The organism is Rhizobacter sp. P2_D12 (genome assembly GCF_056404395.1).
The window spans coordinates 1-52,880 of record NZ_JBFUEB010000018.1; the positions used below are offsets into that span (position 1 = coordinate 1).

At 68.1% G+C, this 52,880-nt stretch carries 63 protein-coding genes (1 of these 63 running past the window's edge); 41 read left to right on the plus strand and 22 right to left on the minus strand.

The genetic code is table 11. The features are described from left to right. The 13 genes from AC1DYN_RS08305 to AC1DYN_RS08365 all read left to right on the plus strand — a co-directional run. The coding region (locus tag AC1DYN_RS08305) for an EF-Tu C-terminal domain-related protein (protein ID WP_477958649.1) at positions 1-219 on the plus strand (219 nt) is incomplete at its 5' end. Positions 220-306: 87 nt separating this feature from the next. Further along, positions 307-621, plus strand: coding sequence for a 30S ribosomal protein S10 (gene rpsJ, locus AC1DYN_RS08310; RefSeq protein ID WP_047506357.1), 315 nt, complete (start codon positions 307-309; stop codon positions 619-621). 219 nt (positions 622-840) lie between these two features. Next, on the plus strand, positions 841-1,512 hold the full coding sequence (gene rplC / locus AC1DYN_RS08315) for a 50S ribosomal protein L3 (RefSeq protein WP_477958650.1): 672 nt from the start codon (positions 841-843) through the stop codon (positions 1,510-1,512). Next, positions 1,512-2,132 carry a 50S ribosomal protein L4 gene (rplD, locus tag AC1DYN_RS08320; protein WP_477958651.1) on the plus strand — a complete coding sequence of 207 codons (621 nt, stop codon included), beginning with the start codon at positions 1,512-1,514 and terminating at the stop codon, positions 2,130-2,132. Before rplC ends, rplD begins: the two co-directional genes overlap by 1 nt. Next, positions 2,129-2,443, plus strand: coding sequence for a 50S ribosomal protein L23 (gene rplW, locus AC1DYN_RS08325; protein WP_477958652.1), 315 nt, complete (start codon positions 2,129-2,131; stop codon positions 2,441-2,443). The genes rplD and rplW overlap by 4 nt, the downstream gene beginning before the upstream one ends. Then, entirely contained in the window at positions 2,443-3,267 is an 825-nt protein-coding gene (gene rplB, locus AC1DYN_RS08330; RefSeq protein ID WP_477958653.1) for a 50S ribosomal protein L2, read from the plus strand. The genes rplW and rplB overlap by 1 nt, the downstream gene beginning before the upstream one ends. Before the next feature lie 9 nt (positions 3,268-3,276). Beyond that, the gene (rpsS, locus tag AC1DYN_RS08335; protein ID WP_073462818.1) at positions 3,277-3,555 is read left to right on the plus strand and encodes a 30S ribosomal protein S19; all 279 of its coding nucleotides are present in this window, start codon (positions 3,277-3,279) and stop codon (positions 3,553-3,555) included. A gap of 11 nt (positions 3,556-3,566) precedes the next feature. Beyond that, positions 3,567-3,896 carry a 50S ribosomal protein L22 gene (gene rplV / locus AC1DYN_RS08340; protein WP_477958732.1) on the plus strand — a complete coding sequence of 110 codons (330 nt, stop codon included), beginning with the start codon at positions 3,567-3,569 and terminating at the stop codon, positions 3,894-3,896. 16 nt (positions 3,897-3,912) lie between these two features. Then, positions 3,913-4,836 carry a 30S ribosomal protein S3 gene (gene rpsC / locus AC1DYN_RS08345; protein ID WP_477958654.1) on the plus strand — a complete coding sequence of 308 codons (924 nt, stop codon included), beginning with the start codon at positions 3,913-3,915 and terminating at the stop codon, positions 4,834-4,836. A gap of 3 nt (positions 4,837-4,839) precedes the next feature. Then, positions 4,840-5,256 (plus strand): 50S ribosomal protein L16, encoded by a 417-nt coding sequence (gene rplP / locus AC1DYN_RS08350; protein WP_477958655.1) that lies wholly within the window; start codon positions 4,840-4,842, stop codon positions 5,254-5,256. Between the two features lie 19 nt (positions 5,257-5,275). After that, positions 5,276-5,473: a 50S ribosomal protein L29 gene (gene rpmC, locus AC1DYN_RS08355; RefSeq protein ID WP_477958656.1), complete on the plus strand. Its 198-nt coding sequence runs from the start codon at positions 5,276-5,278 to the stop codon at positions 5,471-5,473. Beyond that, positions 5,470-5,757 (plus strand): 30S ribosomal protein S17, encoded by a 288-nt coding sequence (gene rpsQ / locus AC1DYN_RS08360; protein ID WP_477958657.1) that lies wholly within the window; start codon positions 5,470-5,472, stop codon positions 5,755-5,757. Before rpmC ends, rpsQ begins: the two co-directional genes overlap by 4 nt. Positions 5,758-5,853: 96 nt before the next feature. Next, the gene (locus AC1DYN_RS08365; protein ID WP_477958658.1) at positions 5,854-6,360 is read left to right on the plus strand and encodes a peroxiredoxin; all 507 of its coding nucleotides are present in this window, start codon (positions 5,854-5,856) and stop codon (positions 6,358-6,360) included. Positions 6,361-6,421: 61 nt separating this feature from the next. Here the strand turns inward: AC1DYN_RS08365 and AC1DYN_RS08370 are convergent, their stop codons facing one another. After that, positions 6,422-7,534 (minus strand): YbdK family carboxylate-amine ligase, encoded by a 1,113-nt coding sequence (locus AC1DYN_RS08370; RefSeq protein WP_477958659.1) that lies wholly within the window; start codon positions 7,532-7,534, stop codon positions 6,422-6,424. A gap of 1 nt (position 7,535) precedes the next feature. After that, positions 7,536-8,816, minus strand: a complete 1,281-nt coding sequence (locus AC1DYN_RS08375) for a cation:proton antiporter (RefSeq protein ID WP_477958660.1) — start codon at positions 8,814-8,816, stop codon at positions 7,536-7,538. 158 nt (positions 8,817-8,974) lie between these two features. On the opposite strand from AC1DYN_RS08375, the gene htpG reads away from it, so the two are divergent. Then, positions 8,975-10,855: a molecular chaperone HtpG gene (gene htpG / locus AC1DYN_RS08380; RefSeq protein WP_477958661.1), complete on the plus strand. Its 1,881-nt coding sequence runs from the start codon at positions 8,975-8,977 to the stop codon at positions 10,853-10,855. Between the two features lie 6 nt (positions 10,856-10,861). Here htpG and AC1DYN_RS08385 read toward each other — a convergent pair whose 3' ends face one another. The 3 genes from AC1DYN_RS08385 to AC1DYN_RS08395 form a co-directional block, all read right to left on the minus strand. Beyond that, a complete protein-coding gene (locus tag AC1DYN_RS08385; RefSeq protein WP_477958662.1) occupies positions 10,862-11,896 on the minus strand; it encodes a serine/threonine protein kinase in 1,035 nt (344 codons plus the stop codon). 35 nt (positions 11,897-11,931) lie between these two features. Further along, on the minus strand, positions 11,932-12,750 hold the full coding sequence (locus tag AC1DYN_RS08390; protein ID WP_477958663.1) for a DUF2726 domain-containing protein: 819 nt from the start codon (positions 12,748-12,750) through the stop codon (positions 11,932-11,934). 161 nt (positions 12,751-12,911) lie between these two features. Beyond that, complete coding sequence (locus AC1DYN_RS08395; RefSeq protein ID WP_477958664.1) at positions 12,912-13,622, minus strand: GNAT family N-acetyltransferase; 711 nt, start codon at positions 13,620-13,622, stop codon at positions 12,912-12,914. 244 nt (positions 13,623-13,866) lie between these two features. On the opposite strand from AC1DYN_RS08395, the gene rplM reads away from it, so the two are divergent. The 5 genes from rplM (at position 13,867) to erpA (ending at position 16,486) form a co-directional block, all read left to right on the plus strand. Further along, positions 13,867-14,295 (plus strand): 50S ribosomal protein L13, encoded by a 429-nt coding sequence (gene rplM, locus AC1DYN_RS08400; RefSeq protein ID WP_477958665.1) that lies wholly within the window; start codon positions 13,867-13,869, stop codon positions 14,293-14,295. 9 nt (positions 14,296-14,304) lie between these two features. Continuing rightward, the gene (gene rpsI / locus AC1DYN_RS08405) at positions 14,305-14,697 is read left to right on the plus strand and encodes a 30S ribosomal protein S9 (protein WP_257828241.1); all 393 of its coding nucleotides are present in this window, start codon (positions 14,305-14,307) and stop codon (positions 14,695-14,697) included. Positions 14,698-14,916: 219 nt separating this feature from the next. Further along, the gene (locus AC1DYN_RS08410) at positions 14,917-15,579 is read left to right on the plus strand and encodes a DUF6776 family protein (RefSeq protein WP_477958666.1); all 663 of its coding nucleotides are present in this window, start codon (positions 14,917-14,919) and stop codon (positions 15,577-15,579) included. A 57-nt stretch (positions 15,580-15,636) separates the two neighbouring features. Then, positions 15,637-16,053 carry a bactofilin family protein gene (locus AC1DYN_RS08415; protein WP_477958667.1) on the plus strand — a complete coding sequence of 139 codons (417 nt, stop codon included), beginning with the start codon at positions 15,637-15,639 and terminating at the stop codon, positions 16,051-16,053. A 55-nt stretch (positions 16,054-16,108) separates the two neighbouring features. Beyond that, complete coding sequence (gene erpA / locus AC1DYN_RS08420; RefSeq protein ID WP_477958668.1) at positions 16,109-16,486, plus strand: iron-sulfur cluster insertion protein ErpA; 378 nt, start codon at positions 16,109-16,111, stop codon at positions 16,484-16,486. A 46-nt stretch (positions 16,487-16,532) separates the two neighbouring features. Here erpA and AC1DYN_RS08425 read toward each other — a convergent pair whose 3' ends face one another. Both AC1DYN_RS08425 and AC1DYN_RS08430 read right to left on the minus strand, forming a co-directional pair. After that, entirely contained in the window at positions 16,533-17,642 is a 1,110-nt protein-coding gene (locus AC1DYN_RS08425; protein ID WP_477958669.1) for an anhydro-N-acetylmuramic acid kinase, read from the minus strand. A 27-nt stretch (positions 17,643-17,669) separates the two neighbouring features. Continuing rightward, entirely contained in the window at positions 17,670-19,052 is a 1,383-nt protein-coding gene (locus tag AC1DYN_RS08430; protein ID WP_477958670.1) for a M23 family metallopeptidase, read from the minus strand. A gap of 226 nt (positions 19,053-19,278) precedes the next feature. On the opposite strand from AC1DYN_RS08430, the gene tyrS reads away from it, so the two are divergent. The 4 genes from tyrS to dtd are packed head-to-tail and all read left to right on the plus strand — an operon-like array spanning position 19,279 to position 22,197. Continuing rightward, positions 19,279-20,505 carry a tyrosine--tRNA ligase gene (gene tyrS / locus AC1DYN_RS08435; protein ID WP_477958671.1) on the plus strand — a complete coding sequence of 409 codons (1,227 nt, stop codon included), beginning with the start codon at positions 19,279-19,281 and terminating at the stop codon, positions 20,503-20,505. A gap of 2 nt (positions 20,506-20,507) precedes the next feature. After that, positions 20,508-20,867, plus strand: coding sequence for a DUF5329 family protein (locus AC1DYN_RS08440; RefSeq protein ID WP_477958672.1), 360 nt, complete (start codon positions 20,508-20,510; stop codon positions 20,865-20,867). Next, positions 20,867-21,757 (plus strand): cation diffusion facilitator family transporter, encoded by an 891-nt coding sequence (locus AC1DYN_RS08445; protein ID WP_477958673.1) that lies wholly within the window; start codon positions 20,867-20,869, stop codon positions 21,755-21,757. The genes AC1DYN_RS08440 and AC1DYN_RS08445 overlap by 1 nt, the downstream gene beginning before the upstream one ends. Then, on the plus strand, positions 21,754-22,197 hold the full coding sequence (dtd, locus tag AC1DYN_RS08450; protein WP_477958674.1) for a D-aminoacyl-tRNA deacylase: 444 nt from the start codon (positions 21,754-21,756) through the stop codon (positions 22,195-22,197). Before AC1DYN_RS08445 ends, dtd begins: the two co-directional genes overlap by 4 nt. A gap of 30 nt (positions 22,198-22,227) precedes the next feature. Here the strand turns inward: dtd and AC1DYN_RS08455 are convergent, their stop codons facing one another. The 3 genes from AC1DYN_RS08455 to AC1DYN_RS08465 all read right to left on the minus strand — a co-directional run bounded on the left by AC1DYN_RS08455 (position 22,228) and on the right by AC1DYN_RS08465 (position 27,070). Beyond that, complete coding sequence (locus tag AC1DYN_RS08455; RefSeq protein ID WP_477958675.1) at positions 22,228-23,199, minus strand: tripartite tricarboxylate transporter substrate-binding protein; 972 nt, start codon at positions 23,197-23,199, stop codon at positions 22,228-22,230. Positions 23,200-23,345: 146 nt separating this feature from the next. Next, positions 23,346-26,384 carry an FAD-binding and (Fe-S)-binding domain-containing protein gene (locus AC1DYN_RS08460; RefSeq protein ID WP_477958676.1) on the minus strand — a complete coding sequence of 1,013 codons (3,039 nt, stop codon included), beginning with the start codon at positions 26,382-26,384 and terminating at the stop codon, positions 23,346-23,348. Next, positions 26,381-27,070: a GntR family transcriptional regulator gene (locus AC1DYN_RS08465; protein ID WP_477958677.1), complete on the minus strand. Its 690-nt coding sequence runs from the start codon at positions 27,068-27,070 to the stop codon at positions 26,381-26,383. Before AC1DYN_RS08465 ends, AC1DYN_RS08460 begins: the two co-directional genes overlap by 4 nt. Before the next feature lie 127 nt (positions 27,071-27,197). Here AC1DYN_RS08465 and AC1DYN_RS08470 point away from each other — a divergent pair, with 127 nt between their 5' ends. From AC1DYN_RS08470 to AC1DYN_RS08480, 3 genes are read left to right on the plus strand one after another with little or no spacing between them, the layout of a single operon-like run. After that, positions 27,198-28,439, plus strand: a complete 1,242-nt coding sequence (locus AC1DYN_RS08470) for a pyridoxal-phosphate-dependent aminotransferase family protein (RefSeq protein WP_477958678.1) — start codon at positions 27,198-27,200, stop codon at positions 28,437-28,439. A 43-nt stretch (positions 28,440-28,482) separates the two neighbouring features. Next, positions 28,483-29,460, plus strand: a complete 978-nt coding sequence (locus AC1DYN_RS08475; protein WP_477958679.1) for a Bug family tripartite tricarboxylate transporter substrate binding protein — start codon at positions 28,483-28,485, stop codon at positions 29,458-29,460. 54 nt (positions 29,461-29,514) lie between these two features. Continuing rightward, positions 29,515-30,486 (plus strand): Bug family tripartite tricarboxylate transporter substrate binding protein, encoded by a 972-nt coding sequence (locus AC1DYN_RS08480; protein ID WP_477958680.1) that lies wholly within the window; start codon positions 29,515-29,517, stop codon positions 30,484-30,486. On the opposite strand, the gene AC1DYN_RS08485 is transcribed toward AC1DYN_RS08480, so the two are convergent. The 8 genes from AC1DYN_RS08485 to AC1DYN_RS08520 are packed head-to-tail and all read right to left on the minus strand — an operon-like array spanning position 30,483 to position 38,985. After that, entirely contained in the window at positions 30,483-31,760 is a 1,278-nt protein-coding gene (locus AC1DYN_RS08485) for a phenylacetate--CoA ligase family protein (RefSeq protein WP_477958681.1), read from the minus strand. The genes AC1DYN_RS08480 and AC1DYN_RS08485 overlap by 4 nt on opposite strands. After that, positions 31,757-32,050 (minus strand): hypothetical protein, encoded by a 294-nt coding sequence (locus tag AC1DYN_RS08490; protein ID WP_477958682.1) that lies wholly within the window; start codon positions 32,048-32,050, stop codon positions 31,757-31,759. The genes AC1DYN_RS08485 and AC1DYN_RS08490 overlap by 4 nt, the downstream gene beginning before the upstream one ends. 14 nt (positions 32,051-32,064) lie before the next feature. Continuing rightward, entirely contained in the window at positions 32,065-32,886 is an 822-nt protein-coding gene (locus AC1DYN_RS08495) for an ABC transporter ATP-binding protein (protein ID WP_477958683.1), read from the minus strand. Between the two features lie 7 nt (positions 32,887-32,893). Beyond that, positions 32,894-34,228, minus strand: coding sequence for an ABC transporter substrate-binding protein (locus AC1DYN_RS08500; protein ID WP_477958684.1), 1,335 nt, complete (start codon positions 34,226-34,228; stop codon positions 32,894-32,896). 33 nt (positions 34,229-34,261) lie between these two features. Beyond that, positions 34,262-35,326 (minus strand): branched-chain amino acid ABC transporter permease, encoded by a 1,065-nt coding sequence (locus tag AC1DYN_RS08505; RefSeq protein WP_477958685.1) that lies wholly within the window; start codon positions 35,324-35,326, stop codon positions 34,262-34,264. Positions 35,327-35,330: 4 nt separating this feature from the next. Then, positions 35,331-36,260 carry a branched-chain amino acid ABC transporter permease gene (locus AC1DYN_RS08510; RefSeq protein ID WP_477958686.1) on the minus strand — a complete coding sequence of 310 codons (930 nt, stop codon included), beginning with the start codon at positions 36,258-36,260 and terminating at the stop codon, positions 35,331-35,333. After that, positions 36,260-37,042 carry an ABC transporter ATP-binding protein gene (locus AC1DYN_RS08515; RefSeq protein ID WP_477958687.1) on the minus strand — a complete coding sequence of 261 codons (783 nt, stop codon included), beginning with the start codon at positions 37,040-37,042 and terminating at the stop codon, positions 36,260-36,262. Before AC1DYN_RS08515 ends, AC1DYN_RS08510 begins: the two co-directional genes overlap by 1 nt. Continuing rightward, the gene (locus AC1DYN_RS08520; protein WP_477958688.1) at positions 37,039-38,985 is read right to left on the minus strand and encodes an AMP-dependent synthetase/ligase; all 1,947 of its coding nucleotides are present in this window, start codon (positions 38,983-38,985) and stop codon (positions 37,039-37,041) included. The genes AC1DYN_RS08515 and AC1DYN_RS08520 overlap by 4 nt, the downstream gene beginning before the upstream one ends. Before the next feature lie 103 nt (positions 38,986-39,088). On the opposite strand from AC1DYN_RS08520, the gene AC1DYN_RS08525 reads away from it, so the two are divergent. Next, the gene (locus tag AC1DYN_RS08525; RefSeq protein ID WP_477958689.1) at positions 39,089-39,862 is read left to right on the plus strand and encodes a Crp/Fnr family transcriptional regulator; all 774 of its coding nucleotides are present in this window, start codon (positions 39,089-39,091) and stop codon (positions 39,860-39,862) included. 135 nt (positions 39,863-39,997) lie between these two features. Here the strand turns inward: AC1DYN_RS08525 and AC1DYN_RS08530 are convergent, their stop codons facing one another. Together AC1DYN_RS08530 and AC1DYN_RS08535 are read right to left on the minus strand one after the other, a co-directional pair. Continuing rightward, positions 39,998-40,771, minus strand: a complete 774-nt coding sequence (locus tag AC1DYN_RS08530) for a tetratricopeptide repeat protein (protein ID WP_477958690.1) — start codon at positions 40,769-40,771, stop codon at positions 39,998-40,000. 16 nt (positions 40,772-40,787) lie between these two features. Beyond that, on the minus strand, positions 40,788-41,459 hold the full coding sequence (locus AC1DYN_RS08535) for a TetR/AcrR family transcriptional regulator (RefSeq protein ID WP_477958691.1): 672 nt from the start codon (positions 41,457-41,459) through the stop codon (positions 40,788-40,790). A 149-nt stretch (positions 41,460-41,608) separates the two neighbouring features. On the opposite strand from AC1DYN_RS08535, the gene AC1DYN_RS08540 reads away from it, so the two are divergent. The 14 genes from AC1DYN_RS08540 (at position 41,609) to AC1DYN_RS08605 (ending at position 52,252) form a co-directional block, all read left to right on the plus strand. After that, positions 41,609-42,523 (plus strand): ABC transporter ATP-binding protein, encoded by a 915-nt coding sequence (locus tag AC1DYN_RS08540; RefSeq protein WP_477958692.1) that lies wholly within the window; start codon positions 41,609-41,611, stop codon positions 42,521-42,523. Next, positions 42,520-43,296: an ABC transporter permease gene (locus tag AC1DYN_RS08545; protein WP_477958693.1), complete on the plus strand. Its 777-nt coding sequence runs from the start codon at positions 42,520-42,522 to the stop codon at positions 43,294-43,296. Before AC1DYN_RS08540 ends, AC1DYN_RS08545 begins: the two co-directional genes overlap by 4 nt. A gap of 39 nt (positions 43,297-43,335) precedes the next feature. Next, the gene (locus AC1DYN_RS08550) at positions 43,336-43,608 is read left to right on the plus strand and encodes a BolA family protein (RefSeq protein ID WP_477958694.1); all 273 of its coding nucleotides are present in this window, start codon (positions 43,336-43,338) and stop codon (positions 43,606-43,608) included. 83 nt (positions 43,609-43,691) lie between these two features. Further along, entirely contained in the window at positions 43,692-44,951 is a 1,260-nt protein-coding gene (gene murA, locus AC1DYN_RS08555; protein ID WP_477958695.1) for a UDP-N-acetylglucosamine 1-carboxyvinyltransferase, read from the plus strand. Further along, complete coding sequence (gene hisG / locus AC1DYN_RS08560; protein ID WP_477958696.1) at positions 44,951-45,595, plus strand: ATP phosphoribosyltransferase; 645 nt, start codon at positions 44,951-44,953, stop codon at positions 45,593-45,595. Before murA ends, hisG begins: the two co-directional genes overlap by 1 nt. Beyond that, complete coding sequence (gene hisD, locus AC1DYN_RS08565) at positions 45,592-46,914, plus strand: histidinol dehydrogenase (RefSeq protein ID WP_477958697.1); 1,323 nt, start codon at positions 45,592-45,594, stop codon at positions 46,912-46,914. The genes hisG and hisD overlap by 4 nt, the downstream gene beginning before the upstream one ends. Next, the gene (gene hisC / locus AC1DYN_RS08570) at positions 46,911-47,990 is read left to right on the plus strand and encodes a histidinol-phosphate transaminase (protein ID WP_477958698.1); all 1,080 of its coding nucleotides are present in this window, start codon (positions 46,911-46,913) and stop codon (positions 47,988-47,990) included. Before hisD ends, hisC begins: the two co-directional genes overlap by 4 nt. Further along, entirely contained in the window at positions 47,990-48,589 is a 600-nt protein-coding gene (gene hisB / locus AC1DYN_RS08575) for an imidazoleglycerol-phosphate dehydratase HisB (RefSeq protein ID WP_477958699.1), read from the plus strand. The genes hisC and hisB overlap by 1 nt, the downstream gene beginning before the upstream one ends. Then, the gene (gene hisH / locus AC1DYN_RS08580; RefSeq protein WP_477958700.1) at positions 48,590-49,237 is read left to right on the plus strand and encodes an imidazole glycerol phosphate synthase subunit HisH; all 648 of its coding nucleotides are present in this window, start codon (positions 48,590-48,592) and stop codon (positions 49,235-49,237) included. It abuts the gene before it with no gap. An 85-nt stretch (positions 49,238-49,322) separates the two neighbouring features. Then, the gene (gene hisA / locus AC1DYN_RS08585) at positions 49,323-50,066 is read left to right on the plus strand and encodes a 1-(5-phosphoribosyl)-5-[(5-phosphoribosylamino)methylideneamino]imidazole-4-carboxamide isomerase (RefSeq protein ID WP_477958701.1); all 744 of its coding nucleotides are present in this window, start codon (positions 49,323-49,325) and stop codon (positions 50,064-50,066) included. 10 nt (positions 50,067-50,076) lie between these two features. Further along, a complete protein-coding gene (gene hisF, locus AC1DYN_RS08590; RefSeq protein WP_477958702.1) occupies positions 50,077-50,838 on the plus strand; it encodes an imidazole glycerol phosphate synthase subunit HisF in 762 nt (253 codons plus the stop codon). Next, positions 50,835-51,440: a 16S rRNA (guanine(966)-N(2))-methyltransferase RsmD gene (gene rsmD, locus AC1DYN_RS08595; protein WP_477958703.1), complete on the plus strand. Its 606-nt coding sequence runs from the start codon at positions 50,835-50,837 to the stop codon at positions 51,438-51,440. Before hisF ends, rsmD begins: the two co-directional genes overlap by 4 nt. 31 nt (positions 51,441-51,471) lie before the next feature. Then, positions 51,472-51,972 (plus strand): pantetheine-phosphate adenylyltransferase, encoded by a 501-nt coding sequence (gene coaD, locus AC1DYN_RS08600; RefSeq protein WP_477958704.1) that lies wholly within the window; start codon positions 51,472-51,474, stop codon positions 51,970-51,972. Between the two features lie 22 nt (positions 51,973-51,994). Next, a complete protein-coding gene (locus tag AC1DYN_RS08605; RefSeq protein WP_477958705.1) occupies positions 51,995-52,252 on the plus strand; it encodes a YfhL family 4Fe-4S dicluster ferredoxin in 258 nt (85 codons plus the stop codon). 14 nt (positions 52,253-52,266) lie between these two features. Here the strand turns inward: AC1DYN_RS08605 and AC1DYN_RS08610 are convergent, their stop codons facing one another. Both AC1DYN_RS08610 and pth read right to left on the minus strand, forming a co-directional pair. Further along, the gene (locus AC1DYN_RS08610; RefSeq protein ID WP_477958706.1) at positions 52,267-52,674 is read right to left on the minus strand and encodes a hypothetical protein; all 408 of its coding nucleotides are present in this window, start codon (positions 52,672-52,674) and stop codon (positions 52,267-52,269) included. Next, positions 52,671-52,880: the 3' end of an aminoacyl-tRNA hydrolase gene (pth, locus tag AC1DYN_RS08615; RefSeq protein WP_477958707.1), read on the minus strand. The gene runs 420 nt beyond the window's last position; 210 of the gene's 630 nt are visible here — the last part of the coding sequence; its start codon lies off the right edge, out of view; the stop codon is at positions 52,671-52,673. Before pth ends, AC1DYN_RS08610 begins: the two co-directional genes overlap by 4 nt.

Here is a 52,880-nt window from a genome sequence, read left to right on the forward strand (position 1 = left end):
TTCTTCAACAACTACCGCCCGCAGTTCTACTTCCGCACGACGGACGTGACGGGCGCGGTGGAGCTGCCGAAGGACAAGGAAATGGTCATGCCGGGCGACAACGTCAGCATCACCGTGAAGCTGATCAACCCGATCGCGATGGAAGAAGGCCTGCGCTTCGCCATCCGTGAAGGTGGCCGCACCGTCGGCGCCGGCGTCGTCGCCAAGATCCTCGAGTAAGGCTGCATGACGACCGGGCCGGATCCGTCCGGCCCGGCCTTTACAACACCGCGGCCGCGAGGCCGCACCGCTCTTTAAGGAACCGTCATGGCAACCAAGCAAAAGATCCGCATCCGCCTGAAGGCGTTTGACTACAAGCTGATCGACCAGTCCGCACTGGAGATCGTCGACACCGCCAAGCGCACGGGCGCGATCGTCAAGGGCCCGGTGCCCCTGCCGACCCGCATGCAGCGTTTCGACATCCTGCGTTCGCCGCACGTCAACAAGACCTCGCGCGACCAGTTCGAGATCCGCACCCACCAGCGCCTGATGGACATCGTCGACCCGACCGACAAGACCGTGGACGCGCTGATGAAGCTCGACCTGCCGGCCGGCGTGGACGTCGAGATCAAGCTGCAGTAAGCAAAACAGGGGGCCTGCGAGGAATTGGTTGCGGCTTTGGCCGCGGCTGGCTAGAATCGCAGGCTTTCCGCAGTAGCCGGCCTTCCAAGGCCGGTTCGGCATTTGCGTCTCGGGTCACACCGTGGTGCAGAGAGCCAACCAAGTCAGCCCGGCCAATCGATGTCGGGCATGTCAAACAAAGGCTTCCAACCTGAAAGGGGCGGGGGCTGGAGAATATTCATGAGTCTTAGCGAACATCTCGGTTTGCTGGGCCGCAAGGTGGGCATGATGCGCATCTTCACGGACGACGGCGATGCCGTGCCCGTGACGGTGCTCGACGTGTCCAACAACCGCGTCGTCCAGGTCAAGACCGAGGCAACCGATGGCTACAGCGCCATCCAAGTGGCATTCGGTGCGCGCAAAGCTTCGCGCGTCATCAAGCCTGCAGCCGGCCACTTCGCGAAAGCGGGTGTCGAAGCCGGTGAAGTCCTCAAGGAATTCCGCGTCACCGCCGACGTCGCCACCGGCTTCAAGCCGGGCGCACAGGTGCCGGTGACCACGTTTGCCGTGGGCCAGCTCGTGGACGTGCAAGGCACCTCCATCGGCAAGGGCTTCACGGGCACCATCAAGCGCCACAACTTCAGCTCGCAGCGCGCGTCGCACGGCAACAGCCGTTCGCACAACGTGCCGGGCTCGATCTCGATGGCGCAGGATCCGGGTCGCGTGTTCCCGGGCAAGAAGATGTCGGGCCACCTGGGCGACGTCACCAAGACCATCCAGAACCTGGACATCGTCCGCGTCGATGAAGCCCGTGGGCTTCTGCTGGTGCGCGGCGCCGTGCCGGGCGCGAAGAACGGCCACGTGGTCGTGCGCCCCGCCGTCAAGGTCAAGGCCAAGAAGGGGAGCAAGTAATGCAACTCGAGCTCCTGAACGATCAAGGGCAGGCGACCTCCAAGGTCGACGCGCCTGACACCGTCTTCGCCCGCGACTACAACGAAGCCCTGGTCCACCAGGTCGTCGTTGCCTTCCAGGCCAATGCCCGCCAAGGCACGCGCGCCCAGAAGGACCGCGAGACGGTCAAGCACTCCACGAAGAAGCCGTGGCGCCAGAAGGGAACGGGCCGCGCCCGTGCCGGCATGACCTCGTCGCCGCTGTGGCGCGGAGGCGGCCGGATCTTCCCGAACAGCCCGGACGAAAACTTCACCCACAAGGTCAACAAGAAGATGTACCGCGCCGGCATGGCCGCCATCTTCTCGCAGCTGGCCCGCGAAGGCCGCCTGGCCGTCGTGGATTCGCTGACCGTCGATTCGCCCAAGACCAAGCAACTGGCCGCGAAGTTCAAGGCCATGGGCCTCGACTCGGTGCTGGTGATCGCCGACCAGGTCGACGACAACCTGCTGCTGGCCTCGCGCAACCTGGCCAATGTGCTGGTGGTCGAGCCTCGCTACGCCGACCCGCTGTCCCTCGTCTTCTACAAGAAGGTGCTGGTGACCAAGGCTGCGATCGAGCAACTCAAGGAGATGCTGGGATGAGCACGATCAAGCATGACGAGGGCCGCCTGGCCCAGGTGCTGGTGGCGCCGATCGTGAGCGAAAAGGCCACGTCCGCTGCCGAGAAGCACAACCAGGTGCTGTTCAAGGTGCTGCGCGATGCCACCAAGCCCGAGATCAAGGCAGCGGTCGAACTGCTGTTCAAGGTCGAGGTCGAGTCGGTGCAGACCGTGGTTCAAAAGGGCAAGGTCAAGCGCTTCGGCCGTTCCATCGGCCGCCGCGACCACGTCAAGAAGGCGTACGTGTCGCTGAAGGCTGGCCAGGAGCTCAACTTCTCCGGGGAGGCCGCGTAATGGCCGTCATCAAAGTCAAACCGACGTCGCCCGGCCGCCGTGCCGTCGTGAAGGTGGTCCACAGCCACCTCTACAAGGGTCGTCCGGAAGCATCGCTGCTCGAGCCGCAGATGCAGAATGCGGGCCGCAACAACAACGGCCACATCACGATGCGTCACAAGGGTGGTGGCCACAAGCACCACTACCGTGTCGTCGACTTCGTGCGCAACAAGGACGGCATCCCGGCGAAGGTCGAACGCATCGAGTACGACCCGAACCGCACGGCGCACATTGCGCTGGTGTGCTACGCCGACGGCGAGCGCCGCTACATCATCGCCCCGCGCGGGCTGGATGTCGGTGCCACCGTGCTGAGCGGCGCAGAAGCGCCGATCAAGGCCGGCAACACGCTGCCGATCCGCAACATCCCGGTGGGCTCGACGATCCATTGCGTCGAACTGCTGCCGGGCAAGGGTGCCCAGATCGCACGCTCGGCCGGCACCTCGGTGACGCTGCTGGCGCGCGAAGGCACCTACGCCCAGCTGCGCCTGCGCTCGGGTGAAGTGCGCAAGATCCACATCGACTGCCGCGCCACGATCGGCGAGGTCGCCAACGAAGAGCACAACCTGCGCCAGTACGGCAAGGCCGGTGCGCGGCGCTGGAAGGGCATCCGCCCGACGGTTCGCGGCGTCGCCATGAACCCGGTGGATCACCCGCACGGTGGTGGTGAAGGTCGTACCGGCGAAGGCCAGGTGCCTGTGTCGCCGTGGAACACGATGACCAAGGGCTACCGCACTCGCAACAACAAGCGCACGCAGACGTTCATCGTCTCGCGTCGCAAGAAGTAAGGGGCTGCCATGACCCGTTCGCTCAAAAAAGGTCCGTTCGTCGACCACCACCTGATGGCCAAGGTCGAGAAGGCCGTTGCCATCAAGGACAAGAAGCCCATCAAGACCTGGTCGCGTCGCTCGACGATCCTCCCGGACTTCATCGGCGTGACGATCGCGGTGCACAACGGCAAGCAGCACGTGCCCGTGTACATCACCGACCAGATGGTCGGCCACAAGCTCGGTGAATTTGCGCTGACCCGCACGTTCAAGGGCCACCCGGCCGACAAGAAGGCCAACAAGAAGTAAGGATGACGACGATGGAAACCCGTTCAATCGTTCGCGGCGTCCGCCTCTCTGCCGACAAGGGCCGGCTGGTGGCCGACCTGATCCGCGGCAAGAAGGTCGACCAGGCGCTGAACATCCTGACCTTCACCCCCAAGAAGGCCGCCGGCATCATCAAGAAGGCTCTGGAATCGGCAATCGCCAATGCAGAGCACAACGACGGTGCCGACATCGACGAGCTGAAGGTCAAGACGATCTTCGTCGAGCAGGCCGCCACCCTCAAGCGCTTTTCCGCACGGGCCAAGGGCCGCGGCAACCGCATCAGCAAGCCGACGTGTCACATCTTCGTGACCGTGGGCAACTGAGCGCAGAAGGAAAACCATGGGACAGAAAATCCATCCGACCGGTTTCCGCCTGCCGGTGACGCGCAACTGGGCTTCGCGCTGGTACGCGTCGAACAAGAACTTCGCCACGATGCTGGCCGAAGACCTGAAGGTCCGTGACTTCCTGAAGGCACGCCTGAAGAACGCTGCCGTCTCGCGCATCCTGATCGAGCGCCCCGCCAAGAGCGCCCGCGTCACCATTTTCTCGGCACGTCCGGGCGTGGTGATCGGCAAGAAGGGCGAGGACATCGAGAAGCTGAAGGCCGAACTGGCGCGCCGCATGGGCGTGCCGGTGGCCGTCAACATCGAGGAAGTGCGCAAGCCCGAAATCGATGCTCAGCTGATCGCCGACAGCATCACGCAGCAGCTCGAGAAGCGCATCATGTTCCGCCGCGCCATGAAGCGCGCGATGCAGAACGCGATGCGCCTGGGCGCCCAGGGCATCAAGATCATGTCGTCGGGCCGCCTGAACGGCATCGAGATCGCCCGTTGCGAGTGGTACCGCGAAGGCCGCGTGCCCCTTCACACCCTGAAGGCCGACATCGACTACGGCTTCTCCGAAGCCAAGACGACCTACGGCATCATCGGCGTGAAGTGCTGGGTCTACCGCGGTGACCGCCTCGCCAATGGCGAAGTGCCGGTCATCAAGACCGAGGTGCAAGAGGACGACCGCCGTCCGCGTCGCAACACGCGCCCCGGCGCCCCGGCTGGCCGTGGCCGCCCGGGCGGTGGTGGTGGCGATCGTGGCGACCGTGGTGGCGATCGCGCACCCCGTCAAGCGGGTGCGCCGGTCGAAGGCAGCGACAAGCCGGCCGAAGCCACTGGCGCCCCCGCCGGTGGTGCGGACGCGCCGAAGAGCGCCGTCAAGCGTGTGCGCAAGGCCCCCGATGCCGCAGGCTCGGGCGAGGCCAAAGGAGAATAAAACATGATGCAACCCGCTCGTCGGAAATTCCGCAAGGAACAAAAGGGTCGCAACACCGGTGTTGCCACCCGCGGTGCGAACGTGTCGTTCGGCGATTTCGGCCTGAAGGCCACGGAGCGTGGTCGCCTGACCGCGCGCCAGATCGAGGCCGCACGCCGTGCGATCTCGCGCCACATCAAGCGTGGCGGCCGGATCTTCATCCGCATCTTCCCGGACAAGCCGATCTCGCAAAAGCCTGCCGAAGTCCGCATGGGCAACGGCAAGGGCAATCCGGAGTACTACGTGGCTGAAATCCAGCCGGGCAAGGTGCTCTACGAACTTAACGGCGTGCCTGAAGAGCTGGCCCGCGAAGCGTTCAAGCTGGCTTCGGCCAAGCTGCCGCTGAGCACCACCTTCGTGTCGCGCCAGGTGGGCGCTTGACGCTCTACCGGAGAACGACATGAAAGCATCTGAACTCCGCTCCAAGGACGTCGCCGGCCTGGAAAAGGAAGTGGCTGACTTGCTGAAGGCCCACTTCGGCCTGCGCATGCAGAAGGCGACCCAACAACTGACCAACCATTCGACGCTGGGCAAGACGCGCCGCGACATCGCACGCGCCAAGACTGTCCTGGCCGAGAAGAAGAGGGCCGCCAAATGAGCAGCACGCAAACCACGACCGAAGCGCCGCACAAGAACACCCGCACCCTGGTGGGCAAGGTGGTCAGCGACAAGCGCGCCAAGACCATCACCGTGCTGGTCGAGCGCCGCACCAAGCACGAGCTGTACGGCAAGATCGTCGCGAAGTCGAGCAAGTACCACGCCCATGACGAAAAGGGCGAGTACAAGCTGGGCGACGTGGTCGAGATCTCCGAAAGCCGTCCGATTTCCAAGACCAAGTCCTGGGTCGTGACGCGCCTGGTCGAGAAGGCCCGCGAAGTCTGATTTGAGTTGACCTTGGGGGCTCTGCGAAGAGCACCTCCGAAGACGGTCGGAACGCTGGGATACTGGCGTCCGGCCGTTTTTTCATTGGAGGATCACATGCTCAAAGTTGGTGACAAGCTTCCCGCAGGCAGCCTGCAGGAATTCATCGAGGTCGAAGGCAATGGCTGCAGCCTGGGGCCGAACACCTTCGACATCGAGAAAGAGACCGCCGGCAAGAAGATCGCGATCTTCGCGCTGCCGGGCGCCTTCACGCCGACGTGTTCGGCCCAGCACCTGCCGGGCTACGTGAAGAACGTCGATGCGCTGAAGGCCGCCGGCGTCGACGAGATCTGGTGCGTCTCGGTGAACGACGCGTTCGTGATGGGCGCCTGGGGCCGCGACCAGCACACCCAAGGCAAGGTGCGCATGATGGCCGACGGCAGCGGCACCTTCACGCAGGCCACCGGCCTGACGCTGGACCTGGTGAGCCGCGGCATGGGCGTGCGCTCGCAGCGCTACTCGATGCTGGTGGACAACGGCGTCGTGAAGACGCTCAACATCGAGGCGCCGGGCAAGTTCGAGGTCAGCAACGCCGAGACGATGCTGGCGCAAGCCAAGGGTTGAGTCCGTAGCCCGGATGCTCATCCGGGTTTCGTGAATCACAAGTCCCGGATTTCCATCCGGGCTACAACATCCAGCGCTCCGTCGCGCTGTGGACCACCGACGACAGCGGCTCGCCTTCGGCACGCAACCCGCGCAGCCAATGCGCGTCGTTGCCCTGCCGCAGGCTGTCGCGGATCAGGTTGCTGGCGTCCAGCGAACGCAGGTCCAGCGCGTGCTCGTCGACGCGGGCCAGCGTGCGCACGATGTTGTCGCGCAGCTTCTCGCGCTGCTTGGTCTGCGGGTCGACGATCTCGCCGTCGAGCCCGAAGCGGCAGGCCTGGAAGCGGTTGAACGTGTAGACCAGGTAGTCGTCTTCCGACGGCTCGAACGGCCGCTCCTCGCGCAGGTAGCGGCAGATCGCCTGCAGGTAGCAGGCGAGCGCCGCCGCCTTGTCGACGTCGAGCGGCGTGTCGCACACGCGCAGCTCGATGGTGCCGAACTCGGGCTTGGGGCGGATGTCCCAGTAGAAGTCCTTCATCGATTGCACGACCCCGGTGCTGGTCATCTTGTCGAAGTAGTGTCCGAAGTCTTCCCAGGTGGTCACGAACGGCGCGCGGCCGGACAGCGGGAATGCGAACACCGAGTTCAGCCGCGCCGAGTCGAAGCCGGTGTCCACGCCCTGCACGAACGGCGACGAGGCGCTCAGCGCGATGAAGTGCGGCACGTAGCGCGACAGCGCGTGCAGCAGCCACAGCGCGGTGTCGCCGTCTTCGCAGCCGACATGCACGTGCTGGCCGAACACGGTGAACTGCTTGGCCAGGTAGCCGTACAGCTCGCTGATGTAGTGAAAGCGCTCGGTCGGGAAGATCTGCTGGTCGCTCCAGTGCTGGTAGGCATGGGTGCCGCCGCCGGCAATGCCGATGTTGAGCTTGCGCGCGCCCTGCGACAGCTGCGCGCGCAGGTCGTGCAGCTCGGAGACCAGGCCGGCGTGCTCGCGCTGGATCGAGGTGCCGATCTCGATCATGCTGCGCGTGATCTCGGGCTTCACGTCCCAGGCACCGCTGTGCTTGCTGAGCACGCGCAGCAGGTCCTCGGCCTGCGGCGCCAGGTCGAAATCGTGCGTGCTGACGAGCTGCAGCTCGAGTTCGACGCCCAGCGTCAGCGGTTCGGAGGTGGTGAATTCGGCCAGTGCCATGTCAGGGGACCTTCTTGTTCGACAGCGGGGCGCACTCCATGGCCACGTCACGCAGCGCGCGCTCGGCCAGCAGCGGGCCGATGAACTGCAGCAGCGTGGTGGAGATCAGCAGCGCCTGCAGCACGCCGCCATGCGCACCCGGCAATTGGGACGGCCAGCCGAAGGTGTCGGCCGTCAGCAGCACCGCGAGGCTGCTCATCGGTTGCAGCGCCACGGTCAGCGCGCTGGCCTGGCGCCAGCCGAGGCCGCTCGGCCGCGCCAGCGCGGCGATCGCGAGGCCCTTGCCGAGCAGCCGCGCGAGGATGATCACCAGCACCCACGGCCACAGCGTCGCGAAGCCGTCGAGCGTGAACAGCATGCCCAGGCAGATGAAGAGCATCACGCTGAGCGTCGCGCCGGCGGTGCCCAGGTGCGGCTCGACCGTCAGGCCGTGGCCCATGCGCGAGCGCGCCACCATGCCGGCCACCAGCAGGGCGAGCAGCGGCGACAGCTTCCATTGCGCGGCCAGCATCGCCGCGATGATGACCAGCGCGATCTGCAGCACCGGGGCCGTCGTCAGGCCGCGCACCAGCTTCGTCAGCTGCGTCAGCACCCAGCCGGCGGCGACGCCGAGCAGGAACGAGCCGCTGATGACCAGCAGGCCGCTGGTGATGGCCGGCTCGAAGCCCGGCTCCGTCGGCGAGGTGCCGGACGCGGCCAGCACGCCCCAGGCCTTCAGCGCCAGCATCGCGAGCACGCTGTTGATGGCCGACATCATCAGCAGCCGTTCGGTGACCTGGCCGCGCGGGCGCATCTGGTGCACCAGTGCCAGCACGATGACCGGCGAGGTCGACATCGCGACGGCTGCCGCGAGCGCGGCCGAGATCGGCGGCGCGTCGAACGCGACCAGGCCGATGTAGACCGCGAACCCCGACAGCAGGCCCTCCAGCACGCAGGTCAGCGCCAGCCAGGGGTTGTCGATCAGCCAGCGCGGGCGGATGCGGCTGCCGAGCTCGAACACCAGCACGCCGATCGCCAGATCGATCAGCGGCTTGACCGGGTCGAGGTCGGTGCGCTCCAGCAGCCGCAGCGCGAGCGGGCTGGCGAGCGCCCCGGTCAGCATGTGGCCGCACAGCCGCGGCAGGCGGAAGCGCCGGCGCAGCACCTCGCCCAGTACCACCGCAACGACCATCACGAGCGCAAAGCCCAGCACCGGATCGACGCCGCGCAAGCGGTCGAGGGTCCAGGAGGCGGTGGCGGCAGACGGGGCGAACCAGCTTTCCAGCGTGGAGGTCAAGGTCATCGGGCGCAAGAATGAGTGGCAGGGCACTGTCGCCCGGATCGGGGRAACTCGAGGGCCTTGAAGGTAACCGTATCTGACCCCAACTGCAGCCGCTCTGTGGCGCAAAGTGTTGTCGGACAGCGCCTACAAGCTCGCACTCACTTTTTACATCGCAGGATATGGACAAGCAAACACTTTCCTTCCAGGCCGAGGTCAAGCAGATCCTGCACCTCGTCACGCACTCGCTCTATTCCAACAAGGAGATCTTCCTGCGCGAGCTGGTCTCGAACGCGTCGGACGCCTGCGACAAGCTGCGCTTCGAAGCCCTGAACCATGCCGCGTTGTACGAAGACGCGCCGAACCTCGAGGTGCGCATCTCGTTCGACAAGGCCGCGAAGACGCTGACGATCAGCGACAACGGCATCGGGCTGTCGGACGAGGAGGCGGTGGCCAACCTGGGCACCATCGCGAAGAGCGGCACGCGCGAGTTCATGAGCAAGCTCGAAGGCGACCAGAAGAAGGATGCGCAGCTGATCGGCCAGTTCGGCGTCGGCTTCTACAGCGGCTTCATCGTGGCCGACCGCATCACCGTCGAATCGCGCCGCGCCGGCCTGCCGGCCGGGCAGGGCGTGCGCTGGAGCTCCGAAGGCAGCGGCGACTTCGAGGTCGAGACGATCGAACGCGCGCAGCGCGGCACCTCGGTGATCCTGCACTTGCGCGAGGGCGAAGAGGAGTTCCTGAACGCCTGGAAGCTGCGCTCCATCGTCAGCAAGTACTCCGACCACATCTCGCTGCCCATCCTGATGCAGAAGGAGGAGTGGGATGCCGAGAAGCAGGAGCAGGTCGTGCAGGACGAATGGGCGCCGGTCAACAAGGCGGCCGCGCTGTGGACGCGCAGCAAGAGCGACATCACGCCCGAGCAGTACGCCGAGTTCTACAAGCAGATCAGCTACGACACCGAGGCGCCGCTCGCCTTCACGCACAACCGCGTCGAAGGCCGCAGCGAGTACACGCAGCTGCTGTACGTGCCGGCCAAGGCGCCGTTCGACCTGTGGAACCGCGACAAGCGCGGCGGCGTGAAGCTGTACGTCAAGCGCGTCTTCATCATGGACGATGCCGAGGCGCTGATGCCGGTGTACCTGCGCTTCGTGAAGGGCGTGATCGACAGCGCCGACCTGCCGCTGAACGTCTCGCGCGAACTGCTGCAGGAAAGCCGCGACGTGAAGGCGATCCGCGAAGGCTCGACCAAGCGCGTGCTGGGCATGCTGGAATCGCTGGCCGACAACGAGGACGCGGCCGAGCGCGCCAAGTACGCCGCGTTCTGGAAGGATTTCGGCGCGGTGCTGAAGGAAGGCGTCGGCGAGGACCATGCCAACCAGGAGCGGCTGACCAAGCTGCTGCGCTTCGCATCGACGCAGGCCGATGAAGGGGTGTCGTTCGCCGACTACCTGGGCCGCATGAAGGAAGGCCAGGAGGCGATCTACTACATCACCGCCGACAACCTGGTGGCCGCCAGGAGCAGCCCGCAGCTGGAGATCTTCCGCAAGAAGGGCATCGAGGTGCTGCTGCTGGTCGACCGTGTCGACGAGTGGATGCTGAGTCACCTGTACGAAGTCGACGGCAAGCCGCTGCAAAGCGTGGCCAAGGGCTCGGTCGACCTCGGCAAGCTGCAGGACGAGGCCGAGAAGAAGCAGGCCGAAGAGGTGGCGACCGCCTTCAAGCCGGTGCTCGACCGGCTGAAGGAGGCGCTGAAGGACCGCGCGAAGGACGTGCGCGTGACGACGCGCCTGGTCGATTCGCCGGCCTGCCTGGTCGTCGAGGAAGGCGACATCAGCGGCCACCTGGCGCGCATGCTGAAGCAATCGGGGCAGACGGCGCCGAAGACCCACCCGGTGCTCGAGGTGAACGCCGAGCATGCGCTGGTCAAGCGGCTCGAATCGAGTGCGCAGTTCGACGAACTGGCGAACATCCTGTTCGACCAGGCCGTGCTGGCCGAAGGCGGGCAGCTGGAGGATCCTGCGGCCTACGTGCGGCGCGTCACGGCGCTGCTGACGGCCTGAGGCCTGTCAGTACGCGGGGCCGCCCCAGGCGGGCGGCTCCCGCAGCGTCTCGACCTGCTCGCGCAGGCGCACCGTCTGGTCCACCCAGTACACCGGCGCGCCGAACCACGGGAAGGCCACCGGAAAGGCCGGATCGTTCCAGCGCCGCGCCAGCCAGGCGCTGTAGTGGATCATGCGCAGCGTGCGCAGCGCCTCGATCAGGCGCAGCTCGCGCCAGTTGAACTCCATGAAGTCCTCGTAGCCGGTCAGCAGCGCATGCAGCTGGCGGGTCGCGGCGCTGCGCTCGCCGGACAGCAGCATCCACAGGTCCTGCACGGCCGGGCCGGACAGCGCATCGTCGAGGTCGACGAAATGCGGGCCGGCTTCGGTCCACAGCACGTTGCCGGTATGGCAGTCGCCGTGCAGGCGGATCGTGCGGGTTTCGCCCACCGCCTCGAAGCACGCCGCCACCTCGGCCAGCGCCTGCGTCGCGGCCTGCTCCCACGCGGGCCTCGCATCGGGCGGGATGATGTCGGTGGCCAGCAGCCAGTCGCGCGGCGCCTCGCCGTAGGTCTGCGGGCTGAGCGCCAGGCGGTGCGCGAACGGCTTCTTCGCGCCGACGGCATGCATGCGGCCGATGAAGCGGCCGATCCATTCCAGCGTCGCGTCGTCTTCCAGCTCGGGCGCGCGGCCCGAGCGGCGCTCGGTGATCGAGAAGCGATGCGCGTCGTCGGCGGTCTTGAAGTGGCACAGCGTCGAGCGCGTGCCGTTCTGCTCGCTGACCAGCGGCCAGGGGTCGACGATCGGGATCTCGGCGGCGGCCAGTTCGGCCGCGAACGCGTGCTCTTCGAGGATCTGCGCGTCGCTCCAGCGTCCGCGGCGGTAGAACTTCGCGACCACGACGCGCTTGTCCTCCAGGAACACCTGGAACACGCGGTTCTCGTAGGAGTTCAGCTGGATCAGCCGGCCGTCGCCGCGCAGCCCCACCGAATCGAGCGCGTCGAGGACGACTTCCGGCGTCAAGCCGGCGTAGGGGGTTTCGGACGACGAGGGGGATGACATGCCCGCATCGTACGCGGCGGGCGATGTGAGGGCGCTCAGTGGCGCGTGCTCGACGCGTAGTGCGGCGGGTCGACCACGACGCCGGCGACGTCGTCGCCCAGCGTGCTGTCGCCGCCGGGGTTGGTGGTCGCGAAGGCCGGGCCCTGCCGCGGGCTGGTCTTGCCGTTGCGCTCGGCCAGCGGCGAGAACTCGCTGCTGGCGAACGCATCGAGGCGGCTGTCGGGCGAGAAGAACGAATCCTGGAACAGCGTCGAATCGCTCCACAGCGCGGTGCGCTCGGCACGCCGCGTCGCGACCGTCGTCGCCAGCGATTCGCGGCTCTCCTGCAGCGTGTGCGTCGGTGCGGGCTGCGGCGCACGCGACGCGGCACCGCTGTGCGGCACGAGCAGCTGCAGCTCGGCGATCGACGGCAGGTGGTCGGTGGAGCAGCGCAGGTAGCGCACCCGGCAGGCGGCCAGCACCGACTGCTTGATCTGCTGCACGCGGCGCGAACCGCCGCGTTCGACGTCGAGGTCGATGGCGGCCAGCACGCGGCCGTTGGCGCTGCAGACCGCGAAGGTCACGTGGTTGGAGCCGAGCAGGTCGAACCAGTAGCGCACTTCGCTCGGGTCGTTGGGCTGGCAGAAGCGCACCAGCGGCAGCTTCGACAGCACGATGTGATGCGGCAGCGCTTCGCGCAGCAGGCGGTAGATGCGGCGCTCGTCGGTGCTGAACACCGGGCGGGCGGTCAGCGCCCATTCGGTCGGCAGCGGCTTGGGTTGCGGCGGCTTGCGTCCGCGCCACAACAGCACCAGGAGCGCGAGGGCCAGCAGCGCGACGACTGCCAATGCGACGATCCAGGGCAGGGCTTGCATGATCAGAAGACGGACTCGGATGGGGTCCGTCGGACCGGGCCCGACAGGACCCGTCGAGCGACGAACGGAATGCATCCTAGCCGCGGTGCCACTTCCACTGCATCCCTCACATCGGGGCCGTACTGTTGTCAGATTGCACGTTGAAAACGTGATCTTCCACGCTATTCCGAGGCGACGCGGCCCGTACCGCTCACGTGGGCCTTCACTTCCGTGACGGTGTCGAGCAGGCCGCTCATGCGTTGCGCGTGGCGCTTGAGCTGGTAGTTCAGCTCGGCGGCATGCCGTTCGAACAGCTGGCCCACCTGCGACGCGATGCTGTCGGGCGGCAGTTTCAGCCAGGCCGCCGATTCGGAGCCGTCGCGCTCGACGGATGCCCCGGCGCGGCGAGCGATCTTCAGCATCGCGACGTTCTCGCTCAGGGCGTGGATGAAGAGGCGCTCGCAGCCGCGGTTGCGGGCCTGCAGCACGGCACGGTCGAACAGCCGGGCGCCGTAGCCGCGCCCGCGGGCATGGCTGGACACCGACACGCCGAACTCGGCCATCGCCCCATCGGCGGGGCTGGCGGTCGGCGCGTAGGCCAGATGCGCCAGCGCGATCAACTCGAGGCGGCGGTTGAAGATGCCGAACAGCTCGTCGCGGTCGAAATCGAGCCCGTCGACGTAGCGCGCGATCTGTGCGTCCGTGGCCGGATAACCGAATCGCAGGTAGCGGTCACTCTCGTTCAAGGCGAGGAGGTGATTGAGAATCCGTCCGCGATGGCGTTCGGCCATCGAGCGGATCGGCACCCACTGAAAGCGCGCCGCCACCGGCACGCCGCCACGGTCCGCCGCGAGGGGCGAAGTGCGTTCGGGAGTGACGGCAGAGGTGTTCATCGCGAAAACTCAGTACAAACCCTAATGTACCAGTTCGGGTGTCCCAGTCGCAAGGTATGGCTCCTAGGCAGCTGCCAATGGCTTGGGCTACACTAGAAGGCTTTTCCGCACTGGCCCGGGAAGGACCATCTGCCTGAGAGGCTGCCAAACGGTTGACGAGCAGCGCCGATCGCAAAGATGGAGTTTCAAATTCAGGCCGAACCCTGCTGGCCGCATGTCGCGGTCAGCTTATCGAAAGAACCTCATGAAGACCTTCAGCGCCAAGCCGGCCGAAGTGACGCACGAGTGGTTTGTGATTGACGCCACCGACAAGGTGCTCGGACGTGTTGCCAGCGAAGTGGCACTCCGTTTGCGCGGCAAGCACAAGGCCATTTACACGCCTCACGTCGACACCGGTGATTTCATCGTCGTCGTCAACGCAGACAAGCTCCGCGTGACGGGCAACAAGGCCAACGACAAGGTGTACTACCGCCACTCGGGTTTCCCCGGCGGTATCTACGGCACCAAGTTCAAGGACATGCAAGCCAAGCACCCCGGCCGCGCGCTGGAAAAGGCCGTCAAGGGCATGCTGCCCAAGGGCCCGCTCGGTTTCGCGATGGTCAAGAAGCTGAAGGTGTATGCCGGTGACAGCCACCCGCACGCCGCCCAGCAGCCCAAAGTGCTGGTCATCTAAGGAGCGGCAATGATCGGAAATTGGAACTATGGAACCGGCCGCCGCAAGTCGTCGGTGGCACGCGTCTTCATCAAGAAGGGCACCGGCCAGATCCTCGTCAACGGCAAGCCCGTCGACCAGTACTTCGGCCGTCAAACGTCCATCATGGTCGTGCGCCAGCCGCTGGTGCTGACGGCCAACGATGCCGCGTTCGACGTCAAGGTGAACGTGCACGGTGGCGGCGAATCCGGCCAGGCCGGTGCCGTCCGCCACGGCATCACCCGTGCGCTGATCGACTACGACGCCGCGCTGAAGCCGGAACTGAGCCGTGCCGGCTTCGTCACCCGCGATGCGCGTGAAGTCGAACGGAAGAAGGTCGGTCTCCACGGCGCTCGCCGCAGGAAGCAGTTCAGCAAGCGCTGATCCATCCAGACCGAAAAGGGCCGCTCTCACCAGCGGCCCTTTTTGTTTTCCGGCCGGTTGCGCCAGCAAGGTTTGGACACAAGCACGCGACCGGCCACTCCTACAATCCCTAGCTCGATCGGGAGCGCCGGGCTCCGCATCACGAGCCGCGAGTCCTCTTCACTCCTTTCAATGCGCTGGAAACTGCTTCGTCGTCGGATGTCGATCAGCGCCCCGCGCATGATCGTGCGAAGCCACCTGCCGTGGCCGTTGCGCTGGGCAGTCATCGCGCTGGTGTTCGGTTTCTCCGCGGCGCTGGCGCTGTGGGCCTTCGAGTTCGGCAAGGACATCGCCGGGCTCGACCGCGATGCCAAGGCCGAGCTGGCCCAGCTGCGCATCGAGGTCGCCCAGTTGCGTGCCGAGCGCGAAGGCGCGCAGTCGATCGCCAACACCGCCGGCAGCCTGCTGAAGACCGAGAAGGTCGCGCAGGACAAGCTGGCCCAGCAGCTCAAGCAGATCGAGTCCGAGAACATGGCGCTGAAGGCCGACCTCGGCTTCTTCGAGCGCCTGCTGCCGGCCGGCACGGCCGAGGCGCTGACGGTGCGCGCGCTGCAGGCCGAAGCCAAGGCGCCGGGCCAACTTCGTTACCAATTGCTGGTCATGCAGATGGGCAAATCGGCGCCCGAATTCTCCGGCCGCTACGACATCCTGCTGACCGGCCTGCTCGATGGAAAGCCCTGGTCGATGTCGTTGCCGAACGGCGGTTTGCCGCTGGTCGTGAAGCAGTACCTTCGTCTGGAGGGAATGATCGATCACCCGGCGCAGGCCGTGGTAAAAACCGTTCAGGTCAAGGTCACCGACAACCGCGGGGCCGTCCGAGCGACCCAGATGCTCAAGCTCTGAAACCATCCGGGCGCACGAGCCGCAGCAGACGGCATCCTTCACGTTGGAGAAACCATCATGTTCGGCAAGACGAAGCAGCCTCCCATCCGCACGCTGATCGGCGAAGGCACCGTGATCCTGGGCGAACTGCGCTTCGCCGACGGCCTGCGCATCGACGGCGAGGTTCAGGGCGACGTGATCGCCAGCAGCGAGGCCTACAGCATCCTCGTCATCAGCGAGAAAGCCAAGGTCATCGGCAAGGTCAAGGCCGGCCACGTGATCATCAACGGCACCGTGATCGGCCCGGTCCTGTCAGACCAGTTGCTCGAGCTGCAGCCCAAGGCCAGCATCGTCGGCGACGTGCGCTACGAATCGCTCGAGATGCACCAGGGCGCCCGCATCGACGGTGAGCTCCACCCGTTGAAAGCCGACGAAAAGGCGCCACTTAAGCTGGCAACGGCCAATGCCAATCCCACAACCGCACAAGCGGCCTGAGGCCGGCGGATAATCGGGTCTGTTCGCCGTTGAAGGCGTCCTACAAGGAATTCCCATGAGCGCAGTGGCAAACGACATCCAGAGCCTTGATTCCAGCGTGCCGCCGGTGCCGCTGGTCTTCACCGACAGCGCTGCCAGCAAGGTCAAGGAGCTGGTCGACGAAGAAGGCAACCCCGAGCTGAAGCTGCGGGTCTTCGTGCAGGGCGGCGGCTGCTCCGGCTTCCAGTACGGGTTCACGTTCGATGAAATCATCAACGAGGACGACACGCAGATGAGCAAGAACGGCGTCACGCTGCTGATCGACGCGATGAGCCTGCAGTACCTGGCCGGCGCCGAGATCGACTACAAGGACGACCTCGAAGGCGCCCAGTTCGTGATCAAGAACCCGAACGCGACGACGACCTGCGGTTGCGGGTCGAGCTTCTCGGTCTGAACCTTCACGCCGCGCAACACGGCCGCCTTCGGGCGGCTTTGTCGTTTCAGGCCGGGTAGAGCGCGCCCAGCACGCGCGGCCCCAGCGCCCCGGTCACCGACACCAGGTTGCCCGGCTCGCGCCGCACGTGCATGCGGGCCAGCCACGCGAATGCGGCCGCCTCGACCTCGCTGGCGGGCAGCCCGCGCTCATCGCTGCGGATCACGCGCCGCCCCGGCAGGGCGGCGGCCAGGCGGCGCAGCAGCTCGTCGTTGAAGGCGCCGCCACCGCAGACCAGCACCTCTTCGGCGCCGGCGGCCTGTGCCTCGACCGCATCGGCGCAGGTCGAGGCCGTCAGCTCGCACAGCGTGGCCTGCACGTCCTCGGGCCGCAGCGCGTGGCCGATGCGCGCCAGCTGCTCGTCCAGCCATTCCGCGTTGAACAGGTCGCGCCCCGTGCTCTTCGGTGGCGGCAGCGCGAAGTAGGCATCGCCGCGCATCTGCGCCAGCAGGCTCGCCTCGGTGCGACCGGATGCCGCCCAGGCCCCGCCCGCATCGAAGGGCAGGTGCCGGTGGCGCTGGCACCAGTGGTCCATCAGCCCGTTGCCCGGGCCGCAGTCGAAGCCGATGGTCGGCCCGTCGCCGCGGTGCCAGGCCGTCAGGTTGCTGATGCCGCCGATGTTCAGCACCGCTCCGGCGTGCCCGCCGGGGCCGAACACCGCCCGGTGGAAGGCCGGCACCAGCGGTGCGCCCTGTCCGCCGGCGGCGACGTCGCGGCTGCGGAAGTCGGCCACCACGTCGATGCCGCTCAGCTCGGCCAGCAAGGCCGGCGCGTTCACCTGCACGGTGTAGCCGCTGTCGCCGCCCGGCCGGTGGCGCACCGTCTGTCCGTGGGCGCCGATGGCGCGGATGTCGGAGCGCGCGAGCCCGCCCTGCTGCAGCAGGCTGTCGACGATGCCGGCATAGAGGCGCGCCAGCGCCTGCCCGGCCAGCGCGGCGCGGTTCAGCTCGTCATTGCCCGATGTGTTGAGTGACAGGAATTCCTCGCGCAGCCGGGCCGAGAACGGCTGGTGCACATGCCCGACCACCCGCAGGCCGTCGTTGCCGAAGTCGGCGATCACGCCGTCCACGCCGTCCAGCGAGGTGCCGGACATCAAGCCGATGTAGCGTTCCGTCATCGCGCGATGGTAGCCACGCCCCGCTGCCTATTCGGCGTCGTTCGAGTAGGGCCCCAGCGACTCGGCGGCTTTCAGCTGCTCGCGCCAGCCGCGCGTCACGCGGGCCAGGTCGGTCTGGGCCGACGCCGTCAGCACCACGGCCTCGGAGGCCTTGGCCACCACCAGCGGATCCTGCTGCTGGCCCTTCACCTTGAACTCGAAGTGCAGGTGCGGCCCGGTGGYCCAGCCGGTCATGCCGACGTTGGCGATGTGCATGCCCTGCTCGACGTGCTGGCCGCGCTTCACGTCGATGCGGCTCAGGTGCGCGTAGACCGTCTCGCGGTCGTTGCTGTGGCGGATCTTGACGACGTTGCCGTAGCCGTTCTGCCAGCCGGCGAAATCGACCGTGCCGTCGCCGACGCTGCGCACCGAGGTGCCGGTCGGGGCGCCGTAGTCGACGCCCAGGTGGGCGCGCCAGTTCTGCAGGATCGGATGGAAGCGCATCGAGAAGCCCGAGGTCACGCGCGAGAACTCGAGCGGGCTGGCGAGGAACGCGCGGCGCTTGCTCTGGCCGTCGAAGCCGAAGTAGCCGCCCTTGCCGGCCGGGTCCTTGAACCACACGGCCGAGTAGCTGCGGCCGTTGTTGACGAACTCGGCGGCCAGCACGCGGCCGGCGGCCTGGTTCCAGGTGATCACCTCGCCGTCGGCGGTGAGGGCCTCGTAGATGACGCTGAAGGTGTCGCCCTTGCGCAGCTCGCGGTGGAAGTCGATGTCGGTCGAGAACATCTCGGCCATCTGGCTGGCCACCGGATCGGGGATGCGCGATTCGTCGGTCGCGGCGAACAGCGAGCTGCGGATCGTGCCGCTGCCCAGGCGCACCTGGGCGGCCAGCGGCGCCGTTTCCTGCACGGCCTCGAAGCCGCCGCCGTTGACGCGCCGCACGCTCAGCCGCGTGAAATGCGTGGCCAGCTGCGCCGGGTCGGCGGCCGGGAAGCGGGCCACCAGTTCCTCGAGCGCGCCCGACTCGCCGGTGCGCGCCTGCACCATCTTGCCGGCCCGGCCTTCCAGCAGCCGGCGCGCCGTCTTGTCGGCGCGCAGGAACGCGGCGGCCGCGACATCGGTCACGTTCATGCGGCGCAGCAGGCTGTCGGCGGTGTCGGCATTGCGCGTCAGATCGCTGCGGTACAGCGACAGCTCGTGGCTGGCCAGCACTTCAAGCTGCGATCCGACGTCCTCCGGGGTGACGCTTTCCGTCACCACGCGCCGCGGCAGGTCGGCCGCATCGGGCGCCATCGGCGCGATGGCGAAGGCGGTGACGCCGGCCCCCATCAGCAGCGCGACCACGGTCGTGGCCAGCGTGCGCGGATGGCGGGCGATGAAGCGGTGGGTGCGGGAGCCGGCCGTGGCCAGTGCCTGATCGAGAGAATCCAACGAGTTCACTGCTTTGGAAGGACGGTCAAGCCCTGTCTGCAAGCACACCGCCATCGGACGCCGCGCTCTGGTCTGTCTTGCTGCCGGCAGGCGTCCACTAGAATCGCGGACGCTTGCAGGCCCCTGTCGTTCAGCCGGGGCCGGCACTCGGAAGCGGCGCAGTATAGCCACCGATCTTCGCGCCAATATTTCCGGAATAACCCCACATTCCGCCTCGGAAAAGACCATGTCGACCCAGCCCCCGTTTCCGATCTCCGACCGCGTGCGCGAAGCGCTGGCGGTCTCACTGCGGGGCTGTGACGAGCTGTTACCCGAAGGCGAATGGCTGAACAAGCTCGCACGCTCTGAAGCAACCGGCGTGCCACTGCGCATCAAGCTGGGCCTGGACCCGACCGCCCCCGACATCCACATCGGCCACACGGTGGTGCTGAACAAGATGCGCCAGCTGCAGGACCTGGGGCACACGGTGATCTTCCTGATCGGCGACTTCACGTCGATGATCGGCGACCCGTCCGGGCGCAACAGCACGCGCCCGCCGCTGACGCGCGAGCAGATCGAGGCCAACGCGCAGACCTACTACCGGCAGGCCGCGATGGTGCTGGACGAGAGCCGCACCGAGATCCGCTACAACTCCGAATGGAGCGACCCGCTGGGCGCGCGCGGCATGATCCAGCTGGCTTCGCGCTACACCGTGGCGCGCATGATGGAGCGCGACGACTTCACCAAGCGCTTCAAGGCCGGCACGCCGATCAGCGTGCACGAGTTCCTGTACCCGCTGATGCAGGGCTACGACTCGGTCGCGCTGAAGAGCGACCTCGAGCTCGGCGGCACCGACCAGAAGTTCAACCTGCTGGTCGGGCGCGCGCTGCAGAGCGAATACGGCCAGGAGCCGCAGTGCATCCTGACGATGCCGCTGCTCGAGGGGCTGGACGGCGTCGAGAAGATGTCGAAGAGCAAGAACAACTACATCGGCATCACCGACGCGCCGAACGAGATGTTCGCGAAGATCCTGTCGATCAGCGACACGATGATGTGGAAGTACTTCACGCTGCTGAGCTTCCGGCCCGAATCCGAGATCGCGGCGCTGAAGGCCGAGGTCGAGGGCGGGCGCAATCCGAAGGACGCGAAGGTGCTGCTGGCCCGGGAGATCACCACGCGCTTCCACGGCGCGGCGGCGGCCGATGCGGCGCAGGCCGATTTCGACAACCGCGCCAAGGGCGGCATCCCCGACGTCATCGAAGAGCGCACGCTGGCCGGTGCACCGCTGGGCATCACCGCGCTGCTGAAGCAGGCCGGCCTCGCGCCGTCGACCAGCGAGGCCGGGCGGCTGATCGAAGGCGCCGGCGTGCGCGTCGATGGCGACGTGGTCAGCGACAAGGGGCTGAAGCTCGGTGCCGGCACCTACGTCGTGCAGGTCGGCAAGCGCCGCTTCGCGCGCGTGACGCTGGGCTGAGCATGCGCCGGCGCGAGCTGCTGTCCGTGCTGGCCGCTGCCGTGTTCGCGGTGCCGGCCGCGGCCGCGCCGTCCGCGGCCGAACGGGCGCGCATCGAGCGCCTGATCGCCTACGTGGCCGCGCAGAAGGACATCACGTTCGTGCGCAACGGCAGCGTCTACCCGGCGGCCGATGCGGCGAAGTTCCTGCGCGGCAAGTTCGACAAGATGGGCGAGCACGTCAATACCGCGCAGCAGTTCATCGACGAGATCGCGAGCCGCTCCAGCACCAGCGGCCAGCCGTACCAGATCCGCTTCGCCGATGGCCGCAGCGTGCCGGCGGCGCAGTTCCTCGGCGACGAACTCCGGCGCATGGACCGCTGATGGGCGTGCAGACGCTGCTGCGCCTGTCGGTGGTGGCCGCGCTCGCCACCATCGCGCTGAAGACGCTGGCGTGGTGGGTCACCGGCTYGGTCGGGCTGCTGTCCGACGCGATGGAATCGCTGGTCAACCTGGCCTCCGCGCTGTTCGCGCTGGTGATGGTCAACATTGCGCAGCGGCCGGCCGACGAGGACCACCCGTCGGGCCACACCAAGGCCGAGTACTTCTCCAGCGGCTTCGAGGGCCTGATGATCGTCGGCGCCGCCGTCAGCATCGTCTGGGCCGCGGCGCACCGCTTCGCGCAGCCGCAGCCGCTCGAGTCGCTGGGCTGGGGCCTGTCGCTGTCGGTGCTCAGCTCGGCGATCAACGGCCTGCTGGCGTGGCGGATGATGGCCGCGTCGCGCGAGCACCGCTCCATCGTGCTCGAGGCCGATGCGCGCCACCTGATGACCGACGTCTGGACCTCGGTCGGCGTCGTGGCCGGCCTGCTGCTGGTGCAACTGACCGGCTGGCTGTGGCTGGACCCCCTGCTGGCGATCGGCGTCGCGCTGAACATCCTGCGCGAAGGCGGGCACCTGGCGTGGCGCTCGATCGAGGGGCTGATGGACAGCGCGGTCGAACCCGAGATCCGCGCGCAGATCGACCGCACGCTGGCGCAATTCGATCACCACACGATCCGCTTCGACCACGTCGTGACGCGGCGCGCCGGGCAGCGGCGCTTCATCGACATGCACATGCACATGCCGGCCGACTGGACGCTCGGGCGCGCGGCGGCCCTGCGCGCCGACGTCGAGCAGGCGCTGATGAACGACGTGCCGGGGTTGCGCGCCTCGATCCAGCTGCTGCCGACCAATGTCGAGACCCAGGCCACCAACCCGGGGGCGGCGCCATGATCTCGGTCACGCAGCGGGTCGCGCAGGCGCGCGTGGAGGTCGGCGGGCAGGTGGTCGGTGCGATCGACGCCGGCCTGCTGGTGCTGGTGTGCGCCGAGCCGGGCGACACGCCGGCGATCGCCGACAGGCTGGTGGCGAAGCTGCTGAAGCTGCGCATCTTCAGCGACGAGCAGGGCAAGATGAACCGCAGCGTCACCGACATCGGTGGCGGGCTGCTGATCGTCAGCCAGTTCACGCTGGCGGCGGACACCTCAGGCGGGAATCGGCCGAGCTTCACCGCGGCCGCGCCGCCGGCGCTGGGGCGCGAGCTCTACGAGCGGGTGCTGGCGACGGCGAGGGCGCAGCACCCGAACGTCGCCAGCGGCGAGTTCGGGGCCGACATGAAGGTGCACCTGGTCAACGATGGCCCGGTGACCATCCCGATCACCTTGCGCGGTTGAACCAACCCGCAGGGGCATCCGGGCTGCGGATCAATCGGCGTATTGCCCTGCCGCCTTGATGATCGGGCCCCACTTGTTGATTTCCGCCTCGACGAACTTCTTGTGCTCGGCGCCGTTGACGCGCGCATCGGTCACGACGACCGCGCCCAGGCCCTCTTCGCGCTTGATGAAGTCATGGTCCTTCAGCGCAACCTTCAACGCCGCGTTGATCTTGTCGGTCACCGCCTTCGGCGTGCCCTTCGGCGCATACAGCGCGTGCCAGATGCTGACGTTGAAGCCCTTCAGGCCGGACTCGTCCAGCGTCGGCAGCTTCGACAGCGCCGGCGTCGTCAGGCGCTTGGTGCTGGTCACCGCGAAGGCCTTGACCTTGCCGCCCTCGATCTGGCTCGTCGTGTTGGTCGTCTGGTCGCACATCAGGTCGACCTGGCCGCCCAGCAGGTCGGTCATCGCCGGGCCGGTGCCCTTGTACGGCACGGTCGTCATGTCGACCTTCACCGTGCTCATGAACAGCAGGCCGCACAGGTGCGAGGCCGAACCCAGCCCGGCGTTCGCCAGGTTGATCTTGCCCTTGTTGGCGTCCATCCACTTGGTCAGCTCGGCGTAGTTGGTGGCCGGCAGCGCGGGCTTGCCGATTAGCGTCATCGGCACCTCGTTGATCATGCCGAGGTACTCGAAGTCCTCCAGCGTCTTGTACTGCATGTTGCGGTACAGCGCCGGCGAGGTGCTCATGCCGATGTGGTGCAGCAGCAGCGTGTAGCCGTCGTTGTTGGCCTTCGCGACCTTGGTCGCGCCCAGCGTGCCGCCTGCACCGCCGACGTTGTCGATGATGATGGCCTGGCCGCCCAGCGGCTTGCGCAGCGCCTCGGCCAGGTCGCGTGCCACCTTGTCGGTCGGGCCGCCGGCCGAGAAGGGCACCACGATGGTCACCGGCTTCTCGGGGTACTCGGCCAGTGCGGCGGTCGCCGTCAGCAGTGCGGCGCCAGCCAGCAGAAGTTTCTTCATGGTCGTGTTCCTTTCGAGCAAGCGTTTCTGAGAGAGAAGGCTCGAGCTTAAGGACGCGACAAGGCACCGGCATGGCGGAAACTACGTAACCCGGAGGCGCCGCAAGGCCATTGCCCTGCGGGGTTTCCCGAGGGGCTCGCTGCGGGTCAGGCCAGGTGGTCGGCGAGCACGCGTGCGACGTGCAGCGCCTCTCGGCCGGCGCCATCGGCGATCTGGTGCCGGCAGCTGGTGCCGTCGGCCACGATGATCGCGTCCGGCGCCTCGCGCACCGCCGGCAGCAGGCTCAGCTCGGCCATCTGCATCGACACCGCATGGTGGCTCGCCTCGTAGCCGAAGCTGCCGGCCATGCCGCAGCACGAACTCTCGATCAGCGACGGCTTCGCATCCGGGATCAGCTTCAGCACGTCCAGCACCGGCTGGATCGCGCCGAAGGCCTTCTGGTGGCAGTGGCCGTGCACGCGCATCGCCTGCGCCGCCGGTTTGAAGCGCGGCGCGAAGCGGCCGGCCGCCGCCTCGCGGGCCAGGAATTCCTCCAGCAGCAGCGCCTGGTCGGCCAGGACCTTCGCGTCCTCGCCCAGCCCCATCACCAGCATCTCGTCGCGCATCGTCAGCAGGCACGACGGCTCCAGCCCGACGATGGCGATGCCGCGCCGCGCGAACGGCAGCAGTGCGGCGAGCAGCTCGCGCGCCCGCGCCTTGGCCTCGTCCGGCATGCCGGCAGCCAGGTAGGTGCGGCCGCAGCACAGCGCGCGCCCCGGCCGGCTGGCCGCATGCACGCTGTAGCCGGCGGCCTGCAGCACGCGCACCGCGGCAGTCGCGTTCTCGCTCTCGAAGCTGCCGTTGAAGGTGTCGACGAACAGCACCACCGGCTTGTCCGCCTTCAGCACCTCGTCGCGCGTCGCGAGGCCGATGTGCGGCGCCGCGCGGCGGAAGGTGTCGCGGCGGAAGCGCGGCAGGCTGCGCCGGGCCGACAGCCCGAGCCAGCGCTCGGCCAGGCCCTTGGCGCCGGGCAGCGTCTCGCGCAGGTTGAACAGCCACGGCACCGCGCTCGCCAGCCGCGCATAGGCCGGCAGGTGCGCGACCAGCCGGTCCTTCAGCGTGTGGCCGTGCCGCGCCTTGTCGTGCGCGGTGAACTCGAGCTTCATCTTCGCCATGTCGACGCCGGTCGGGCAGTCGCGCTTGCAGCCCTTGCAGCCGACGCACAGGTCGAGCGCGTCGCGCACCGCCTCGCTCGCGAAGCCCTGGTCGCCAAGCTGGTTCGACAGCGCCAGGCGCAGCGTGTTGGCGCGTCCGCGCGTCAGGTGCTGCTCGTCGCGCGTGACGCGGTAGCTCGGGCACATCGTGCCGGCGTCGAACTTGCGGCAGTGCCCGTTGTTGTTGCACATCTCGACGGCCTTGGCGAAGCCGCCGGCCGCATCGCCGCCGGTGCCTGGCGCGGTGGTCGTCTCGGTGGCCGGGTCGTTCTGCACGTCCCAGGCCGACCAGTCGAACACCGGCTTCAGCGCGATCGTCCTGTAGCCGGGCGCGTAGCGGAAGAGCCGCGCATCGTCCATCTTCGGCGGATCGACGATCTTGCCCGGGTTCATCAGGTTGGCCGGGTCGAGATGCTGCTTGATCGCGCGGAAGGCCTGGTTCACCTTCGGCCCGAACTGCCATTCGATCCACTCGCCGCGGCACAGGCCGTCACCATGCTCGCCGCTGTAGGCACCCTTGAACTTGCGCACCAGCGCGCTGGCCTGCTCGGCGATGGCGCGCATCTTGGCCGCGCCGCCTTCGGGTCCGCCAACGCGCATGTCGAGGATGGGCCGCACGTGCAGCGTGCCGACCGACGCATGGGCATACCAGGTGCCGCGGCTGCCGTGCTGGCGGAACACCTGCGTCAGCGCCTCGGTGTACTCGGCCAGGTGCACCAGCGGCACCGCGCAGTCCTCGATGAAGCTGACCGGCTTGCCGTCGCCCTTCAGGCTCATCATGATGTTCAGGCCCGCCTTGCGCACCTCCCACAAGGCCTTCTGCGGCGCCTCGTCGCGCATCTCGACCACGCTGCCCGGCAGCTTCAGTTCGCCCATCAGGTCCACCAGCTGCGCCAGTTGCGCGAGCAGCGCGCCCTTGTCCTCGCCGCTGAACTCGACCAACAGGATCGCATCCGGCGCGCCGATCAGCGCCGCCTCGATGGTCGAGCGGAAGGCCGGGTTGGCGCGCGACAGCTCGATCATCGTGCGGTCGACCAGCTCGACGGCGCTCGGCCCCAGCTTGACGATGTGCTGCGCCGAATCCATCGCGGCGTAGAAGGTCGGGAAGTTGACGACCCCCAGCACCTTGTGGCGCGGCAGCGGGCAGAGCTTCAGCACCAGGCTGCGCGTGAAGGCCAGCGTGCCCTCGGCGCCGATCAGCAGGTGCGCCAGGTTGACGCTGCCGTCGGCGGTGTAGGGCCGCTCGCTCTGCGGATGGAAGATGTCGAGGTTGTAGCCGCCGACGCGGCGCATCACCTTGGGCCACAGCGCGTCGATCTCGTCGCGCTGCTCCAGCGCGAGCCGGCGCACGAAGTCGGCGATCGCGCGCTCCTTGGTGCCCAAGCCGTCCACGGGCCCGAAGCGCACGCTGCTGCCGTCGCTCAGCCAGGCCTCGGCCCCGAGCACGTTGTGCACCATGTTGCCGTAGGCGATGCTGCGCGAGCCGCAGGAGTTGTTGCCGGCCATGCCGCCCAGCGTGGCCTGCGCGCTGGTCGACACGTCGACCGGGTACCACAGGCCGTGCGGCTTCAGGAACGCGTTCAGGTGGTCGAGCACGATGCCCGGCTCGACCGTCACCGTCATCGCGTCCTTGTCGAAATCCAGCACCTGGCGGAAGTGCTTGCTGGTGTCGATGACCAGTGCTGCACCGGTGGTCTGCCCGCACTGCGAGGTGCCGCCGCCGCGCGGCAGCAGCGGGATCTTCATGTCGCGCGCGATGTCGATCGCGCTGGCGATGTCCTGCGCCGAGCGCGGCACGAACACGCCGACCGGCATCGCCTGGTAGATCGACGCATCGGTGGCGTAGCGGCCGCGCGAGGCGATGTCGAACAAGGTCTCGCCTTGCGTGTTCGCGGCGAGCCGCCGCGCCAGGTCGGTGGCTTCCGGCGTGCCGAACCGGCGCAGCGCGAGGCCGGCATCCCGCGCGGTCTGCGGCGACACCAGCGGCGTCATGCCTGCGCCCCCGCGCCGCCCAGCTCGCCATTCGCCATCAGCTCGAGCACGTCGTCGCGCTTGTTCAGCAGGTGGCGCGACAGCAGGTCGCGCAGGCCCGCCGCGTCGCGCGTGGCCAGCAGCCCGATCATCTGCTCGTGCTCGCCCATCGCGCGCGCCCAACGGGCCTCGTCGCCGTTGGAGCGGAAGCGCAGCGCCTGCAGCCGCGCGTTGACGCTGCGGTAGGTCTGCGCCAGCACCGGGTTGCGCGCCGCCGCATTGATGTGGTTGTGGATCACCGCGTTGATGCTGTAGTAGGTGGGCAGGTCGCGCCGCGTGTAGGCGGCCAGCATTTCGTAGTGCAGGGCCCGCACCTCGGCCAGCTCGGCGTCGGTGATGCGCTGCGCGGCGAGTTCGCCCGACAGGCCTTCCAGCCCGGCGATCAGCTCGAAGGTGTCGGCGATGTCCTGCGCCGACAGCTGGCGCGCCACCGCGCCGCGGTTCGGCAGCAATTCCACCAGCCCCTCCGAGGCCAGCATCTTGATCGCCTCGCGCAACGGTGTTCGCGACACCTCCAGCTGCTCGCACAGCGCCCGCTCGTTGAGCTTGCTGCCAGGCTTGATGTGGTTCTCCACGATCAGTTGGCGCAAGCGCGTGAACACCTGCTGGTGCAGGACCTGGCGGGGAATGGAAATGATGTCTGCCATGGCGAGCGATCTACTTTGTATTCATTTTCTGCAGGAGCTTTGTGACGATCATACGGATGAAGCCGCCATTGACAAATGAATTTTGTATGCAAAACTCCGTCCGTCAGGACTTTGTGGAGGGCTCTCCATGATCGCGCTAGACCAGCATCCCAGCGGCCGTCATTTCCTGCAGATCCCCGGGCCGAGCCCGGTGCCGGATCGCATCCTGCGGGCCATGAGCCTGCCGACCATCGACCACCGCGGGCCCGAATTCGGCGGCCTCGGGCTGAAGGTGCTGGCGGGGATGCAGCAGGTGTTCCAGACCCGCCACCCGGTCGTCATCTACCCGGCGTCCGGCACCGGCGCATGGGAGGCGGCGCTCGCCAACGTGCTGAGCCCGGGCGACGCGGTGCTGATGTACGAGACCGGCCACTTCGCGAGCCTGTGGCAGAAGATGGCGCTGCGCCTGGGCCTGAAACCCGAGTTCCTCGCGCTGCCGGGCATCGACCCGCTGACCGAGCTGCCCAACAGCTGGCGCCACGGCGTGCAGGCCGACCTGATCGAGAAGCGGCTGCGCGAGGACGGCAGCCACCAGATCAAGGCCGTGTGCGTGGTGCACAACGAGACGTCGACCGGCGTCACGTCCGACATCGCCGCGGTGCGCCGCGCGATCGATGCGGCCAAGCACCCGGCGCTGTTGCTGGTCGACACCATCTCGGGCCTGGCCAGCGCCGACTACCGGCATGACGAGTGGGGCGTCGACGTCACCGTCAGCGGGTCGCAGAAGGGCCTGATGCTGCCGCCGGGCATCAGCTTCAACGCGGTCTCGCCCAAGGCCATCGAGGCCAGCAAGAAATCGATGCTGCCCAAGGCCTTCTGGGCCTGGGACGAGATCATCGAGATGAACAAGACCGGCTACTGGCCCTACACGCCGAACACCAACCTGCTGTACGGCCTGAGCGAGGCGCTGGACATGCTCCTCGAGCAAGGCTTGCCGACGATCTTCGCGCGGCACCGGCGCTGGGGCGAGGCGGTGCGCAGCGCGGTGCGCGCGTGGGGGCTGCCGATCCAGTGCGCCGATGCGTCGGTGTATTCGCCGGTGCTGACCGGCGTCATCACGCCGGCCGGCGTCGATGCCGACGCGATGCGCAAGCTGATCCACCAGCGCTTCGACCTGTCGCTGGGCACCGGCCTCGGCCGGGTCAAGGGCCGCATGTTCCGCATCGGCCACCTGGGCGACTGCAACGACCTGACGCTGATGGCCGCGCTGTCCGGCGTCGAGATGGGATTGAAGCTGTCGGGTATCGTCACCGCCGGCAGCGGCGTGCAAGCTGCGATGGACTACTTCTCTTCGCACCCGCAAAGTCCGGCGCTGCAAGCCGCAGCCTGACGGCACCGACTTCCGCATTCCCACAACAGTCAGGAGGTTCCGCATGCAACGTCGTTCCCTTCTCCAGGCGGCGGCCGGTACGGTCGCCACGCTGGGCGCACCCAGGTTGTTCGCGCAGGGATTGCCCTCGGGCCCGATCCGCATCATCGTCGGCTTCCCGCCGGGCGGCGGCACCGATGCGTTGGCGCGCGTGCTGGGCCAGAAGCTGGGCGTGATGTGGAACCAGCAGGTCATCGTTGAGAACAAGGCCGGCGTGGCCGGCGTGCTGGCGGCCGACTACGTGGCGCAGCAGCCGAGCGACGGCAGCACGCTGCTGATGGCGCACATCAACAGCCATGCGCTCGCGCCCAGCCTGCAGCCCAAGCTCAACTACAACGTCGAGCGCGACTTCGTGCCCATCATGCTGGTGGGCGTGACGCCCAACCTGCTGATCGCCAACCCGCAGCAGCCGGCGCAGACGGTGAAGGACATCGTCGCGCTGTGCAAGGCCAAGCCGGGCCAGATCAGCTTCGGCTCGGCCGGTTCGGGCTCGGCGCAGCACCTGGCACTGGAGCTGTTCAAGCTGCGCGCCAAGGTCGATGCGCTGCACATCCCGTACAAGGGCAGTGCGCCGGCCATCACCGACCTGATCGGCGGGCAGATCAACTACTGCTTCGAGACCATGACCGCCGCGACGCCGCACGTGAAGGGCGGCAAGGTGCTGGCGATCGCGCAGACGCGGACGAAACGGGCCAAGGGCCACCCGAGCGTGCCGACGATGGCCGAGTCGGGCTTCCCGGATTTCGACGCCACCACCTGGTACGGCCTGGTCGGGCCGGGCAAGCTGCCCAAGGGCCTGGCGCAGAAGATCAACGAGGACGCAAACAAGGTGATGGCGATGCCCGACGTGCAGGAGCGCCTGGACAGCTACGGCGCCGAGGACGGCGGCGGGTCGGCGGACAAGTTCACGGCCTTCATCCACAGCGAGATCGCCAAGTGGGCCAAGGTGGTAAAAGAGGGCAACGTCAAGGCGGATACCTGATTCGGCCAACCGGGATCCGCGCTGTGCAGTCGATGGCAGCCAAGGGGTCCCGGCATGCAACGTCGTCTTCTTCTGCAGGCTGCTTCCGGCAGCGTTGCCGTGGTGGGGGTGCCGCGCGCGTTCGCGCAGGCGATGCCGTCGGGGCCGATCCGCATCGTCGTCGGCTTCCCGCGCGGCGGCGGCACCGATGCGCTGGCGCGGGTGCTGGCCGAGCGGCTCGAGCCGCTGTGGGGCCGGCAGGTCGTCATCGACAACAAGCCCGGCGTGGCCGGCGTGCTGGCGGCCAGCCATGTCGCGCAGCAGCCGGGCGACGGCCGCACGCTGCTGATGGCGCACATCAACAGCCACGCGCTCGCGCCGTTGCTGCAACCGCGCCTGACCTATGACGTCGAACGCGACTTCACCCCCGTCGTGCTGGTCGGCGTCACGCCCAACATGCTGGCCGGCAGCGTGCAGCAGCCGGTGCGCACGCTCGACGACCTGGTGGCGTTGTGCCAGGCCCGGCCGGGCCGGGTCAGTTTCGGTTCGTCGGGGGCCGGTTCGGTGCAGCACCTGTCGCTGGAGATGTTCAAGCTGCGCGCCAGGATCGATCTGCTGCACATCCCGTACAAGGGCAGCGCGCCGGTGCTCGCCGACGTGGTCAACGGGCTGGTCGACTGCTGCCTGGTGTCGATGACGGCGGTGACGCCTTTCGTCAAGAGCGGCAAGCTGGTCGCGATCGCGCAGACGCGCCCGGTGCGCGCCAAGGCCTATCCGGGCGTGCCGACGATGGCGGAGCAGGGCTTCCCGGGCTTCGACGCCAGCGTGTGGTACGGGCTGGTCGGCCCGGCCCGGCTGCCCAGGGGCCTGGTGCAGAAGATCAACGACGACGTCAACCTGGTCCTCGCCATGCCGGGCGTGCAGCGCAGGCTCGACGGCTACGGTGCCGAGGACGGTGGCGGCACGCCCGAGAAGTTCGGCGCGTTCATGCGCGCCGAGCTTGCGAAGTGGACCAGGGTGGTCAAGGACAGCGGCCTGAAACCTTAGTCGAATTTGCGGATGTCCTCGATCACCCGCCCGTCGTTGGGCAGGCTGCCGGGCGCGCACAGCGTCACCTCGCCGCGCAGCTTGGTGACGTCGCGGATCGCGTCACGGATCGCATCAGAGAGGCGCGCCGCCAGTTCCGGCGCCGCGGCGGCCGCCTCCACGTGCAGGGTCATGCGGTCGTTCGCCATCTCGCCGCTGACCACCAGCCGGCCTCGCATGACCTCGGGAAAGCGCCGCAGCACCTCGGCCACCTGGGACGGGTGCACGAACATGCCGCGCACCTTGGCGGTCTGGTCCGCGCGGCCCATCCAGCCCTTGATGCGCGTGTTGGTGCGGCCGGTGGGGCAGCTGCCGGGCAGCACCGCCGACAGGTCGCCGGTGCCGAAGCGGATCAGCGGGTAGTCCGGGTTCAGCGTGGTGACGACCAGCTCGCCGACCTCGCCCGCCGGCACCGGGTCGCCGGTGCCCGGGCGCACGATCTCGACGATGACGCCTTCGTCCAGCACCAGGCCTTCGCGCGCGGCGGTCTCGTAGGCGATCAGCCCGAGGTCGGCCGTCGCATAGCACTGGTAGCCATCGATGCCGTGGCCGCGCAGCCAGTCGCGCAGCGCGGGCGGGAAGGCCTCGCCGCTGACCAGCGCCTTGCGCACCGAGCCGAGCGCGATGCCGCCTTCCAATGCCTTGTCGAGCAGGATCTTCAGGAAGCTGGGCGTGCCGACGTAGCCGTGCGGCTTCAGCTCGCGCATCGCCTGCAGCTGCAGCTCGGTGTTGCCGATGCCGCCGGGGAACACGGTGCAGCCGAGTGCCAGCGCCCCGCCTTCCATCATCGAACCGGCCGGCGTCAGGTGGTAGCTGAAGCTGTTGTGCACCAGCTCGCCGGCGCGAAAGCCCGCCGCATGCAGTGCGCGCGCGGCGCGCCAGTAGTCGGGCGCCGCGCCCTCGGGTTCGTAGATCGGCCCTGGCGACTGGAACACGCGGCGCGCGCCCTGCGGCCGGCGCAGGCCGTTCCAGCCGATCGCCGAGAAGCCGCCGAACACGTCGTGCGCGCGTTCGGCCTGCTGGCGCTCCAGCAACTGGTGCTTGCGCGTGACCGGCAGCGCCGCGAGCGCGGCGCGCGTCGTCACGCTGCGCGCATCGACGTCCTTCAGCAGTGCGCCGAAGGCGGTCGCGTGCGCCTGCGCATGCGCCACCTGGGCCGGCAGCGCGGCCAGCAGCGCGCGCTCGCGCTCGGCGGCATCGCGCGTTTCCAGCGCATCGAAAAAGGCGGCCGTCATTCGTCGTCCGCCCAGCGTGCGAGCCGCTTGCGCAGCTCGTCGGTGAACTTGCGCACGTCGGCGCCGCTCTTCAGCACCTGCGTGTCCCAGTCGGGCGCGCTGAGCGGCCGGCGCGCGAGGCGCGCGGTGATGGCCGCCGCATCGCCGGCCAGCTCGACCACCGGCTTGCCCTTCCACTCGAAGCGCGTGCCGCGCTCGGCCAGCGGCTTCAGGTCGCGCAACTGGCGCTTCAGCGTCACCAGGGCCTCCTCGGCCTTGAAGGGCGGCAGCGCAAAGAAATCGTCGGCCATCGTGTCCTCTCCTGTCAGCTCAACCAGCGCTTGCGGCGCTTGTAGCTCTTCACGTCGCGGAAGCTCTTGCGCGCCACGTCGTCCTTGGCGCCGCCGGTGCCGAGGTAGAACTCCTTGACGTCCTCGTTCTGCGCCAGCGCGCCGGCGGCCCCGTCCATCACCACGCGCCCGTTCTCGAGGATGTAGCCATGGTCGGCATAGCGCAGCGCCATCGCGGTGTTCTGCTCGGCGAGCAGGAAGGTCACGCGCTCGCGCGCGTTCAGGTCCTTCACGATCTCGAACACCTCCTCGACGATCTGCGGCGCCAGGCCCATCGACGGTTCGTCCAGCAGCACCATCTTCGGGTCGGCCATCAGCGCGCGGCCGATCGCGCACATCTGCTGCTCGCCGCCCGAGGTGTAGGCGGCCTGCGAGCCGCGCCGCGTCTTCAGCCGAGGGAAGTAGCCGTAGACCTTCTCCAACGTCTGCGCCACCGCGGCCTTGCCGTCGCGCCGCGTGTAGGCGCCCGTCATCAGGTTCTCCTCGATCGTCAGGTGCGCGAAGCAGTGCCGGCCTTCCATCACCTGCACCACGCCGCGGTTCACCATCTCGGCGGTGGACAGCGCCTCGATGCGCTCGCCGCGCAGCGCGATGCTGCCCTTGGTGACCGCGCCGCGCTCGCCCGCCAGCAGGTTGCTGACGGCGCGCAGCGTGGTGGTCTTGCCGGCGCCGTTGCCGCCCAGCAGCGCGACGATGCCGCCCTCGGGCACCTGCAGCGAGACCCCTTTCAACACCAGGATCACGTGGTGGTAGATCACCTCGATCCCGTTGACGTCGAGCAAGACCGGTGCACTCATCGCCGCCTCACGACTGGCAGTCTTCCGGCGTGCGGCGCGTCAGCTTCTTGTCGCTCGCGTACTTGTCCGCCGCCGCCTTGACCATCGGCTTGATGATCTGCTCGTCGGCCTGGTACCAGTCGGACGAGAAGTTCCACTTGCTGCCGTCCCAGGTGTGCACGCGCGTCCAGGTGGTGCCCATGTGGTCCAGGCACGAGGTGCTGACCGGCCGCATCACGCCGGCAAAGCCCAGCGCGTCGAGCTTCTTCTGGTCCAGCGACAGGTTCTCCAGGCCCCAGCGCACCTGCTCGCCGGTCATCACCTTGCCGCGGCCGTAGCGTTCCTGGGCGCGCCGCACCGCCTCGACGCCGAGCATCTGGATGATCAGCCCGCGCGTGTACAGCACCGAACCGACCTCGTCCTTCGGGCCCGAGCCCTGGCCCTTGTCGTGCACGTACTTCAGGATGTCCTGGATCACCTTGGGTTGCTGGCCCGAGGTGTTCAGCGCCAGCGCGTTGTAGCCCTTGGCCGCGTCGCCGACGTCCTTCACGTCGGGCTCGGCGCCGGCCCACCAGACGCCGTACATCTTCTCGCGCGGGTAGCCGGTGGCAATGGCCTCCTTCAGCGCGGTCGAGTTCATCACGCCCCAGCCCCACAGCAGCACGTAGTCGGGGCGCTGCTGGCGCACCTGCAGCCAGGCCGATTTCTGCTCGACGCCGGGGGCGGTGACGGGGATCTTGCTCAGCTCGAAGCCGTGCGTCTTCGCGCGTTCTTCGAGCAGCGGGATCGGCTCCTTGCCGAACGGCGAGTCGTGGTAGACGAGGGCGATCTTCTTGCCCTTGAGCTTGTCGAGCCCGCCTTCCTTCTTGCCGATGTGCTGGATCAGGATGTCGGCGGCCGTCCAGTACGAGCCCATCAGCGGGAAGTTCCACTTGAACACGCCCCCGTCCTGCGACGCGGCCAGGCCGTAGCCCAGCGTGATCAGCGGGATCTTGTCGTTGGGCACCTTGTCGGTCAGCGCGAAGGTGATGCCGGTGGCCTGCGGGTCGATCAGCGCGGCGCCGGCGCGGCCCTTCAGCCGCTCGTAGCATTCGACGCCGCGGTCGGTCGCGTAGCCGGTCTCGCATTCCTCGAACGTCAGCTTGACGCCGTTGATGCCGCCGTCGCGCGCGTTGATCATCTTGATGTAGTCCTGCTTGCCGTTGGCCCACGGCGTGCCGTTGGGCGCGTAGGCCCCGGTGCGGTAGACGAGCAGCGGGAAGAACTGCTCCTTGGCCTGCGCCAGCGCCGCGGGCGCGGCGAGCAGGCCGCTCCAACCCACCGCGGCGATCGCGGCAACCTGTGCGAACGACTTGAACTTCATGTCTGTCTCCGTTGGTGGTCTTTGAGGGCGTGGTCAGTGAGGGAAGGGCCACAGCCGCAGCTTCTCGCGCGCGGTGGACCACAGCCGCGCGAGCCCGTGCGGCTCGACGATCAGGAAGAACACGATCAGCGCGCCGAAGATCATCGATTCGAGGTGCGACGCGAGCGCGGTGGACAGCGGGATGCCGAACCACATCGGCACCTGGTTCAGCAGCAGCGGCAGCAGGATGATGAAGGCAGCGCCGATGAAGCTGCCGCTGATCGAGCCGAGCCCGCCGATGATCACCATGAACAGCAGCTGGAACGAGCGGTCGATGTTGAAGGCCGCCGGCTCCCAGGCGCCGAGGTGGACGAAGCCCCACAGCGCGCCGGCCACACCGACGATGAACGAGCTGACCGCGAAGGCGGTGAGCTTGGCGTACATCGGGCGGATGCCGATCACCGCGGCGGCGACGTCCATGTCGCGCATCGCCATCCATTCGCGGCCGATGCTCGAACGCACCAGGTTCTTCGCCAGCAGCGCGAACACGCAGACGAAGCCCAGGCACAGCAGGTAGCGCGACACCGGCGACTCGACCGGCAGGCCCATCACGTTCAGCCCGGAGACGCTGACCGAGCCGGACGACGAGTTGTTGGTGAACCACGAGATGCGCAGGAAGGCCCAGTCGGTGAAGAACTGCGCGGCCAGCGTCGCGACCGCCAGGTACAGGCCCTTGATGCGCAGCGACGGGATGCCGAACAGCACGCCCACCGCAGTCGCGCACAGGCCGCCGAGCAAGAGCGACGCGATCAGCGGCATGCCGGGGATGCGCACCTGGAAGTTGTAGGCCGCGTAGGCGCCCACCGCCATGAAGGCGCCGGTGCCGAGCGAGATCTGGCCGCAGTAGCCGACCAGGATGTTCAGGCCCAGCGCAGCCAGCGACAGGATCAGGAACGGGATCAGGATGGCGCGGAACAGGTACTCGGGCGCCGCGAGCGGCAGCACGATGAAGGCGATGGCCAGCAGGCCCAGCATCGCGACGCGGTCCTGCAGGACCGGGAAGATCTGCTGGTCGGCGCGGTAGCTGGTCTTGAACTGGCCGTTCTCTCTGTACAGCATGGTGTCAGACCCGGTCGATGATCTTCTCGCCGAAGAGGCCTTGCGGCCGCACCAGCAGGAACACGAGCGCCAGCACGTAGGCGAACCAGATCTCGATGCCGCCGCCGAGCATCGGCCCGAGGTAGATCTCGGACAGCTTCTCGCCGACGCCGATGATCAGCCCGCCGAGGATCGCGCCGGGGATCGAGGTGAGCCCGCCGAGGATCACCACCGGCAGCGCCTTCAGCGCCACCAGCGACAGCGAGAACTGCACGCCCAGCTTGCTGCCCCAGATGATCCCGGCCACCAGCGCGACGATGCCGGCCACCGACCACACGATGACCCAGATGCGGTCGAGCGGGATGCCGATCGACTGTGCCGCCTGGTGGTCGTCGGCCACCGCCCGCAGCGCGCGGCCGGTGGAGGTCTTCTGGAAGAACAGCGCCAGCAGCGCGACCAGCGTCGCGGCGACGACGGCGGCCACCAGGTCCTCCTGGCTGATCAGAACCCCGCCCTCGAAGCTGCCCTGCAGCACCAGCAGCGGCTCCTTCGGCATGCCGACGTCGATCTTGTAGATGTCGTTGCCGAACAGCGTCTGGCCCAGGCCGTCGAGGAAGTAGGCGATGCCCAGCGTGGCCATCAGCAGCGTGATGCCTTCCTGGTTGACCAGGCGCGACAGGCACAGCCGCTCGATCAGCCACGCCACCACCACCATCACCGCCGCCGCGGCGACGAAGGCCAGCACGTTGGCCAGCAGCTTGCTGTCGAAGTGGAACCACAGCGGGAACCATTCCGAGAAGCGCGCCATCGCGAGCGCCGCGAACAGCACCATCGCGCCCTGCGCGAAGTTGAAGACGCCCGAGGCCTTGTAGATCAGCACGAAGCCGAGCGCGATCAGCGAATACAGCATGCCCGCCATCAGGCCGCCGAACAGGGTTTCGAGGAAGAAGCCCATCAGTGCTGCACTCCGAGGTAGGCGCGGATCACGTCGGGGTTGTCGCGCACCTCGCCGGGCGTGCCGTCGCCGATCTTCTTGCCGTAGTCGAGCACGACGACCCGGTCGCTGATGTCCATCACCACCCCCATGTCGTGCTCGATCAGCACGATGGTCGTGCCGAACTCGTCGTTGACGTCCAGGATGAAGCGGCTCATGTCCTGCTTCTCCTCGACGTTCATGCCGGCCATCGGCTCGTCCAGCAGCAGCACCTGCGGCTCCATCGCGAGTGCGCGGCCCAGGTCGACGCGCTTCTGCAGGCCGTACGGCATCTTGCCGACCGGCGTCTTGCGCCAGGGCTGGATCTCCAGGAAATCGATGATGCGTTCGACCACGCGGCGGTGCTCGATCTCCTCGCGCTCGGCCGGGCCGATGCGCAGCGCCTGCAGCAGCAGGTTGCTCTTCATGCGCAGGTTGCGGCCGGTCATGATGTTGTCGAGCACGCTCATGCCCTTGAACAGCGCCAGGTTCTGGAAGGTGCGCGCCACGCCCATCTCGGCCACCTGGCGCGAGTTCATGTGGCGGAAGGTGCGCCCGCGCAGCGAGATCGAGCCCTGCTGCGGCTGGTAGACGCCGTTGATGCAGTTCAGCATCGAGCTCTTGCCGGCCCCGTTGGGGCCGATGATGGCGCGGATCTCGTGCTCGCGCAGGTCGAAGCTGATGTCGGTCAGCGCCTTCACGCCGCCGAACGACAGGCTGATGTTCTTCACGTCGAGGATGACGTCGCCGATTTCCCTGCTCATGCGGCGCTCCGCACCGGCGAGAAGGTCCTGGCATCGGCGATGCGCAGGTCGGCCGAGACGACGCCGCTGCGTCCGTCCTCGAACTTGACGGCGGTCTCGATGAACTGCGACGCGCGGCCGTCGTACAGCGCGTCCACCAGCACCTGGTAGCGCTCGCCGATGAAGCCGCGCCGCACCTTGCGCGTGCGCGTCAGCTCGCCGTCGTCGGCATCGAGCTCCTTGTGCAGCACCAGGAAGCGCGTGACCTGGCTGCCGGCCAGCTTGTCGTCGGCGGCGAGGTCGGCGTTGACCTTCTCGACGCAGTCTCGCACCAGTTCGTACACCTCGGGCTTCTGCGCCAGGTCGGCGTAGCCGGCATACGGCAGGTTGCGCCGCTCGGCCCAGTTGCCCACCGCTTCCATGTCGATGTTGACGAAGGCGCAGACCTTCTCGCGCCGGTCGCCGAAGGCCACGGCCTCCTTGATGTACGGAAAGAACTTCAGCTTGTTCTCGACGTACTTGGGCGCGAACATCGCGCCGTCGTTGGCGCCGCCCATCAGCCGGCCGACGTCCTTCGCGCGGTCGATGATCTTCAGGTGGCCCTGCGCGTCCAGGAAGCCGGCGTCGCCGGTGCGGTACCAGCCGTCGGTCGACAGCACCTCGGCGGTGGCGGCCGCATTCTTGAAATAGCACTTGAGCAGGCCGGCCGAGCGCACCTGCACCTCGCCGTCGTGGCCGACGCGGATCTCGACGCCGTCGATCGGGATGCCCACGGTGTCGGAGCGCGCCTGGTGGTCGGGTTGCAGGCAGACGAACACGGCGGTCTCGGTGGAGCCGTACAACTGCTTCAGGTTGATGCCGATGGAGCGGTAGAAGCTGAACAGGTCGGGCCCGATCGCCTCGCCGGCGGTGTAGGCAACGCGCACGCGCGAGAAGCCGAGCGTGTTGCGCAGCGGGCCGTAGACCAGCAGGTTGCCGAGTGCCCAGGCGATGCGGTCGGCCAGGCCGAGCCGCTGGCCGTCCATGCGCGCCGGGCCGACGCGGCGCGCCAGCGCCATGCAGCGCTGGAACAGCCAGCGCTTGGGCGCGCTCGCGTCTTCCATGCGGATCATCACGCTGGTCAGCAGCGCCTCGAAGACGCGCGGCGGCGCGAAGTAGTAGGTGGGACCGACCTCCTTCAGGTCGATGCTGACGGTGGCCGGCGACTCGGGGCAGTTCACGACGTAGCCGCAGGCCAGCCACTGCGCGTACGAGAACACGTTCTGCCCGATCCAGGCCGGCGGCAGGTAGGCCAGCACCTCTTCGGCATGCGTCAGCTTGTCGAAGCGGGCGCCGGCGCGGGCGCGATCGATCAGGCTCGCATGCGTGTGCACGACGCCCTTCGGGTGGCCGGTGGTGCCGGAGGTGAAGAACATCGCGGCGACATCGTCGGGCCGGTTGTGCTGCACCTGGGTGTCGACATGGGTCGGGTGGCTGCCGTTGAAGAGACGGCCGGCTTCGACCAGCGCATCCAGTGGCGCGAGGCCGGGTTCGCTGTAGTGGCGCAGGCCGCGCGGGTCATCGAACCAGATGTGCTGCAGCCCCGGGCATTGCGCGCGGATCTCCAGCAGCTTGTCGACCTGCTCCTGGTCTTCGACCACCGCGAAGGCGACCGAGGCGTTGGTGATGGGGAACACGAACTCGGCGGCGACGGCATCCTGGTACAGCGGCACCGGGATCGCGCCCAGCGACTGCGCCGCCAGCATCGAGGCATAGAGCCGCGGCCGGTTCTCGCCGACGACGATGACGTGCTGGCCGCGCTGCAGCCCGGCCTGCGCCAGGCCGCCGGCGAGCTCGCGCACCAGCGTGGCCAGCTGCGACCAGCTCAGCGTCTGCCAGATGCCGAACTCCTTTTCGCGCAAGGCCGGGGCGTCCGGCCGCTGCGCGGCGTGGTCCAGCATCAGGCGGGGAAACGTCGTCTGCACCGCCTGTCTCCTTGTTGTTGCGACCGACTGTACGAACAAGTTTGACGTCAGGTTGTCGTTCTGACGACAATCCTAGGGACACCCCCCTTCGGTCTAACCCGCAATGCCTGTTTCGGGACTCGTGCCGGCGCTGACCGGCGATCCGCCTGCGGCACCGCTGCGCACGCGTGCGCGGGCGGCGACCGACGACGAGTTGCGCGACATTCCGTGGCTGCAGCCCTTGCAGGCCGAAGAGCGCGAGCGCGCGGTGGGCGACCTGAAGGTGGTGCAGGTGGATGCGGGCGAACTGCTGTGCCGCGTCGGCCGGCCGGCGACCTTCTGGTTCGGCGTGATCGACGGGCTGCTGAAGATGAGCAACGATTCGGCGCTGGGCATGCCGATCACCTTCACCGGCGTGCCGCCGGGCGGCTGGTTCGGCGAGGGCACGGTGCTCAAGCGCGAGGTCTACCGCTACAACATCCAGGCGCTGCGCAAGAGCGTGGTGGCGGGCATCTCGGTCGAGACCTTCCACTGGCTGGTGGACCGCAGCATTCCGTTCAACCGCTTCGTGATGCAGCAGCTGAACGAGCGGTTGGGGCAGTTCATCGGGGCGCGCGAGATCGACCGCTTGAACGATCCGGATGCGCGGGTGGCGCGCAGCCTGGCCTCCTTGTTCCATCCGGTGCTGTACCCGGGGGTCGGGACCTTGCTGCGGATCACGCAGCAGGAGTTGGGGTACCTCGTCGGGCTGTCGCGGCAGCGGGTGAACGAGGCGCTGCATGCGTTGCAGGCCGAGGGGCTCATCCGCATCGAGTACGGTGGACTGCGGGTGCTTGATCTGGAAGGCTTGCGTCGGCGGTTGCAACGGTCCGCCGATCCCGGATTGGCATCCGGGTGACATGGCGACTCCTCGCCCGGTGGGTACACCGGTCGGTCCCCCGAGGGGACGCGGGCCGGCTTGGGGCGGCCCGGCGCTCGGCCCGCATGAGAGCCTCGTAGCCCGGATGCCAATCCGGGATCGGCCTGCGCAGGCCTACTCCTCCAACTCGGCCCGCGCCATCTCCACGTCGAGCCGCTCCATCGCATCCGCCGGATTGCAGGCCGCCGCGTCCGCGTAGAGCTTCTCGGCCTCCTTCATCTTCTTGTCGCCTTCGAGCATCACCAGCCCGTTCGCGTACTCCACCATCGCGATCGCCGAATCCGGGTTCAGCTTCAGCGCGGCCTTGAACATGGTCAAGCCAGCATCCTTGCTCGCCCCCTGGGTGCGGCCCAGCAAGGATCCGACCTTGTCGATCACCTCGGCATGGAAGGTGCCCAGCCCGATGTGCGCATCCGCATGCCTGGGCTGCAGCTGGATCGCCGTCTCCAGCGCCCCCTTGACCTTGCTGCCCAGCCCCTGCGCCAGCGCCTTGGCGACGCTGATGCCCTGGCTGTAGCGGCCCAGCGCATAGGCCATCAGGTACCAGGCGTTGGCGTTCTTCGGGTCCTCGCCGGCCTGCGCCTCGGCGCGCTCGGCCACCTCCAGGAACAGCGCGAGCTTGGTCTTCTCGTTCTTCTCCAGGTAGTTGGCGTAGATCGCCTGCGCCTTGTTGGCCACCGTGACGCCGGCGCCGCCGGCCTTCAGGCCGGCCTCGGCCGCCTTCTGGAATTCGCCCGCGTGGTACAGCCCCCACGCGGCCAGCACCTTGTCGTCCTTCGGCAGCGGCTCGGCATCGCCGGCGTGCAGCCGCGCCCACTTCTTCTTCAGCGCGGCGGCGTCGAAGCTGTACTCCGCGGCGTCGTACGGGAAGGCGGTCCACTTGGCCATCTCTGTCTCCTTCGATTCATCGCTTCTGGTAATTGCCGACCAGCTTGAGCAGGTGCTCGCGCGCGCCGGCATCGAGGTAAGGCATCAGCAAGCTCAGCACATGGGCCGCACCGCGCAGCAGCGCGGCACCGGCACTCTCGGGCTCGAGCGCGCGGCGCGGGTCGCGCACGTACTCGTAGCTCAGCCAGTAGGTCAGCACCACCACCATCGCGGTGGCCACCGGCTCGGCCTCGCGGCTGTCGATGCGCATGCTGCTGCCGCGCGACAGCCCGTCCAGCACCGCCCGCACCGCCGACGATTTGTTCTCCAGCACCTTCTGGAACTGCGTCTCCAGCCGCCGGTTCTTCGACAGCAGGTCGTTCAGGTCGCGGTACAGGAAGCGGTGCTGCCAGATCAGCTCGAACAGCATGTGGAAGAACAGCCAGGCGTCCTCGACGTTGCGCACGTCGTCGGCCGCGCGCAGCAGCTCGCCGAGCGCCTGCTCGTAGCGGCCGAACAGCGCATTGATCAGCTCGTCCTTCGCCGGGTAGTGGTAATACAGGTTCCCCGGGCTGATCTTCATCTCGGCCGAGATCAGCGTGGTCGACACGTTGGGCTCGCCGAAGCGGTTGAACAGGTCGAGCGTGACCTCGAGGATGCGCTCGGCGGTGCGGCGCGGCTTCTTCGGGTCTTTCGAGGCGGTGGCCATCGTTGTCGTTCTGGCTTGTCTTTTCTGGCGACGGGCGGGTCCCTGCGCGGGCAATCTAGCACCAAGTCCGCAGCGACCCGGCCGGTATTTGCCCGCGCCAGCGCGATCCGGGCGCGCTGCCTACAATCGCGGCCTCCTCCCGGGTCAACATGGCAGCCATCTCGTTCCAGCAGGTCAGCAAGACCTATCTCAGCGCGCACAGCGAAGTGCGTGCCCTGTCCGAGGTCAGCATGGACATCGAGCCGGGCGAGTTCTTCGGCCTGCTCGGCCCCAACGGCGCCGGCAAGACCACGCTGATCAGCATCCTGGCCGGCCTGTCGCGCGCCACCGGCGGCCGCGTCACGGTGCTCGGCCACGACGTCGTCACCGACTACGCGGCAGCGCGCCGCAGCCTGGGCATCGTGCCGCAGGAACTGGTCTTCGACCCGTTCTTCACGGTGCGCGAGGCGCTGGTGATCCAGAGCGGCTACTTCGGCGTGCGCGGCAACGATGCCTGGATCGACGAGCTGCTGCACCACCTGGGCCTGGCCGACAAGGCCAACGCCAACATGCGCCAGCTGTCGGGCGGCATGAAGCGCCGCGTGCTGGTCGCGCAGGCGCTGGTGCACCGCCCGCCGGTGATCGTGCTCGACGAGCCGACCGCCGGCGTCGACGTCGAGCTGCGCCAGACGCTGTGGCACTTCGTCGCACGGCTGAACAAGGAAGGCCACACCGTGCTGCTGACCACCCACTACCTCGAAGAGGCCGAGGCGCTGTGCAACCGCATCGCGATGCTGAAGCAGGGCCGCGTGGTCGCGCTCGACCGCACGTCGGCGTTGCTGGCCGGCACCGCCAGCACGATGCTGCGCTTCAAGATGGACGCGCCGTTGCCGCCCGAGCTGGCGGCGCAGTCGCGCGTGACCGGGCGCATCGTGCAGATCAAGGCACACGACGCGCACGAGGTCGAGGCGGTGCTGGGCATCCTGCGTGCGGCCGGCTGCCAGCCGGAAGACCTGGAGATCGGCCGGGCCGACCTGGAAGACGTGTTCCTCGACATCATGAACGGGCCGGAGGTGAAGGTATGAGCGCCGCGCCGGGCCTGCTGTCGGGCACGCGCACGCTGCTCTACAAGGAAGTGCTGCGCTTCTGGAAGGTCAGCTTCCAGACGGTGGCCGCGCCGGTGCTGACGGCCGTGCTGTACCTGCTGATCTTCGGCCATGCGCTGGAGGACCACGTCAAGGTCTACGGCACCGTCAGCTACACCGCCTTCCTGATCCCCGGGCTGGTGATGATGAGCGTGCTGCAGAACGCCTTCGCCAACAGCAGCTCGTCGCTGATCCAGAGCAAGATCACCGGCAACCTGGTGTTCCTGCTGGTCACGCCGCTCAGCCACTGGGCCTGGTTCCTGGCCTACGTCGGCGCGGCCATCGTGCGCGGCCTGGTGGTCGGGCTGGGCGTGCTGCTGGTGACGCTGTGGTTCGCGCCGCTGACGGTGGTGCAGCCGCTGTGGATCCTGGCCTTCGCGGTCGCCGGGGCGGCGATGATGGGCGCGCTGGGGCTGGTGGCGGGCCTGTGGGCCGAGAAGTTCGACCAGATCGCCGCGTTCCAGAACTTCATCGTGATGCCGATGACCTTCCTGTCCGGCGTCTTCTACTCGGTGCATTCGCTGCCGCCGCTGTGGCTGAAGGTCAGCCACCTGAACCCGTTCTTCTACATGATCGACGGCTTCCGGCGCGGGTTCTTCGGGGTCAGCGACGTGTCGCCGTGGACCAGCCTGGCGGTGGTGGGCGGGACCCTGGTCGTCGTCTGCGGCCTCTGCCTGCACCTGCTGCGCATCGGCTACAAGATCCGCCACTGACCCGCGGGCCTTTCGGCCTGGGTCATAATCGCGGTCCTTATGGCCGACCCCACCCCCGACGACGTCCAGCGCTACATCGCGCAAGGGCTCGCCTGCGAGCACTTGCAGGTCGAGGGCGACGGCCGCCATTTCTTCGCCACCATCGTTTCGGCGGAGTTCGAGGGTGCCAGCCGCGTCGCGCGCCACCAGCGCGTCTACCAGGCCCTGGGCGATAGAATGCGCGAGCAAATCCACGCGCTGTCGATGAAGACCCTCACGCCCGCCGAGTGGGCCCACGCTGCCGAGCCTGCCTCGGCCCACCACCACCACTGAACCCAGCCGCAGTGTCCGCTGCGGCTGGCGGGCCTGCGGGTGCAGGTCATTCAGCCGTGTCGGGCCTGGGCGACACCCAAGCCATGGACAAACTCCTCATCCGCGGTGGCCGCCAACTGAACGGCGAGGTCACGATTTCCGGCGCCAAGAACGCCGCGCTGCCCGAGTTGTGCGCCGCGCTGCTGACGGCCGAGCCGGTCACGCTGACCAACGTGCCGCGCCTGCAGGACGTCAGCACCACGCTGAAACTGCTGCGCAACATGGGCGTCACCGCCGAGCGCAGCGAGTCGGTGCCCGACACCGTGTCGCTGAACGCCGCCGCCGTCACCTCGCCCGAAGCGCCGTACGACCTGGTCAAGACCATGCGCGCGTCCATCCTGGTGCTGGGCCCGCTGCTGGCGCGCTTCGGCGAGGCCACCGTGTCGCTGCCCGGCGGCTGCGCGATCGGCTCGCGCCCGGTCGACCAGCACATCAAGGGCCTGCAGGCGATGGGCGCCGAGATCGTCGTCGAGCACGGCTACATCATCGCCAAGACCAGGCGCCTGAAGGGCGCCCGCATCACGACCGACATGGTCACCGTCACCGGCACCGAGAACCTGCTGATGGCCGCCACGCTGGCCGACGGCGAGACGGTGCTCGAGAACGCGGCCCAGGAGCCGGAGATCCCCGACCTGGCCGAGATGCTGATCGCGATGGGCGCGAAGATCGAAGGCCACGGCAGCAGCAGGATCCGCATCCAGGGCGTGGATCGCCTGCAGGGGGTGAGCCACCGCATCGTCCCCGACCGCATCGAGACCGGCACCTTCCTGTGCGCGGTGGCCGCGACCGGCGGCGACGTCGTGCTGCGCCGCGCCCGCGCCGGCCACCTCGACGCGGTGATCGACAAGCTGCGCGAGGCCGGTGTCACGATCGAGTCCGGCGATGACTGGATCCGCGTGAAGAACGCGAAGCGCCCGCGCGCGGTGGGCTTTCGCACCAGCGAATACCCCGCCTTCCCGACCGACATGCAGGCCCAGTTCATGGCGCTGAACTGCATCGCCGACGGCTCGGCCAAGGTCACCGAGACGATCTTCGAGAACCGCTTCATGCACGTCAACGAGCTGGTGCGCCTGGGCGCGAAGATCGAGGTCGACGGCCACACCGCGGTGATGAGCGGCGTCGAGCGCCTGTCCGGCGCCACCGTGATGGCGACCGACCTGCGCGCGTCGGCCAGCCTGGTGATCGCCGGGCTGGTGGCCGACGGCGAGACGGTGGTCGACCGCATCTACCACCTGGACCGCGGCTACGACCAGATGGAAGCCAAGCTGCGCGGCATCGGCGCCGACATCGAAAGAGTCAAGTGATGCTGACGCTTGCACTGTCGAAAGGTCGGATCTTCGACGAGACCCTGCCGCTGCTGAAGGCGGCCGGCATCGAGGTGACCGAAGACCCGGAGAAATCGCGCAAGCTGATCCTCGGCACCAACCAGCCCGAGGTGCGCGTGGTGCTGGTGCGCGCGACCGACGTGCCCACCTACGTGCAGTACGGCGGCGCCGACCTGGGCGTGGCCGGCAAGGACATCCTGCTCGAGCACGGCGGCCAGGGCTTGTACCAGCCGCTCGACCTGCGCATCGCGAAGTGCCGCATGAGCGTCGCGGTGCGGGCCGATTTCGACTACGCCGCGGCCGTGAAGCAGGGCTCGCGCATCCGCGTCGCCACCAAGTACGTCGGCGTCGCGCGCGACCACTTCGCCGACAAGGGCGTGCACGTCGACCTGATCAAGCTGTACGGCTCGATGGAGCTGGCGCCGCTGACCGGGCTGGCCGATGCCATCGTCGACCTGGTGTCGACCGGCAGCACGCTGAAGGCCAACCACCTCGTCGAGGTCGAGGAGATCATGCAGATCTCGTCGCGCCTGGTCGTCAACCAGGCGGCGCTGAAGCTCAAGCGCGAGCCGCTGCGCCAGATCATCGACGCATTTTCCCAAGCCATCGAGTCAAGACCATGAGCGTGAAGATCCGCCAGCTCACCACCACCGCGCCCGGCTTCGACGCCGATTTCCAGCGCGTGCTGCATTGGTCGGCCGAGACGGATCATGCGATCGAGGAGCGCGTGGCCGCGATCCTGGCCGACGTGCAGGCGCGCGGCGACGCGGCGCTGCTGGAGTACACCCTGCGTTTCGACGGGCTGGGCGCGCCGTCGGTCGCGGCGCTGGAGATCACGCGCGCCGAGCTGCTCGCCGCGCTGGACGCCATCACGCCGGCGCAGCGCGCGGCCCTCGAAGCGGCGGCGCAGCGCGTGCGCAGCTACCACGAGCGCCAGCTCGACGCCTGCGGCCGCTCGTGGAGCTACCGCGATGCCGACGGCACGCTGCTCGGCCAGAAGGTCACGCCGCTCGACCGCGTCGGCATCTACGTGCCCGGCGGCAAGGCGGCGTATCCGTCCAGCGTGCTGATGAACGCGGTGCCGGCCCAGGTGGCCGGCGTCGGCGAGATCGTGATGGTGGTGCCCACCCCGAAGGGCGAACGCAACGCGATGGTGCTGGCCGCCGCCGCGATCGCCGGCGTCGACCGGGCCTTCACGCTCGGCGGCGCGCAGGCCGTTGCCGCGCTGGCCTACGGCACGGCCACCGTGCCGGCGGTCGACAAGATCACCGGGCCGGGCAACGCCTACGTCGCGAGCGCCAAGCGCCGCGTGTTCGGCAAGGTCGGCATCGACATGATCGCCGGCCCGAGCGAGATCCTGGTGCTGGCCGACGGCAGCACGCCGCCCGACTGGGTCGCGATGGACCTGTTCAGCCAGGCCGAGCACGACGAGCTGGCGCAGAGCATCCTGCTGTGCCCGGACGCCGCCTACATCGCGCGCGTCGCCGAGGCCATCGATCGCCTGCTGCCGGCCATGCCGCGCCGCGACGTGATCCGCGCGTCGCTCGAAGGCCGCGGCGCGCTGATCCACACCCGCAGCATGGAAGAGGCGTGCGAGATCAGCAACCGCATCGCGCCCGAGCACCTGGAGGTCAGCGCGACCGAACCCGGGCGCTGGGAGCCGATGCTGCGCCATGCCGGCGCGATCTTCCTCGGCGCGTTCACCAGCGAGAGCCTGGGCGACTACTGCGCCGGGCCGAACCACGTGCTGCCGACCTCGGGCACTGCGCGCTTCTCGTCGCCGCTGGGTGTCTACGACTTCCAGAAGCGCTCGAGCCTGATCGAGGTCAGCGAGGCCGGTGCCCAGGTGCTGGGGCCGATCGCCGCCGAACTGGCCTATGGCGAGGGCTTGCAGGCGCATGCCCGGGCTGCCGAACTTCGACTGAAAGGAAACCGTCCATGAGCGCCGCGCTGAACGAACGCATGAAACGGGTGATCCGCCAGGACATCCAGTCGATGCACGGCTACGCGGTGCAGCCTTCGGCCGGGCTGGTGAAGCTGGACACGATGGAGAACCCGTTCGCGCTGCCGCCCGCGCTGCGCGAGGCGCTGGGCAGGCGCCTGGCCGACGTGGCCCTCAACCGCTACCCGGCCGAGCGCGGCGACCTGCTGCGCGCCAAGCTCGCCGAGCATGCCGGCATGCCCGCCGACTGCGACATCATGCTGGGCAACGGCTCCGACGAGCTGATCTCGCTGCTGGCGCTCGCCTGCGACGTGCCGGGCAACCGCGTGCTGGCGCCGCTGCCGGGCTTCGTGATGTACGCGATGTCGGCCAAGCTGCAGGGCCTGCCCTTCGTCGGCGTGCCGACCACCGACGACTTCGAGCTCGACCTGCCGGCCATGCTGGCCGCGGTGCGCGAGCACCAGCCGGCGCTGGTCTACCTCGCCTACCCGAACAACCCGACCGCCAACCTGTGGGACGACGCGGCCATCGACGCCATCATCGAGGCCGCGCCCGGCCTGGTGGTGATGGACGAGGCCTACCAGCCGTTCGCCGCGCGCGATTCGATGCAGCGCCTGAAGCGCCACGAGCACGTGCTGCTGATGCGCACGATGAGCAAGTTCGGGCTGGCCGGCGTGCGCATCGGCTACCTGATCGGGCGCAAGCCGCTGATCGCCGAGGTCGACAAGCTGCGCCCGCCGTTCAACATCAGCGTGCTGAACTGCGAAGCGGCGCTGTTCGCACTGGAACACGTCGACGAGTACGCGCGCCAGGCCGCGATCATCCGCAGCGAGCGCGACCGGCTGCTGGCCGCGCTGCGCGAGCTGCCGGGCGTGAAGCCGTTCCCGAGCGAGGCCAACATGATCCTGGCCCGCGTCGCCGATTCGGCCCGCGCCTTCGCCGGCATGCGCGAGCGCGGCGTGCTGGTGAAGAACGTCGCCGGCCTGCACCCGCTGCTGGCCAACTGCCTGCGGCTGACGGTGGGCACGCCGGACGAGAACGCCAAGATGCTGCAAGCCTTGAAGGAAAGCCTGTGATGAGTGCCGTGGAACGCAAGGCGGAGGTCGTCCGCAACACCAACGAGACGCAGATCCGCGTCAGCCTGAACCTCGACGGCACCGGTGCCGCGAAGTTCCAGACCGGCATCGGCTTCTTCGACCACATGCTCGACCAGATCGCCCGCCACGGGCTGATCGACCTCGACATCGACGCCAAGGGCGACCTGCACATCGACGGCCACCACACGGTGGAAGACGTCGGCATCACGCTCGGCCAGGCGATGGCCAAGGCGGTGGGCGACAAGAAGGGCCTGCGGCGCTACGGCCACGCCTACGTGCCGCTGGACGAGGCGCTGTCGCGCGTGGTGATCGACTTCTCGGGCCGGCCGGGGCTGCACATGCGGGTCGACTTCAAGAGCGGCATGATCGGCGCGCTCGATACCCAGCTGGTCTACGAGTTCTTCCAGGGCTTCTCGAACCACGCCGGCGTCACGCTGCACATCGACAACCTGCAGGGCGACAACGCGCACCACCAGTGCGAGACGATCTTCAAGGCCTTTGCGCGCGCGCTGCGCATGGCGCTGGAGATCGATCCGCGCGCGGCGGGGGTGATCCCGTCCACCAAGGGCAGCCTCTAGATGGCACGCACCGTCGCCGTCGTCGACTACGGCATGGGCAACCTGCGCTCGGTGTCGCAGGCGGTGCTGCACGTGGCGCGCGGCGAAGGGGTGGACGTGATCGTCACCTCGAAGCCGGACGAGGTGTATGCCGCCGAGCGCATCGTGCTGCCCGGCCAGGGCGCGATGCCCGACTGCATGCGCGAGCTGCGCGAATCGGGCCTGCAGGAGGCCGTGCTGCATGCCGCGGCGAACAAGCCGCTGATGGGCGTGTGCGTGGGCATGCAGATGCTGCTGTCGCGCAGCGAAGAGGGGCCCACCGAGGGCCTGGGCCTGGTGCCCGGCGAGGTGCGCCGCTTCCAGCTGGCCGGCCAGCTGCAGCCCGACGGCAGCCGCTACAAGGTGCCGCAGATGGGCTGGAACCAGGTGCACCAGGTGCGGGCGCACCCGATCTGGGCGGGCGTGCCCGATGCGGCCTACTACTATTTCGTGCACAGCTTCTACGCACAACCGGCCGATCCGGCGCACAGTGCGGGTGAAACCGATTACGGCGTGCGCTTTACCTGCGCGCTGGCTCGGGATAACATTTTCGCCACGCAGTTCCACCCCGAGAAAAGTGCCGAGCACGGGCTAGCCCTGTACCGCAACTTCCTGCATTGGACTCCTTGAACGCTTTCCAGCGTCATCCTTGCGCTCTTTCGCAGAGTCTTTCTCGGCTTGTTCGCTCACCTCTCTCCACCCCACTGATTCGGCCATGCTGCTGATCCCCGCCATCGACCTGAAAGACGGTCACTGTGTCCGCCTCAAGCAGGGCGACATGAATGACTCCACCATCTTCAGCGAGGACCCGGCCGCGATGGCGCGACGATGGGTCGATGCGGGCGCCAGGCGCCTGCACCTGGTCGACCTGAACGGCGCTTTCGCCGGCAGGCCGGTCAACGAGGCGGCGATCAAGGCCATCCTGGCCGAGGTGGGCGACGACATCCCGGTGCAGCTCGGTGGCGGCATCCGCGACCTCGACACCATCGAGCGCTACCTCGACGACGGCCTGAGCTTCGTGATCATCGGCACCGCCGCGGTCAAGAGCCCCGGTTTCCTGAAGGACGCCTGCAGCGCCTTCGGCGGCCACATCATCGTCGGGCTGGACGCCAAGGACGGCAAGGTCGCCACCGACGGCTGGAGCAAGCTGACCGGCCACGAGGTGGTCGACCTCGCGAAGAAGTTCGAGGACTACGGCGTCGAAGGCGTGATCTACACCGACATCGGCCGCGACGGCATGCTCAACGGCATCAACATCGATGCCACCGTCAAGCTGGCGCAGGCGCTGTCGATTCCGGTGATCGCGTCGGGCGGGCTGTCCGACCTGGCCGACATCGAGCGGCTGTGCGCGATCGAGGAGCAGGGCGTCGAAGGCGTCATCTGCGGCCGCGCCATCTACACCGGCAACCTCGATTTCGCGCAGGCGCAGAAACGTGCCGACGAACTGAACGGCAACTGAGCGGATCCTGATGCTGGCCAAGCGAATCATCCCCTGCCTGGACGTCACGGGCGGGCGCGTCGTCAAGGGCGTCAACTTCGTCGAGTTGCGCGATGCCGGCGACCCGGTCGAGATCGCCGCGCGCTACAACGACCAGGGCGCCGACGAGATCACCTTCCTCGACATCACCGCCACCAGCGACGGGCGCGGCCTGCTGCTGCACATGATCGAGGCGGTGGCCTCGCAGGTCTTCATCCCGCTGACGGTGGGCGGCGGCGTGCGCACGGTGGACGACGTCCGCACGCTGCTGAACGCCGGTGCCGACAAGGTCAGCTTCAACTCCGCCGCGGTGGCCAACCCGCAGGTGATCCGCGACGCGTCGGCGAAATACGGCGCGCAGTGCATCGTGGTGGCGATCGACGCCAAGGCGCGCGAGAACGGCGCCGGCTGGGAGGTCTACACCCATGGCGGGCGCCGCAACACCGGGCTCGACGCGGTCGAGTGGGCGCGCCACATGTCCGAATGCGGCGCCGGCGAGATCCTGCTGACCAGCATGGACCGCGACGGCACGCGCATCGGCTTCAACCTGCCGCTGACGCGCGCCGTCAGCGACGCGGTCGACGTGCCGGTGATCGCCTCGGGCGGGGTCGGCACGCTGGAGCACCTGGCCGAGGGCATCCAGCAGGGTGGTGCCGATGCGGTGCTGGCCGCCAGCATCTTCCACTACGGCCAGCACACCGTCGGCGAGGCCAAGGCGCTGATGGCGGCACGCGGCATCCCGGTGCGGCTGTGAAAGCGGTCGCGAAAGGCGGCAAGGCCGCGCCGCCGCGCGAAGTGCGCGTGATCGGCGGCGTCTGGAAGCGCAGCAAGCTGCCGGTGGCCGATGCCCCGGGGCTGCGCCCGACGCCCGACCGCGTGCGCGAGACCCTGTTCAACTGGCTGGGCCAGTCGCTGGACGGCTGGCGCTGCCTGGACGCCTTCGCCGGCAGCGGCGCGCTGGGCTTCGAGGCCGCGTCGCGCGGCGCGACCGAGGTGACGCTGCTGGAGCGCGATACCCGGCTGGCGCGCGGGCTGCGCGAGGTGCAGGTGCGGCTGAAGGCCGACATGGTGCGCATCGAGGCCGCCGACGCGCTGGCCTGGATGGCGCGCGGCGCGCCGGCGCGCTACGAGCTGGTCTTCATCGATCCGCCCTTCGATGCCGAGGTCTTCGTTCCGGCGCTGAAGGCCGCGGCGCCGCTGGTGGTCGACGGCGGTTTCGTCTACCTGGAGGCCGACCGGGCTTTCGGCGAGGCCGAGCTGGCGCCGCTCGGGCTGGCGGTGCACCGGCAGGGGCGCGCCGGCGCGGTGCATTTCCATCTGCTGCAGCGCAGCTACACTGCGCCGGTCAATGCCTGACGCGATGACCCCCGGCCTGAAGGAGCCCGCCTTGACCTCCGTGACCCGCCTCACTGCCGTCTACCCCGGCACCTTCGACCCGATGACCTTGGGCCACGAAGACCTGATGCGGCGCGCCGCCCGGCTGTTCGAGCGGCTGATCGTCGCGGTCGCGGCCGGGCACCACAAGCGCACGATGTTCACGATCGACGAACGGCTCGAGATCGCGCAGGAGCTGGCGGCCAAGCATCCCAACATCGAGGTGATCGCCTTCCGCGGCCTGCTGCGCGACTTCGTGGTCTCGCATGGCGGCAAGGTGGTGGTGCGCGGGCTGCGTGCCGTCAGCGACTTCGAGTACGAGTTCCAGATGGCGGGCATGAACCGCCAGCTGATGCCCGAGGTCGAGACGGTCTTCCTGACGCCCAGCGACCACTACCAGTTCGTGTCCGGCACCTTCGTGCGCGAGATTGCCACCTTGGGCGGTGATGTCTCGAAGTTCGTGTCACCCTCGGTGCTCAACCGGCTCAAGCAGCGCGTGAAGTCGGACGTTTGAGCGCTTCCCCGAGGTTGGCAGCATGGCCCTGATGATCACCGACGAATGCATCAACTGCGATGTGTGCGAGCCCGAGTGCCCGAACCAGGCGATCTCGATGGGGCCGGAGTACTACGTGATCGATCCGGGCAAGTGCACCGAATGCGTCGGGCACTTCAACGAGCCGCAGTGCGTGCAGGTGTGTCCGGTGAGCTGCATCCCGATCAACCCCGAGCACGTCGAGACGCAGGACAGCCTGTGGGCCAAGTACCGGCGGCTGCAGGGGCAGGGCGAAGGCTGAGCCGCGGGCGGGCCTCAGGGCGCGGCCGGCTTCTTCGGCTTGGCCGCCGGCACGATGACCGTCAGGTCGCCATTCTTCTTCGGCTTCGATGACTTGCGCTTGGACGCCTTGGGCGCCGAGGCGGCATGCGCCACCGGCTTGACCTGGTTCAGGCCGATCGCGGTGGGGGCGTGCGCGGCGGCTTCGCGGGCCAGCCGCTCGCGTTCCATCTGCGTGCCGATGCCGGCTTCCTTGCGCGCGGCCGCCTCGGCCTCGGACCGCTGCTGCGCGGTGCGCCGGTCTTCGGCGTTGATCGATGTGCCGTCGGCGCAGGGCGTCTGCGAATAGACGTTGCGGTCCGGGCCGCAGCGGTACACCGTCTGCGCCGGGCTGCCGGACGCCAGCAGGACGATGACGGCGGCAGCGGCAAGGGATGCGGTCATTCGGGCGTCTCCACGGGGGTGTCCGGCGCCACCGGGCGCGGCGGCTTCGGCCGCGGCGGCTTGGCGTTCAGCTTCATCGTCGCGGCTTCCATCTGGCCGGCGGCGATCAGGTCGAGCACCGTCATCGTCTTCGCGATCGTCTGCTCGATCGCGTCGCGCGCCTCGGGCTTGGGCTTGCGCAGCACGTAGTCGATGACCTCGGCCTT

Bases quoted from the DNA above. Each gene is read 5' to 3' on its own strand.
- htpG (WP_477958661.1), top strand. From the start codon at position 8,975: ATGGACAAGCAAACACTTTCCTTCCAGGCCGAGGTCAAGCAGATCCTG.
- hisD (WP_477958697.1), top strand. From the start codon at position 45,592: ATGAGCGTGAAGATCCGCCAGCTCACCACCACCGCGCCCGGCTTCGAC.
- AC1DYN_RS08500 (WP_477958684.1), bottom strand. From the start codon at position 34,228: ATGAAGTTCAAGTCGTTCGCACAGGTTGCCGCGATCGCCGCGGTGGGT.
- hisB (WP_477958699.1), top strand. From the start codon at position 47,990: ATGAGTGCCGTGGAACGCAAGGCGGAGGTCGTCCGCAACACCAACGAG.
- AC1DYN_RS08490 (WP_477958682.1), bottom strand. From the start codon at position 32,050: ATGGCCGACGATTTCTTTGCGCTGCCGCCCTTCAAGGCCGAGGAGGCC.
- rplP (WP_477958655.1), top strand. From the start codon at position 4,840: ATGATGCAACCCGCTCGTCGGAAATTCCGCAAGGAACAAAAGGGTCGC.
- AC1DYN_RS08390 (WP_477958663.1), bottom strand. From the start codon at position 12,750: ATGCAAGCCCTGCCCTGGATCGTCGCATTGGCAGTCGTCGCGCTGCTG.
- AC1DYN_RS08550 (WP_477958694.1), top strand. From the start codon at position 43,336: ATGGCCGACCCCACCCCCGACGACGTCCAGCGCTACATCGCGCAAGGG.
- dtd (WP_477958674.1), top strand. From the start codon at position 21,754: ATGATCTCGGTCACGCAGCGGGTCGCGCAGGCGCGCGTGGAGGTCGGC.
- AC1DYN_RS08465 (WP_477958677.1), bottom strand. From the start codon at position 27,070: ATGGCAGACATCATTTCCATTCCCCGCCAGGTCCTGCACCAGCAGGTG.
- AC1DYN_RS08495 (WP_477958683.1), bottom strand. From the start codon at position 32,886: ATGAGTGCACCGGTCTTGCTCGACGTCAACGGGATCGAGGTGATCTAC.
- AC1DYN_RS08385 (WP_477958662.1), bottom strand. From the start codon at position 11,896: ATGTCATCCCCCTCGTCGTCCGAAACCCCCTACGCCGGCTTGACGCCG.
- AC1DYN_RS08610 (WP_477958706.1), bottom strand. From the start codon at position 52,674: ATGACCGCATCCCTTGCCGCTGCCGCCGTCATCGTCCTGCTGGCGTCC.
- rpsI (WP_257828241.1), top strand. From the start codon at position 14,305: ATGATCGGAAATTGGAACTATGGAACCGGCCGCCGCAAGTCGTCGGTG.
- AC1DYN_RS08515 (WP_477958687.1), bottom strand. From the start codon at position 37,042: ATGAGCAGGGAAATCGGCGACGTCATCCTCGACGTGAAGAACATCAGC.
- AC1DYN_RS08545 (WP_477958693.1), top strand. From the start codon at position 42,520: ATGAGCGCCGCGCCGGGCCTGCTGTCGGGCACGCGCACGCTGCTCTAC.
- AC1DYN_RS08485 (WP_477958681.1), bottom strand. From the start codon at position 31,760: ATGACGGCCGCCTTTTTCGATGCGCTGGAAACGCGCGATGCCGCCGAG.
- rpmC (WP_477958656.1), top strand. From the start codon at position 5,276: ATGAAAGCATCTGAACTCCGCTCCAAGGACGTCGCCGGCCTGGAAAAG.
- AC1DYN_RS08415 (WP_477958667.1), top strand. From the start codon at position 15,637: ATGTTCGGCAAGACGAAGCAGCCTCCCATCCGCACGCTGATCGGCGAA.
- AC1DYN_RS08410 (WP_477958666.1), top strand. From the start codon at position 14,917: ATGATCGTGCGAAGCCACCTGCCGTGGCCGTTGCGCTGGGCAGTCATC.
- tyrS (WP_477958671.1), top strand. From the start codon at position 19,279: ATGTCGACCCAGCCCCCGTTTCCGATCTCCGACCGCGTGCGCGAAGCG.
- AC1DYN_RS08475 (WP_477958679.1), top strand. From the start codon at position 28,483: ATGCAACGTCGTTCCCTTCTCCAGGCGGCGGCCGGTACGGTCGCCACG.
- rplD (WP_477958651.1), top strand. From the start codon at position 1,512: ATGCAACTCGAGCTCCTGAACGATCAAGGGCAGGCGACCTCCAAGGTC.
- erpA (WP_477958668.1), top strand. From the start codon at position 16,109: ATGAGCGCAGTGGCAAACGACATCCAGAGCCTTGATTCCAGCGTGCCG.
- AC1DYN_RS08510 (WP_477958686.1), bottom strand. From the start codon at position 36,260: ATGGGCTTCTTCCTCGAAACCCTGTTCGGCGGCCTGATGGCGGGCATG.
- AC1DYN_RS08365 (WP_477958658.1), top strand. From the start codon at position 5,854: ATGCTCAAAGTTGGTGACAAGCTTCCCGCAGGCAGCCTGCAGGAATTC.
- rplM (WP_477958665.1), top strand. From the start codon at position 13,867: ATGAAGACCTTCAGCGCCAAGCCGGCCGAAGTGACGCACGAGTGGTTT.
- rpsC (WP_477958654.1), top strand. From the start codon at position 3,913: ATGGGACAGAAAATCCATCCGACCGGTTTCCGCCTGCCGGTGACGCGC.
- rplW (WP_477958652.1), top strand. From the start codon at position 2,129: ATGAGCACGATCAAGCATGACGAGGGCCGCCTGGCCCAGGTGCTGGTG.
- murA (WP_477958695.1), top strand. From the start codon at position 43,692: ATGGACAAACTCCTCATCCGCGGTGGCCGCCAACTGAACGGCGAGGTC.
- hisA (WP_477958701.1), top strand. From the start codon at position 49,323: ATGCTGCTGATCCCCGCCATCGACCTGAAAGACGGTCACTGTGTCCGC.
- hisH (WP_477958700.1), top strand. From the start codon at position 48,590: ATGGCACGCACCGTCGCCGTCGTCGACTACGGCATGGGCAACCTGCGC.
- AC1DYN_RS08540 (WP_477958692.1), top strand. From the start codon at position 41,609: ATGGCAGCCATCTCGTTCCAGCAGGTCAGCAAGACCTATCTCAGCGCG.
- AC1DYN_RS08605 (WP_477958705.1), top strand. From the start codon at position 51,995: ATGGCCCTGATGATCACCGACGAATGCATCAACTGCGATGTGTGCGAG.
- rplV (WP_477958732.1), top strand. From the start codon at position 3,567: ATGGAAACCCGTTCAATCGTTCGCGGCGTCCGCCTCTCTGCCGACAAG.
- rplC (WP_477958650.1), top strand. From the start codon at position 841: ATGAGTCTTAGCGAACATCTCGGTTTGCTGGGCCGCAAGGTGGGCATG.
- AC1DYN_RS08470 (WP_477958678.1), top strand. From the start codon at position 27,198: ATGATCGCGCTAGACCAGCATCCCAGCGGCCGTCATTTCCTGCAGATC.
- rpsS (WP_073462818.1), top strand. From the start codon at position 3,277: ATGACCCGTTCGCTCAAAAAAGGTCCGTTCGTCGACCACCACCTGATG.
- rpsQ (WP_477958657.1), top strand. From the start codon at position 5,470: ATGAGCAGCACGCAAACCACGACCGAAGCGCCGCACAAGAACACCCGC.
- AC1DYN_RS08505 (WP_477958685.1), bottom strand. From the start codon at position 35,326: ATGCTGTACAGAGAGAACGGCCAGTTCAAGACCAGCTACCGCGCCGAC.
- AC1DYN_RS08370 (WP_477958659.1), bottom strand. From the start codon at position 7,534: ATGGCACTGGCCGAATTCACCACCTCCGAACCGCTGACGCTGGGCGTC.
- AC1DYN_RS08455 (WP_477958675.1), bottom strand. From the start codon at position 23,199: ATGAAGAAACTTCTGCTGGCTGGCGCCGCACTGCTGACGGCGACCGCC.
- AC1DYN_RS08535 (WP_477958691.1), bottom strand. From the start codon at position 41,459: ATGGCCACCGCCTCGAAAGACCCGAAGAAGCCGCGCCGCACCGCCGAG.
- AC1DYN_RS08530 (WP_477958690.1), bottom strand. From the start codon at position 40,771: ATGGCCAAGTGGACCGCCTTCCCGTACGACGCCGCGGAGTACAGCTTC.
- AC1DYN_RS08395 (WP_477958664.1), bottom strand. From the start codon at position 13,622: ATGAACACCTCTGCCGTCACTCCCGAACGCACTTCGCCCCTCGCGGCG.
- AC1DYN_RS08440 (WP_477958672.1), top strand. From the start codon at position 20,508: ATGCGCCGGCGCGAGCTGCTGTCCGTGCTGGCCGCTGCCGTGTTCGCG.
- rpsJ (WP_047506357.1), top strand. From the start codon at position 307: ATGGCAACCAAGCAAAAGATCCGCATCCGCCTGAAGGCGTTTGACTAC.
- AC1DYN_RS08375 (WP_477958660.1), bottom strand. From the start codon at position 8,816: ATGACCTTGACCTCCACGCTGGAAAGCTGGTTCGCCCCGTCTGCCGCC.
- AC1DYN_RS08425 (WP_477958669.1), bottom strand. From the start codon at position 17,642: ATGACGGAACGCTACATCGGCTTGATGTCCGGCACCTCGCTGGACGGC.
- hisG (WP_477958696.1), top strand. From the start codon at position 44,951: ATGCTGACGCTTGCACTGTCGAAAGGTCGGATCTTCGACGAGACCCTG.
- AC1DYN_RS08480 (WP_477958680.1), top strand. From the start codon at position 29,515: ATGCAACGTCGTCTTCTTCTGCAGGCTGCTTCCGGCAGCGTTGCCGTG.
- AC1DYN_RS08525 (WP_477958689.1), top strand. From the start codon at position 39,089: ATGCCTGTTTCGGGACTCGTGCCGGCGCTGACCGGCGATCCGCCTGCG.
- AC1DYN_RS08460 (WP_477958676.1), bottom strand. From the start codon at position 26,384: ATGACGCCGCTGGTGTCGCCGCAGACCGCGCGGGATGCCGGCCTCGCG.
- hisC (WP_477958698.1), top strand. From the start codon at position 46,911: ATGAGCGCCGCGCTGAACGAACGCATGAAACGGGTGATCCGCCAGGAC.
- rplB (WP_477958653.1), top strand. From the start codon at position 2,443: ATGGCCGTCATCAAAGTCAAACCGACGTCGCCCGGCCGCCGTGCCGTC.
- hisF (WP_477958702.1), top strand. From the start codon at position 50,077: ATGCTGGCCAAGCGAATCATCCCCTGCCTGGACGTCACGGGCGGGCGC.